At 64.3% G+C, this 54997-nt stretch carries 65 protein-coding genes (1 of these 65 cut by a window edge); 2 read left to right on the top strand and 63 right to left on the bottom strand.

Annotation, left to right across the window (positions count from 1 at the left end):
* The 12 genes from E3O06_RS07745 to E3O06_RS07690 form a co-directional block, all read right to left on the bottom strand.
* Positions 1-879, bottom strand: partial view of a GNAT family N-acetyltransferase gene (locus E3O06_RS07745; RefSeq protein ID WP_134502446.1) — the 5' portion only. The gene continues 165 nt to the left of window position 1, outside the view; only the first 879 of its 1044 coding nucleotides appear in the window; the start codon lies at positions 877-879; its stop codon lies off the left edge, out of view.
* Positions 880-911: 32 nt separating this feature from the next.
* Positions 912-1955 (bottom strand): GNAT family N-acetyltransferase, encoded by a 1044-nt coding sequence (locus E3O06_RS07740; protein ID WP_134502444.1) that lies wholly within the window; start codon positions 1953-1955, stop codon positions 912-914.
* Between the two features lie 144 nt (positions 1956-2099).
* Entirely contained in the window at positions 2100-2642 is a 543-nt protein-coding gene (gene rplQ / locus E3O06_RS07735) for a 50S ribosomal protein L17 (protein ID WP_134502442.1), read from the bottom strand.
* A 52-nt stretch (positions 2643-2694) separates the two neighbouring features.
* Positions 2695-3684, bottom strand: coding sequence for a DNA-directed RNA polymerase subunit alpha (locus E3O06_RS07730; RefSeq protein WP_092107272.1), 990 nt, complete (start codon positions 3682-3684; stop codon positions 2695-2697).
* Positions 3685-3810: 126 nt separating this feature from the next.
* Positions 3811-4209 carry a 30S ribosomal protein S11 gene (gene rpsK, locus E3O06_RS07725; protein WP_035834641.1) on the bottom strand — a complete coding sequence of 133 codons (399 nt, stop codon included), beginning with the start codon at positions 4207-4209 and terminating at the stop codon, positions 3811-3813.
* Between the two features lie 45 nt (positions 4210-4254).
* Positions 4255-4629, bottom strand: coding sequence for a 30S ribosomal protein S13 (gene rpsM, locus E3O06_RS07720; protein WP_092449488.1), 375 nt, complete (start codon positions 4627-4629; stop codon positions 4255-4257).
* A 138-nt stretch (positions 4630-4767) separates the two neighbouring features.
* Positions 4768-4881: a 50S ribosomal protein L36 gene (gene rpmJ, locus E3O06_RS07715; protein WP_035834639.1), complete on the bottom strand. Its 114-nt coding sequence runs from the start codon at positions 4879-4881 to the stop codon at positions 4768-4770.
* A 67-nt stretch (positions 4882-4948) separates the two neighbouring features.
* Positions 4949-5170, bottom strand: a complete 222-nt coding sequence (gene infA, locus E3O06_RS07710; RefSeq protein WP_035834638.1) for a translation initiation factor IF-1 — start codon at positions 5168-5170, stop codon at positions 4949-4951.
* A 217-nt stretch (positions 5171-5387) separates the two neighbouring features.
* On the bottom strand, positions 5388-6542 hold the full coding sequence (locus E3O06_RS07705) for a mannitol-1-phosphate 5-dehydrogenase (protein ID WP_134502440.1): 1155 nt from the start codon (positions 6540-6542) through the stop codon (positions 5388-5390).
* Complete coding sequence (locus E3O06_RS07700) at positions 6539-6979, bottom strand: PTS mannitol transporter subunit IIA (RefSeq protein ID WP_134502438.1); 441 nt, start codon at positions 6977-6979, stop codon at positions 6539-6541. The genes E3O06_RS07705 and E3O06_RS07700 overlap by 4 nt, the downstream gene beginning before the upstream one ends.
* Complete coding sequence (locus E3O06_RS07695) at positions 6976-8454, bottom strand: PTS mannitol transporter subunit IIBC (RefSeq protein WP_134502436.1); 1479 nt, start codon at positions 8452-8454, stop codon at positions 6976-6978. Before E3O06_RS07695 ends, E3O06_RS07700 begins: the two co-directional genes overlap by 4 nt.
* Before the next feature lie 78 nt (positions 8455-8532).
* Positions 8533-8862 carry a PTS sugar transporter subunit IIB gene (locus E3O06_RS07690; RefSeq protein WP_134502435.1) on the bottom strand — a complete coding sequence of 110 codons (330 nt, stop codon included), beginning with the start codon at positions 8860-8862 and terminating at the stop codon, positions 8533-8535.
* A 145-nt stretch (positions 8863-9007) separates the two neighbouring features.
* Here E3O06_RS07690 and E3O06_RS07685 point away from each other — a divergent pair, with 145 nt between their 5' ends.
* On the top strand, positions 9008-10933 hold the full coding sequence (locus tag E3O06_RS07685; protein ID WP_134502433.1) for a BglG family transcription antiterminator: 1926 nt from the start codon (positions 9008-9010) through the stop codon (positions 10931-10933).
* A gap of 118 nt (positions 10934-11051) precedes the next feature.
* Here E3O06_RS07685 and map read toward each other — a convergent pair whose 3' ends face one another.
* The 51 genes from map to E3O06_RS07430 form a co-directional block, all read right to left on the bottom strand.
* On the bottom strand, positions 11052-11834 hold the full coding sequence (gene map / locus E3O06_RS07680) for a type I methionyl aminopeptidase (RefSeq protein WP_134502557.1): 783 nt from the start codon (positions 11832-11834) through the stop codon (positions 11052-11054).
* 152 nt (positions 11835-11986) lie between these two features.
* Positions 11987-12583, bottom strand: coding sequence for an adenylate kinase (locus E3O06_RS07675; protein WP_134502431.1), 597 nt, complete (start codon positions 12581-12583; stop codon positions 11987-11989).
* Entirely contained in the window at positions 12580-13902 is a 1323-nt protein-coding gene (gene secY, locus E3O06_RS07670; RefSeq protein WP_134502429.1) for a preprotein translocase subunit SecY, read from the bottom strand. Before secY ends, E3O06_RS07675 begins: the two co-directional genes overlap by 4 nt.
* Positions 13903-14028: 126 nt before the next feature.
* Complete coding sequence (gene rplO / locus E3O06_RS07665; RefSeq protein ID WP_134502427.1) at positions 14029-14607, bottom strand: 50S ribosomal protein L15; 579 nt, start codon at positions 14605-14607, stop codon at positions 14029-14031.
* Positions 14607-14789: a 50S ribosomal protein L30 gene (gene rpmD / locus E3O06_RS07660; protein ID WP_066597599.1), complete on the bottom strand. Its 183-nt coding sequence runs from the start codon at positions 14787-14789 to the stop codon at positions 14607-14609. Before rpmD ends, rplO begins: the two co-directional genes overlap by 1 nt.
* Complete coding sequence (rpsE, locus tag E3O06_RS07655) at positions 14789-15496, bottom strand: 30S ribosomal protein S5 (protein ID WP_369827303.1); 708 nt, start codon at positions 15494-15496, stop codon at positions 14789-14791. The genes rpmD and rpsE overlap by 1 nt, the downstream gene beginning before the upstream one ends.
* Complete coding sequence (rplR, locus tag E3O06_RS07650; protein ID WP_092107252.1) at positions 15493-15864, bottom strand: 50S ribosomal protein L18; 372 nt, start codon at positions 15862-15864, stop codon at positions 15493-15495. Before rplR ends, rpsE begins: the two co-directional genes overlap by 4 nt.
* Before the next feature lie 2 nt (positions 15865-15866).
* Entirely contained in the window at positions 15867-16403 is a 537-nt protein-coding gene (gene rplF, locus E3O06_RS07645) for a 50S ribosomal protein L6 (RefSeq protein WP_134502424.1), read from the bottom strand.
* Between the two features lie 6 nt (positions 16404-16409).
* On the bottom strand, positions 16410-16808 hold the full coding sequence (gene rpsH / locus E3O06_RS07640) for a 30S ribosomal protein S8 (protein ID WP_092107248.1): 399 nt from the start codon (positions 16806-16808) through the stop codon (positions 16410-16412).
* A gap of 188 nt (positions 16809-16996) precedes the next feature.
* Positions 16997-17602, bottom strand: coding sequence for a 50S ribosomal protein L5 (rplE, locus tag E3O06_RS07635; protein ID WP_134502422.1), 606 nt, complete (start codon positions 17600-17602; stop codon positions 16997-16999).
* Positions 17602-17961, bottom strand: a complete 360-nt coding sequence (gene rplX / locus E3O06_RS07630) for a 50S ribosomal protein L24 (RefSeq protein WP_092107244.1) — start codon at positions 17959-17961, stop codon at positions 17602-17604. Before rplX ends, rplE begins: the two co-directional genes overlap by 1 nt.
* Positions 17962-17963: 2 nt before the next feature.
* The gene (rplN, locus tag E3O06_RS07625) at positions 17964-18332 is read right to left on the bottom strand and encodes a 50S ribosomal protein L14 (RefSeq protein ID WP_035834620.1); all 369 of its coding nucleotides are present in this window, start codon (positions 18330-18332) and stop codon (positions 17964-17966) included.
* A gap of 34 nt (positions 18333-18366) precedes the next feature.
* Positions 18367-18666 carry a 30S ribosomal protein S17 gene (gene rpsQ, locus E3O06_RS07620; protein ID WP_035834619.1) on the bottom strand — a complete coding sequence of 100 codons (300 nt, stop codon included), beginning with the start codon at positions 18664-18666 and terminating at the stop codon, positions 18367-18369.
* A 2-nt stretch (positions 18667-18668) separates the two neighbouring features.
* A complete protein-coding gene (gene rpmC, locus E3O06_RS18250) occupies positions 18669-19013 on the bottom strand; it encodes a 50S ribosomal protein L29 (protein WP_134502419.1) in 345 nt (114 codons plus the stop codon).
* A complete protein-coding gene (gene rplP / locus E3O06_RS07610) occupies positions 19013-19432 on the bottom strand; it encodes a 50S ribosomal protein L16 (protein ID WP_035880247.1) in 420 nt (139 codons plus the stop codon). Before rplP ends, rpmC begins: the two co-directional genes overlap by 1 nt.
* Positions 19432-20202, bottom strand: coding sequence for a 30S ribosomal protein S3 (rpsC, locus tag E3O06_RS07605; RefSeq protein WP_104127853.1), 771 nt, complete (start codon positions 20200-20202; stop codon positions 19432-19434). The genes rplP and rpsC overlap by 1 nt, the downstream gene beginning before the upstream one ends.
* The gene (rplV, locus tag E3O06_RS07600) at positions 20202-20567 is read right to left on the bottom strand and encodes a 50S ribosomal protein L22 (RefSeq protein WP_035880249.1); all 366 of its coding nucleotides are present in this window, start codon (positions 20565-20567) and stop codon (positions 20202-20204) included. The genes rpsC and rplV overlap by 1 nt, the downstream gene beginning before the upstream one ends.
* A 26-nt stretch (positions 20568-20593) precedes the next feature.
* Positions 20594-20875, bottom strand: coding sequence for a 30S ribosomal protein S19 (gene rpsS / locus E3O06_RS07595; protein ID WP_092107237.1), 282 nt, complete (start codon positions 20873-20875; stop codon positions 20594-20596).
* A 9-nt stretch (positions 20876-20884) separates the two neighbouring features.
* Complete coding sequence (gene rplB / locus E3O06_RS07590) at positions 20885-21724, bottom strand: 50S ribosomal protein L2 (protein ID WP_134502416.1); 840 nt, start codon at positions 21722-21724, stop codon at positions 20885-20887.
* A 22-nt stretch (positions 21725-21746) separates the two neighbouring features.
* A complete protein-coding gene (gene rplW / locus E3O06_RS07585; RefSeq protein WP_092107233.1) occupies positions 21747-22049 on the bottom strand; it encodes a 50S ribosomal protein L23 in 303 nt (100 codons plus the stop codon).
* The gene (rplD, locus tag E3O06_RS07580; protein ID WP_105033352.1) at positions 22049-22699 is read right to left on the bottom strand and encodes a 50S ribosomal protein L4; all 651 of its coding nucleotides are present in this window, start codon (positions 22697-22699) and stop codon (positions 22049-22051) included. Before rplD ends, rplW begins: the two co-directional genes overlap by 1 nt.
* A 5-nt stretch (positions 22700-22704) precedes the next feature.
* The gene (rplC, locus tag E3O06_RS07575; RefSeq protein WP_092107229.1) at positions 22705-23364 is read right to left on the bottom strand and encodes a 50S ribosomal protein L3; all 660 of its coding nucleotides are present in this window, start codon (positions 23362-23364) and stop codon (positions 22705-22707) included.
* A gap of 8 nt (positions 23365-23372) precedes the next feature.
* Positions 23373-23681, bottom strand: coding sequence for a 30S ribosomal protein S10 (gene rpsJ / locus E3O06_RS07570; RefSeq protein WP_035834607.1), 309 nt, complete (start codon positions 23679-23681; stop codon positions 23373-23375).
* Between the two features lie 498 nt (positions 23682-24179).
* A complete protein-coding gene (locus E3O06_RS07565) occupies positions 24180-24623 on the bottom strand; it encodes a hypothetical protein (protein WP_134502413.1) in 444 nt (147 codons plus the stop codon).
* Between the two features lie 184 nt (positions 24624-24807).
* A complete protein-coding gene (gene tuf, locus E3O06_RS07560) occupies positions 24808-26001 on the bottom strand; it encodes an elongation factor Tu (RefSeq protein ID WP_134502410.1) in 1194 nt (397 codons plus the stop codon).
* A 135-nt stretch (positions 26002-26136) separates the two neighbouring features.
* Positions 26137-28251 (bottom strand): elongation factor G, encoded by a 2115-nt coding sequence (gene fusA, locus E3O06_RS07555; RefSeq protein WP_134502407.1) that lies wholly within the window; start codon positions 28249-28251, stop codon positions 26137-26139.
* Positions 28252-28380: 129 nt separating this feature from the next.
* The gene (gene rpsG, locus E3O06_RS07550) at positions 28381-28851 is read right to left on the bottom strand and encodes a 30S ribosomal protein S7 (RefSeq protein ID WP_092107221.1); all 471 of its coding nucleotides are present in this window, start codon (positions 28849-28851) and stop codon (positions 28381-28383) included.
* A complete protein-coding gene (gene rpsL / locus E3O06_RS07545) occupies positions 28851-29225 on the bottom strand; it encodes a 30S ribosomal protein S12 (protein ID WP_035834602.1) in 375 nt (124 codons plus the stop codon). The genes rpsG and rpsL overlap by 1 nt, the downstream gene beginning before the upstream one ends.
* A 513-nt stretch (positions 29226-29738) precedes the next feature.
* Entirely contained in the window at positions 29739-30428 is a 690-nt protein-coding gene (locus E3O06_RS07540; protein ID WP_134502404.1) for a spermidine/putrescine ABC transporter substrate-binding protein, read from the bottom strand.
* A 55-nt stretch (positions 30429-30483) separates the two neighbouring features.
* Positions 30484-30975, bottom strand: a complete 492-nt coding sequence (locus E3O06_RS07535) for a DUF6121 family protein (RefSeq protein WP_134502402.1) — start codon at positions 30973-30975, stop codon at positions 30484-30486.
* A gap of 131 nt (positions 30976-31106) precedes the next feature.
* Positions 31107-32171 carry a hypothetical protein gene (locus tag E3O06_RS07530; protein ID WP_134502400.1) on the bottom strand — a complete coding sequence of 355 codons (1065 nt, stop codon included), beginning with the start codon at positions 32169-32171 and terminating at the stop codon, positions 31107-31109.
* A gap of 87 nt (positions 32172-32258) precedes the next feature.
* The gene (locus tag E3O06_RS07525) at positions 32259-32945 is read right to left on the bottom strand and encodes a hypothetical protein (protein ID WP_134502397.1); all 687 of its coding nucleotides are present in this window, start codon (positions 32943-32945) and stop codon (positions 32259-32261) included.
* Positions 32942-33628: a hypothetical protein gene (locus E3O06_RS07520; protein WP_134502395.1), complete on the bottom strand. Its 687-nt coding sequence runs from the start codon at positions 33626-33628 to the stop codon at positions 32942-32944. The genes E3O06_RS07525 and E3O06_RS07520 overlap by 4 nt, the downstream gene beginning before the upstream one ends.
* Entirely contained in the window at positions 33625-34731 is a 1107-nt protein-coding gene (gene pilM / locus E3O06_RS07515; RefSeq protein WP_134502392.1) for a type IV pilus assembly protein PilM, read from the bottom strand. The genes E3O06_RS07520 and pilM (E3O06_RS07515) overlap by 4 nt, the downstream gene beginning before the upstream one ends.
* Before the next feature lie 64 nt (positions 34732-34795).
* Positions 34796-36601, bottom strand: a complete 1806-nt coding sequence (locus E3O06_RS07510) for a hypothetical protein (protein ID WP_241979974.1) — start codon at positions 36599-36601, stop codon at positions 34796-34798.
* Positions 36598-37272 (bottom strand): PilW family protein, encoded by a 675-nt coding sequence (locus E3O06_RS07505; RefSeq protein ID WP_166788139.1) that lies wholly within the window; start codon positions 37270-37272, stop codon positions 36598-36600. Before E3O06_RS07505 ends, E3O06_RS07510 begins: the two co-directional genes overlap by 4 nt.
* Positions 37269-38669 (bottom strand): type II secretion system protein, encoded by a 1401-nt coding sequence (locus tag E3O06_RS07500; RefSeq protein WP_134502385.1) that lies wholly within the window; start codon positions 38667-38669, stop codon positions 37269-37271. The genes E3O06_RS07505 and E3O06_RS07500 overlap by 4 nt, the downstream gene beginning before the upstream one ends.
* Positions 38670-38829: 160 nt before the next feature.
* Positions 38830-39279: a type II secretion system protein gene (locus tag E3O06_RS18245; protein ID WP_277612248.1), complete on the bottom strand. Its 450-nt coding sequence runs from the start codon at positions 39277-39279 to the stop codon at positions 38830-38832.
* A gap of 261 nt (positions 39280-39540) precedes the next feature.
* Positions 39541-40770, bottom strand: coding sequence for a type II secretion system F family protein (locus E3O06_RS07490; protein WP_134502382.1), 1230 nt, complete (start codon positions 40768-40770; stop codon positions 39541-39543).
* On the bottom strand, positions 40770-42209 hold the full coding sequence (locus E3O06_RS07485) for a type IV pilus twitching motility protein PilT (protein ID WP_277612247.1): 1440 nt from the start codon (positions 42207-42209) through the stop codon (positions 40770-40772). The genes E3O06_RS07490 and E3O06_RS07485 overlap by 1 nt, the downstream gene beginning before the upstream one ends.
* 289 nt (positions 42210-42498) lie before the next feature.
* Positions 42499-43161 (bottom strand): hypothetical protein, encoded by a 663-nt coding sequence (locus E3O06_RS07480; protein WP_134502379.1) that lies wholly within the window; start codon positions 43159-43161, stop codon positions 42499-42501.
* Between the two features lie 5 nt (positions 43162-43166).
* Positions 43167-43826, bottom strand: a complete 660-nt coding sequence (locus E3O06_RS07475) for a hypothetical protein (protein ID WP_134502375.1) — start codon at positions 43824-43826, stop codon at positions 43167-43169.
* The gene (gene pilM / locus E3O06_RS07470) at positions 43823-44878 is read right to left on the bottom strand and encodes a type IV pilus assembly protein PilM (RefSeq protein ID WP_134502373.1); all 1056 of its coding nucleotides are present in this window, start codon (positions 44876-44878) and stop codon (positions 43823-43825) included. The genes E3O06_RS07475 and pilM (E3O06_RS07470) overlap by 4 nt, the downstream gene beginning before the upstream one ends.
* Before the next feature lie 92 nt (positions 44879-44970).
* Positions 44971-45813 (bottom strand): prepilin peptidase, encoded by an 843-nt coding sequence (locus E3O06_RS07465; RefSeq protein WP_134502372.1) that lies wholly within the window; start codon positions 45811-45813, stop codon positions 44971-44973.
* Complete coding sequence (locus E3O06_RS07460) at positions 45806-47455, bottom strand: bactofilin family protein (protein WP_134502370.1); 1650 nt, start codon at positions 47453-47455, stop codon at positions 45806-45808. The genes E3O06_RS07465 and E3O06_RS07460 overlap by 8 nt, the downstream gene beginning before the upstream one ends.
* Positions 47446-48108, bottom strand: coding sequence for a hypothetical protein (locus E3O06_RS07455; RefSeq protein WP_134502368.1), 663 nt, complete (start codon positions 48106-48108; stop codon positions 47446-47448). The genes E3O06_RS07460 and E3O06_RS07455 overlap by 10 nt, the downstream gene beginning before the upstream one ends.
* A gap of 8 nt (positions 48109-48116) precedes the next feature.
* Positions 48117-48533 carry a type IV pilus modification PilV family protein gene (locus E3O06_RS07450; RefSeq protein WP_134502366.1) on the bottom strand — a complete coding sequence of 139 codons (417 nt, stop codon included), beginning with the start codon at positions 48531-48533 and terminating at the stop codon, positions 48117-48119.
* Between the two features lie 85 nt (positions 48534-48618).
* A complete protein-coding gene (locus E3O06_RS07445; protein ID WP_134502364.1) occupies positions 48619-49050 on the bottom strand; it encodes a prepilin-type N-terminal cleavage/methylation domain-containing protein in 432 nt (143 codons plus the stop codon).
* Between the two features lie 153 nt (positions 49051-49203).
* The gene (locus E3O06_RS07440; RefSeq protein ID WP_134502362.1) at positions 49204-50433 is read right to left on the bottom strand and encodes a type II secretion system F family protein; all 1230 of its coding nucleotides are present in this window, start codon (positions 50431-50433) and stop codon (positions 49204-49206) included.
* Positions 50434-51705: a type IV pilus twitching motility protein PilT gene (locus tag E3O06_RS07435; protein WP_277612246.1), complete on the bottom strand. Its 1272-nt coding sequence runs from the start codon at positions 51703-51705 to the stop codon at positions 50434-50436.
* 51 nt (positions 51706-51756) lie between these two features.
* On the bottom strand, positions 51757-53478 hold the full coding sequence (locus E3O06_RS07430) for a GspE/PulE family protein (RefSeq protein WP_134502360.1): 1722 nt from the start codon (positions 53476-53478) through the stop codon (positions 51757-51759).
* Positions 53479-53859: 381 nt separating this feature from the next.
* On the opposite strand from E3O06_RS07430, the gene E3O06_RS07425 reads away from it, so the two are divergent.
* Positions 53860-54997, top strand: a 1138-nt coding sequence (locus E3O06_RS07425) for a DUF222 domain-containing protein (protein ID WP_134502358.1), incomplete at its 3' end; no start/stop codon positions are given.

The raw sequence follows: 54997 nt of genomic DNA, 5'->3' as shown, positions 1-54997 counted from the left end.
GATGTGGCGGTCGCGCCATCCGCTCAGCACGCCGACCAACCCGATATAGCTGCTGCGGTAGCCAGCCGCGGCCCAGTCCTCTTCATTGACGCTCGACATGATGAAGCCGACGACGTGCTCACTGCCGCCTTGCTCGGTTGCGAACGCCACGAACGAGAGCGCGTCGACGAACGTCGCGCCGGTGACGTAGGCGTTCCAACTCTCGTCGGGAATGGGCTGGCTCGACCAGTGGTCCATGAAGGCCGCGTCGCGTGCGGCGTGCACCGCGGCCGACAGCTCGGGCGTGTAACCGGCCACGCGGATGCCGTCCCCCAGTTCGACCGCCCGAATCGGGTCGTCGAGCAGGCGGTCGAGCGACAGGAAGTAGCGGGTGGCGACCAGACCGAATCGTTCGTAGAGGCGGCCGTTCAGCCGGGCACGCTCATCGCACGAGGCGGTGATCCAGCCGGGCAGCTGCTTGGCGGAGGTCGCCAATTGCTGCCGGGCACGGGCGACCTGCCAGCTCAGCAGCTCCCGCCCGATACCGCGGCCGCGCATTTTCGGCAGAACGCCGCCGCCGAGGTTGGATTTCACGAGCGTCTCCTGCCCGACCTGTTGCACCACGAGGCCGTGGGCGATCAGGCAGCCGTCGGCACCCTGGGCGACGAGGGTATCGGTGTCAGCGTTCACGAAGGAGAACTCGAACGCCTCGCCCACTTCTTCCCGTTCGAGAACGTAGTTGGGGTGATCGGCGCGGCCCATCACCTTCTCGAGCTGCCAGATGGCCTCGATATCGTCGGCCGTCGCCGGGCGCCACAGCGCGACATCGGCATGCTCAGGAACGGGCAGCTCCGCGGGCGCAGTCACGCGCGCCGAGAGTGGAGTCGTGGGAGCGGTCATGCTTCACCCTATCCACGCAGCCCCGGTTCGGGCTAGAACTCCAACGTGTACGCCATCTTGCGGTGGGTGGGCACAAAACCCATCCCGGTGTAGAGGCCGAGGGCTCCGGTGGGACTGTCCGAGTCGACTGCGAGGGTCACCCGCTCGTGGCCTAAGGCACGGCCTGCCCCGAGTTGGGCGGCCAGGAGGGACTGGGCGATGTGGCGGCCGCGCCATCCGCTCAAGACGCCGACGAGGTCGATGTAGCTGCCGGTGAATCCCTGGGTGGCCCAGACGTTCTCGTTCGCGGTCGCCAGCACGAAGCCGACAACTCGCTCGGTGCCGGTTGCGTCTGTACCGTAGGCCACGAAGGAGAGGTCGGGCCGAAACCATTTCCCGCCGACGAAGGCGTTCCAGTTCTCCTCACTCATCGGCTGGCTGCCCCAGTGGTCCATGAAGGCGTCATCGCGGGTGGTGTGCACCTGCGCCGAGACGGCGGGGGTATACCCGGCAATACGGATGCCGTCAGCCGCGTCGACGACGCGCACGGGTGCATCCAGCGGTCGCTCCAGGGTGAGGAAGTAGCGCGTGAGGCTGAGGCCGGCGTGCTCGAACAGGGCCGCGTTCTGCGGGGAACGTTCGTCGGCGTAGGCCAGGATCCAGCCGGGCAGGGCCTTGGCCGACGACGCGAGCTGCTGCTTCGCCCTGGCCAGCTGCCAGGCCAGGAGCTGGCGTCCGATGCCGCGACCGCGCAGCGCAGGGTGCACTCCGCCGATCGGCAGCGAACGCACGAGACTCACCTGGCGCGGCGGGAACATGACCATGCCGACGGCCACAATGCGGCCCGTGGCGTCAAGACCCACGAGCGAGTCGAGGTCGGGGTGAAAGTGCGAGTAGCCGAAGTCGGCGGCGATCGCGCCGCGCGCCGTGAGGTAGTTCGGGTGGTCGACCTGGCCCATGAATTGGCGCAGCTGCCAGATGCCGTCGATGTCGTCGGTGGTGGCCGGTCGCCACAAGGCGACGTCGCGGTGCGACGGAACCACCGGAGCCGCCACAGCCCCGACACGTTCTGTTAACGGAGTTTCACTTTGGTCCATCCCCCAACCCTATCTTCACGCGAGAGCGGGAAAATTGTTGCTTCACGCTAGCTGAAGCAGCCATTTTTCCGCTCTCGCGGGGTGTGGGTAGGGGTGCAAAAAGGGGGGAGCCAACTTTCGTCGGCTCCCCCCTCACAGGTGGTGCTACTTCTTGTCGGCCTCTGCTGCAGCGTCGTCGACGGCTGCGTCTTCAGCAACAGCGGTCTCTTCGACTGCGGCGTCTTCGACGACTACGTCTTCGGCCACGACGTCTTCGGCCACGACGTTCTCGGACCCGACGGGGGTCGCGGCAACGGTCGCGGTCTTGGAGCGCTTGACCTTGGGGGTCAGGGGCTCGAGGACGAGCTCCATCTGCACCATGGACGCGTTGTCACCCTTGCGGAAACCGAGCTTCGTGATGCGGGTGTAACCGCCCTGACGCTCGTTGACCTGCGGGGCGATGACCGTGAACAGCTCGTGCACGACGGTCTTGTCGGTGATCGTCGCGAGGACGCGACGACGGGCGTGCAGGTCGCCGCGCTTGGCGAACTGCACCATGCGCTCGGCGAGCGGACGCAGGCGCTTGGCACGGGTCTCGGTCGTCTTGATCGACTTGTGGGTGAACAGGGCCGCGGCCAGGTTCGCAAGCATGAGGCGCTCGTGCGCCGGGCCGCCACCGAGACGGGGGCCCTTTGTGGGCTTAGGCATTGGTAATCTCCAGTATCAAAAAAAATCGAAAGGCAGCGTTGAAGCGCGAGCCTTAGATGGTCTCTTCTTCGTAGCCGCTGTAGAAGTGCGCGCCGTCGAATCCGGGAACCGAATCCTTCAGGGACAGGCCAAGCTCAACGAGCTTGTCCTTCACTTCGTCAACCGACTTCTGCCCGAAGTTGCGGATGTTCATCAGCTGGGTCTCCGAGAGGGCGACCAGTTCGCTGACGTTGTTGATGCCTTCGCGCTTGAGGCAGTTGTACGAGCGCACCGACAGGTCGAGGTCTTCGATCGGAATCGAAAGCTCGGTCGAGAGCACAGCGTCAACCGGCGCTGGGCCGATCTCGATGCCCTCAGCGGCGGTGTTGAGCTCGCGGGCCAGGCCGAACAGCTCGGTCAGGGTGCGACCAGAGGATGCGATGGCGTCGCGAGGCGAGATAGCCGACTTGGTCTCCACGTCAACGACGAGGCGGTCGAAGTCGGTGCGCTCACCGGCACGAGTTGCCTCGACACGGTAGGTCACCTTGAGCACGGGCGAGTAGATCGAGTCGACCGGAATCTGGCCGGCCTCGGAGAACTCGTTGCGGTTCTGGGTGCTGGACACGTAACCACGGCCACGCTCAATGGTCAGTTCGAGTTCGAACTTTGCCTTGTCGTTGAGGGTTGCGATGACCAGTTCCGGGTTGTGCACCTCGACGCCGGCCGGAGCCGAAATGTCAGCGGCGGTAACCTGGCCGGCACCCTGCTTGCGCAGGTACGCGGTGATCGGCTCGTCGTGCTCGCTCGAGACGACGAGGCCCTTGATGTTCAGGATGATCTCGGTGACATCTTCCTTCACACCGGGAACGGTGCTGAACTCGTGCAGCACGCCGTCGATACGGATGCTGGTTACAGCAGCGCCCGGGATCGAGGAGAGCAGGGTACGGCGAAGCGAGTTGCCGAGGGTGTAGCCGAAGCCAGGTTCGAGCGGCTCAATGATGAACCGTGAACGGAACTCCGAGATGTTCTCTTCGGTGAGCGTTGGACGCTGTGCAATAAGCACTGTTGATTCCTTTCGGCTAAGTGTCCGCTATATGACACTTGCAATGACGAGAGAGTGAAAAGTTGAAAGAAAAGAGTCCCGACGGGCTCGGCCGAAACTGAGCCCGTCGAGATGACAGCGAGTGCTTTAGACGCGGCGGCGCTTCGGCGGACGGCATCCGTTGTGAGCCTGGGGCGTCACGTCGTTGATCGAACCGACCTCGAGGCCGGCGGCCTGCAGTGAACGGATCGCGGTCTCGCGGCCTGAGCCGGGTCCCTTGACGAAGACGTCAACCTTCTTCATGCCGTGTTCCTGCGCCTGACGGGCGGCCGACTCGGCGGCCAGCTGTGCGGCGAAGGGGGTCGACTTGCGCGAACCCTTGAAACCAACCTGGCCCGAGGAGGCCCAGCTGATGACAGCACCGGTCGTGTCGGTGATCGACACGATCGTGTTGTTGAAGGTGCTCTTGATGTGGGCCTGGCCCACAGCAATGTTCTTCTTTTCTTTCTTACGCGGCTTCCGTACGGCCGACTTGGGTTGTGCCATGAATTTCTCCTGAATCCTAAAGGCGTTAGCGGGCTAGGCCGGGGCCTAGCGCGCCTTCTTCTTGCCGGCTACGGTGCGCTTCGGGCCCTTGCGGGTGCGAGCGTTGGTCTTGGTGCGCTGACCGCGCACGGGCAGGCCCTTGCGGTGGCGAATGCCCTCGTAGCTGCCAATTTCAACCTTGCGGCGGATGTCAGCGGCAACCTCACGGCGGAGGTCACCCTCAACCTTGAAGGTTCCTTCGACGTAGTCGCGGAGAAGGACGAGCTGGTCGTCGCTCAAATCCTTGACGCGGATGTTTCCGTCGATTCCAGTGTCGGCGAGGGTCTTGAGGGCCCTCGTACGGCCAACACCGTAAATGTAAGTCAATGCAACTTCCACGCGCTTATCGCGCGGGATGTCGACGCCGGCTAGACGTGCCATTGTGTCTCCTGTTAGTGATGGAGGTCTGTAACAGCTCCTGTACACCGGCCTCCAACCGATGGTGTCACCCCGAAGGGCTCCCGGAACTGCTATTTGTTCGGTACTACTGAGGTAGCTGCCGGCCGCGAGGCCCGCAGACTAACCCTGGCGCTGCTTGTGACGCGGGTTCTCGCAGATGACCATCACGTTGCCGTTACGGCGGATGACCTTGCACTTGTCACAGATCTTTTTGACGCTGGGCTTGACCTTCATGGTGATTCCTTGTTTTTCGCTGTCTTCGTACCTTCGGGATGCCGAGGGCCGTTACTTACAGCAGCCGTTACTTGTAGCGGTAGACGATCCGGCCTCGGGTCAGATCGTAAGGACTCAACTCAACGATCACGCGGTCCTCCGGGAGGATGCGGATGTAGTGCTGACGCATCTTGCCCGAGATGTGGGCAAGAACTCGGTGGCCGTTTGACAGCTCAACGCGAAACATCGCGTTGGGCAGAGCTTCGACTACTGCGCCCTCGATTTCGATGACACCGTCTTTTTTGGCCATACCCTCACTGTCGCTCTGTATTGATTGCTGGTCATGCGGGATTGATGTCGGACACGCCACAAAAGACGACACCAGACACCAAGGATCAATCTTATGGTATGAGATTGCCTTTTGGCAATTCAGTCCTATAATCGCCAACTCAAGCGCCCCCGACTCGGCGGAAGCTGGCTTGGCCGCAGGAGTCGGGGGCGCCGGTACGAGCGGCTGGGGTGTTTGCTCAGTGGCTCACCCTCTGGGCCGCGGTGATTTCCCGGGTGACTGCTTCAAAGAGCGGATGCCCCGCCACCAGCCCGCAGACCACCTCGGCAATCCGTGGCGCGGCCTCCCCTGCCAGCATCCGCTGAAGTTCGACGCTCTGGGAATCCTCCGGAACGTCGAAGCGGAAGGCCGCGCGGATCGCTTCCAGCAGGGCGACCGGGTTGGCCCCGCCCTCGGCGAGTTCCGCGGCCGGACCAATGAACCGCTCAGGGCGGCTGAGTTTGCGCATCGGCTCCCGGCCCACCCGCACGACCGTGTCCTGCAGGGCTGGGTTCTCGAACCGGGCCAGGATCTTCTCCCGGTAGGCTCGCTGGGCGGTCTCGTCGAGGCCGTGCTTGGCCACCAGCAGCCCGGACGTCTCCTCGAGCACCCGGCGCGCGGCATCCCGCACCACGGACAGTTCGAGCGCCGCGCTGATCGTGGCCGCCCCGGCCAAGTGGCCGAAGTACGCGATGGTCGCGTGGCCGGTGTTGACGGTGAACAGCTTGCGTTCGATGAACGGCTCGAGGTTGTCGACGAAGGTCGCCCCGGCGATGTCGGGCACCGCGCCCGCAAAGCCACCGCGCTCGATCACCCACTCGGCGAAGGTCTCCACGGTCACGTCGATGCCGGCATCCGGGGATTGCCCTGGCACGATGCGGTCGACAGCGGTATTGGCGAAGACGACCCGCGCCATGACGGCGTCCCGATCGGCCAAAAGTACGTGGGAGAGCACCTGTTCGGCCAGCCGGTCGGTCGCGTTGATGGCGTTCTCGCAGGCGATCACCGGCAGCGGCGCAAGGTTCGGGCGCCGCCGCACGAGCCCGGCCGCAATGGCCGGGGCGACGAACTTGAGGATGTTCGGGCCGACCGCCGTTGTGACGATGTCCGCCGTCGCGATCTCGCTGGCGAGCTGGTCGGACTGCGTGTCGCTGTTGATCGCCCGAAAGTTGTCGACGACGTGCACGCTCGATTCGCCGCCGACCTCGAACACCCGGTAGCTCGGCGCCGCGCGCAGCGCGTCGATCAGCCCGGCATTCACGTCGGCGAAGACAACCTCGTAACCGGCCTCGTGCAGCAGCAGTCCGACGAATCCGCGCCCGATGTTGCCCGCGCCGAAGTGAATGGCTTTCATGCTTCGTTGACCTCCTCGAGCAGCTGGAAGATTTCGTCGGCGGAACCGGCGTCGAGGAGCTTCTGCACCTCGACGGTGTCGGAGAACACGATGGCGACCTTGGAGAGAATCTCCAGGTGCTCGTTGTTCAGCCCGGCGATGCCCACGGCGAACCGGACCGGTTTTCCGTTCCAGTCGATGGGTTTCGGGTAGCGCACGAGCGAGAGCGAGGAGCGCAGAATCGACTCCTTGGCCTCGTTTGTGCCGTGCGGAATGGCGAGGAGATTGCCCATGTAGGTGCTGACCGAGGCTTCCCGCGCAAACATGGAGTCGATGTAGTCGGGCCGCACCGCGCCGGAGTCCACGAGCAGCGCCCCGGCTTCCCGAATGGCCTCGTCCCGGGTGGTGGCCGTGCCTTCGGCCACCACGTTGGTGCGGGCGAGGATGTTCTGCGTCACCGGGTCACCTCGTTGTCGTTCGACTTGATCAGCTCGACCACCTCGTCGTACTTGGGGCTGTTCATGAAGTTCTCGACGGAGACGTGCACCGAGTTCGGCGACTTGCTCCGAGCCCGGTCGGTGAGGTCCTGGTGGGTGATGACCAGGTCGGCGGAACCGTCGAGGTTGGCGATGGACGTGTTCACGACGGTCACGCCCTCGATTCCGGCCTTCTTGATCTTGTTGCGCAGCACGGAGGCGCCCATGGCGCTCGACCCCATTCCGGCATCGCAGGCGAACACGATGTTGTGCAGCGGACGACCGGCAGCATCCGCCGTGCTGCCGGCTTTCTGGCCGGCGAGGCCGCCGAGGACGGAGCTGGACTTGCCCTTATAGGCCTCGGTTTGCGCGACAGCGGCGCCGAGGTCGCCGGTGCTGCCGGCAGCCAGGTCCCGCTTGCGGCTGGCCCGCAGAATGACCGCGGCGATCAGGAACGATACACCGGCGGCGGCGACCACCGAGAGGATCACGCCGAAGTAACTGTCGGGTGCGGTTTGGAACAGCACAGCGAAGATGCTGCCGGGCGAGGCGGGCGCGCGCAATCCCGTTTGGAAGGCGACGTTGACGGCGATGCCGGTCATGCCGCCGCCGATCGCGGCGAGGATGAGGATCGGCTTCATCAGTACGTAGGGGAAGTAGATCTCGTGAATTCCGCCGAGGAACTGGATGATGATGGCGCCCGGTGCGCTCGCCTTGGCGATGCCGAGTCCGAAGAAGGTGTAGGCGAGCAGGATGCCGAGGCCGGGGCCAGGGTTGGCCTCGAGCAGGAACAACAGCGACTTGCCGCTCTCCTCCACCTGCTGCACGCCGAGCGGGGTGAGCACACCGTGGTTGATGGCATTGTTGAGGAACAGCACCTTGCCCGGTTCGATCAGGATGCTCGCGAGCGGCAGCAGACCGACGTTGATCAGCCAGTCGACACCGGCTTCGAGGATGCTGCTCAGCCACGTCACGATCGGTGCGATACCGAAGAAGGCACCGATGGCGAGCAGCGCGCCGAGAATACCGGCCGAGAAGTTGTTCACGAGCATCTCGAAGCCGGGCCTGATCTTGCCCTCCCAGATAGAGTCGACCTTCTTCAGGATCCAGGCCGACAACGGGCCGACGATCATGGCGCCGATGAACATGGGGATGTCGCTTCCGACGATGACGCCCATGGTCGCGATCGTGGCGATGACACCGCCGCGGGTATCGTAGACCATGCGTCCGCCCATGTTGGCGATCAGCAGCGGCAGCAGGTAGATGATCATCGGGCCGACCAGGGTGGCCAGCGTCTCGTTGGGGGTCCACCCGGTGGGAATGAACAGGGCGGTGATGAGCCCCCAGGCGATGAACGCGGGGATGTTCGGCATGACCATGCCGCTCAAAAAAGTGCCGAAGCGCTGCACGTGCACGCGCGTACCTGGGCGTTGCGGGTCAGCTGACGTCGTCGTCATTTCAAGACCTCTCTTGTCTTAGTTGTCTGGCTGGGTTGTTCGAGTGAGAAGCGGATGCTCCCCCCCCGGCTGGCCGGGTCACGGGTGTGACCCCATGGCGTCCTGGACCAGATCGAGGGCGCTCTCCCCGTCGCGATCGGTGAAGATCGTGACGGGCAGCAGCCGAGCCTGCGCCCCGTGCTCCGCACACTGCTGGGCGATCGCCGGAAAGGCCGGCGCGAGGTGCGGACCGACCAGAACGACGTCGACGGGGGCGTGGGTGACGGCGGCGCTGAGCCGCGCCGGCAGATCGGCCTCGGTCACGGCGGTCACCGACACGGTGAGCCCGCGCAGGGTGGCGCTTCGACGCAGCCGGAGTGCCACGAACGTGCTTGACGCGCCCGCTCCGCACACCACGAGGATCTTCATCGATTCGCCTTTCGGACACCTGCGATCCTGTCAAAGTGCTGAGAATTCCTCCAAGACGGTATTTTCCGCACCCCCGGAAGGGCTCCCCCAAATGCCCGAAAGGTGGGCACAATGGTCGCGGAAACGACAGATTCGGGGTGCGATCATGGCCGACAAGCAGGCGCGGATGCTGGACTACCTCGTGCGCACGCCGGCCTGGGTCACGGCCGGCGAACTTGCCAACGCGCTCGGAGTCACCCCGCGCAGTGTGCGCAGTTACGTCACCAGCGTGAAGGCAGCGGCGCATCCGCTTGCCGTGATCGAGTCTGGGCCGTTCGGCTACCGCCTGAACCGCACCGCCTACGCCACGTTCGTGCAGACGCCGCCCCCGGAGGCTGCGGATTCACCGCAGAACCGGGTGTACCAGCTCGTGCGGCGACTCACCGACAGCATGGGCTTCGAAGGCACCGGCGGGCTCGACCTCTACGCCCTGGCCGAGGACCTGTTCGTGAGCGATTCGACCATTGAGGCTGACCTCGTCCGGTTGCGCGCACTGTTGCCGGGGTCGGGATTGGAGGTGACCCGGCACGGCAGCGTCGTGGGGCTGGCCGGTTCGGAGGCCGACCGTCGCCGACTGCTCGGGCGCATGTTCCGGGAGGAGAGCAAGCGTGGGTTCCTCGAGCTGGAGGCCATCTCGCGCGAGTTCGATTCCCACCAACTGGGCGCGTTCAAGACCGACCTGCTCGCCGCCCTCGACGCGTCGGGCTATTTCGTCAACGAGTTCGGTACCGACGGCGTGCTGTTGCACCTCGCCATTGCCGTCGACCGGGCCCGCAAACGGGCGCCGGCATCGACGCCACCCCCGGCGATTGGTCCCCCGCTGCAACTCGCGAGCACCCTGGCCGGCCTCATCAGGACGCACTTCGACCTCGTGCTCGAACCGGCCGAGCTCGACTACCTCGCCGTGCTGCTGCGTACCCGGGTGCTCGCGCCGGGACAGGACCTGCCGGCGCGGGCGGCGGCATCCGCTTTCGCCCGCCCGGAGGATCTCGCCGTCGTGCGGCGCATCGTGGGCCAGGCCAGCGCCGAGTACCTGGTCGATCTGACCGATGAGGATTTCATCGCCCGCCTCACCCTGCACGTGCGCAACCTCATCGACCGGGCCGGGCGGAGTTCCTTCTCACGCAACCCGCTCGCGCGCTCGATGAAGACGTCGTACCCGATGACCTACGAACTCGCCGTCTACATCGCCAGCGAACTGCAGCGGCAGGAGCAGATTTTGATCAACGACGACGAGATCGCCTATATCGCGATGCACGTCGGCGCCCACCTCGAGCAGCAGCAACGGCAGGAGCAGCGGGTGCGCACGGTGCTGGTCTGCCCGAACTACTACGACCTGCAGGCGGTGCTGCGCGGGCGCATCGAGGGCGCGCTCGGCGCCGACCTCGATGTCGTGGGCGTCATCACGCGCGCCGACGTGGACTGGGCCCGGCTCGATGCCGAGCTCGTGCTCACCACGATCGAGCCGCCCCGGCCGGTCGACGGGGCGCTCGTGATCCATCCGTTCCTGACCGAGGTCGACGTGAGCAACATCCGCCAGTTCGTCAGCCGGGTGCGCCGCGCCGGGCGCCGCGCACTGATCAAAGACGAGCTGCTGCGCTTCTTCGACGAGGACCTGTTTTGGCGCAACTTCTACCCCGGTGACGCCGCGGCCATGATTCGCGCCCTCGGCGAGCGGATGCGCGAGCGCGGCATCATCACTCAGGCCTACGTCGACGGCGCCCTCGACCGTGAGCGGATGTCGTCGACCGCGTTCACCGACACCCTCGCGGTACCGCACGCGATGGAGATGACGGCCCGGCGTACGTCCATCGCGATCGTGCTGAACGACGTGCCGATGGACTGGGCCGAGAGCCGCGTCACGGTCGTCGCGATGATCGCGTTCAGCGCCGCCGGACGCTCCTCGTTCCAGACGGTGTTCGACCAGTTCGTCGAGGTGTTCGCCGACCGCACAGACGTGCACCGGCTCGTGCGCCGCTCCCCCGACTTCGCGAGCTTCATCGATGAGCTCGTGCACCTGATGGACCAGTAGTTCCGTCCGCCACCGCGCCACCCCCGTCGCCGGTCGAGGCGCGAGGAACGAGCGATCGAGACCTGCTACCTCGCCCCAGGATCTCGATCGCTCGCAAGCTCGCGCCTCGATCAGCGAACTACGGGATGGGGACCGGGACGATGCCGAACTGGGCCAGGCCAGCCGCTCCGCCGTCTTCGGCGGTGAGCACCCAGATACCGTCTTTGTGCACCGCAATGCTGTGTTCCCAGTGCGCTGCGGCCTTGCCGTCGCTTGTGGCGACGGTCCAGTCATCGTCGCGGGTGTAGGTGTCAATCGATCCGAGCACGACCATCGGCTCGATGGCGACGACGAGGCCTGGCTTCACGTCGGGGCCCTTCTGGCGCACGCGATAGTTGAACACCGGCGGGGCTTCGTGCATGGAGCGACCGATGCCGTGCCCGACGTAATCGGTGAGGATTCCGTAGGTGCCCTGCGATTCGACGTAGTCTTCGATAGCTTCGCCCACCTCGTTGAGGTGGCGCGCAGTGTGCAGCCGTGCAATGCCGTGCCAGAGCGACTGCTCGGTCACGTCGGACAGCTTCTGGCGTTCGGCCACGAGCTCAGGCCGGGTCGCGTCGGGAATCACGTAGCTGAATGCGGCGTCGCCGTTCCAGCCGTCGATGATCGCTCCACTGTCGATCGAGACGATGTCTCCGGCACCGAGGCGGCGATCGGAGGGGATGCCGTGCACAACGTCATCGTTGACCGACGCGCACACGGTGTGGTGGTACCCCTCTTCGAGCTTGAAGTTGGGCTTGCCGCCGAGCGCGACGATGGCCGCCTCAGCAGCGGCGTCGAGGTCGAGGGTCGTCGCACCGATGACCATGGCCGCTCGGGCAGCCACGAGCGATGCCGCGGTGGCCAGGCCCGGCGCCACCATGAGGCGCAGCTGGGCCGGACTCTTATAGATGGAACGTCGAAGACTCACTGATTTCCTACAAACTAGCTCCGAACACGGGAGCGATATTTTTATGATTGTTCACATGGTGATGGGCCGAGCCGCGAGGCCCGGCCCGATAGGGTGAAGCGGTTTTAAAGCGTGGTCGTGCTGGCGCGAAGGCCGCGTTCGGCCAGCGCGGCGAGAATACGGTCGGTGACCACTTCAACGGCGCCGAGGCCGTCGATCGTGACGACGAGACCACGGGCACTGTACACATCGATGAGCGGAGCGGTCTGCTCGGCATAGACGTCGAGACGGTGACGGATGACGTCGGCCGTGTCATCCGCGCGGCCCTGCTCAGCGGCACGCTTGAGCAGTCGAGCGACAACCTCGTCGGTATCGGCGGTGATCAGCACGACAACGTCGAGCTGAGTACCCTCGGCGACGAGGAGACGGTCAAGCTCGGATACCTGGTCGGTCGTGCGCGGGTAGCCATCGAGGAGGAAGCCGCCGGCGGCATCCGCTTCGTTCAGCCGGTCTGCGACGATCGCGTTGGTGAGGCTGTCGGGCACGTAGGCGCCGGCATCCATGAACGACTTGACCTCGAGCCCCAGCGGGGTGTTGTTGGTCACGTTGTAGCGAAAGATGTCGCCGGTGGAGATGGCCGGAACATCGAAGGCGAGCGCGAGGCGCTCGGCCTGGGTGCCCTTGCCCGCACCGGGCGGGCCGATCAGTAGTAAGCGCGTCATTTAAGAAGCCCCTCATAGTGTCGCTGTTGCAGTTGCGAGTCGATCTGCTTGACCGTCTCGAGCCCCACACCGACGACGATGAGAATGCTCGCGCCGCCGAACGGGAAGTTCTGGTCCGCGCCGATGACCGAGAAGGCGATGAGCGGTATGAGCGCGATCAGGCCCAGGTAGATCGAGCCCGGCAGGGTGATGCGGGTGAGCACGAAGTCGAGGTACTCGGCGGTCGGGCGGCCGGCACGGATGCCGGGAATGAACCCGCCGTACTTCTTCATGTTGTCGGCGACTTCTTCGGGGTTGAACGTGATCGCCACGTAGAAGTAGGTGAAACCGATGATGAGCAGGAAGTACATGGCCATGTACAGCGGCTGGTCGCCACCGGTGAGGTTCTGTGAGATCCAGACTACCCAGGCCGGTGCTTCCTGCCCGGCGGCCGGCTGGTTGAACTGCGCGAGCAGGGCCGGCAGGTACAACAGCGACGAGGCGAAGATCACGGGGATCACGCCCGCCATGTTGACCTTGATCGGGATATAGGTGTTGTTACCGCCGTAGGTGCGGCGCCCGACCATGCGTTTGGCGTACTGCACCGGGATTCGCCGCTGCGATTGTTCGACGAAGACCACGCCGGCGACCACCAGTATTCCAACGATCAGAACGATGATGAGGGTGTCAGGGCCCTGCTGCTGACCGATCGAGCTGAGCGAACCGGGGAAAAGGGCGGCGATCGAGACGAAGATCATGAGCGACATACCGTTGCCGACGCCGCGTTCGGTGACGAGCTCACCCATCCACATGATGACGCCGGTGCCGGCTGTCATGGTGATGACCATGAGCATGATCGCGTACCAGGCGTCGTTGGTGATCAGCTGGGTGCACTCGGTACTGGCAGATGTGCCGAACAGGGCTCCGCTGCGGGCCACGGTGATCAGGGTGGTCGACTGCAGGATGCCGAGGGCGATGGTGAGGTACCGGGTGTACTGGGTCAGGGTGCTCTGACCGGCGGCACCCTCCTTGTAGAGGGTGTCGAAGTGGGGGATGACCACGCGCAGCAGCTGCACGATGATCGAGGCCGTGATGTAGGGCATGATGCCGAGCGCAAAGACGCTCAGCTGCAGGAGGGCGCCACCGCTGAAGAGGTTCACCAGCTCGTAGAGGCCGCTCGTGCCCTGATTGGCTGCGAGGCACAGCTGCACGTTGCCGAAGTCCACGAACGGGGCCGGAATGAACGAGCCCAGACGGAACAGAGCAATGATGCCCAGGGTGAAGCCGATCTTCTTACGAAGGTCGGGTGTGCGGAAGATCCGCGCAATGGCGCTAAACAAAAAGGCCTCCAGATTTTTACGCAGATCGACCCGCACAGGTCGTCTTAAAGCGATCGAGCTTGTCGAATCACACCAAACGATTTACTCGTTGACGGATTCGACAAGCTCGATTGAGCGTCTACGGACTTACTTTACAGATCCACCCGCGGCGACAATTTTCTGCTCAGCTGAAGCAGAGACCTTGTCGACCGTCACGTTCAGCTTAACGGTAATGTCACCGGTTCCGAGAACCTTGACTTTTTCGTTGTCACGAACCGCACCCTTGGCGATCAGGCTGGCAATGGTGACATCGCCGCCGTTCGGATAGAGCAACTCGAGCTTTTCCAGGTTGACAACCTGGTACTCGACGCGGAACGGGTTCTTGAATCCACGCAGTTTCGGGGTGCGCATGTGCAGTGGCATCTGCCCACCCTCGAAGCCGACGCGCACACTGTAGCGTGCCTTCGTGCCCTTGGTGCCTCGACCCGCGGTCTTACCCTTGGATCCTTCACCACGGCCAACGCGCTGGCGGGCCTTCTTCGCTCCGGGGGCCGGGCGAAGGTGGTGTACCTTCAGCACGTGCTCGCGGGGCTCAGTGGGCTCTGCTGCAACTGCGACCTTTTTGGGGGCAGCGGCCTTCTTCGGTGCTGCGGCCTTTTTGGGGGCAGCAGCCTTCTTCGTGGCGGGCTTGTCGGCTACCTGAGTAGCTTCCTTCTCGTCAGCCATTAGTCAATCTCCTCGACCTTTACGAGGTGAGCGACGGTGTTGACGTAGCCACGGTTCTGCGAGTTGTCCTCGCGGATCGTGACGGCGCCAATGCGTCGCAGACCCAGGCTGCGAAGAGTGTCGCGCTGGTTCTGCTTCTCACTAATTTTGGACTTGATCTGTGTGATCTTCAGCTGGGCCATCAGGCACCTGCCTTCGCGGTTGCGGCCGCTGCGGCTGCAGCAGCGTCGGCACGAAGAAAACGGGCCGGAGCCACGTCTTCATAGGCGAGGCCACGGCGAGCCGCAACCGCACGCGGCTCCTCGAGCTGGTGCAGTGCCTCAACCGTGGCGTGCACGATGTTGATGGTGTTCGACGAACCGAGCGACTTGCTCAGCACGTCGTGGATGCCAGCGCATTCGAGTACGGCGCGCACCGGGCCACCGGCGATAACGCCGGTACCTGCTGCTGCCGGACGAAGCAGAACGACGCCGGCTGCGGCCTCACCCTGCACGGGGTGCGGGATGGTCAGGCCGACGCGAGGAACGCGGAAGAAGTTCTTCTTCGCTTCTTCGACGCCCTTGGAGATAGCGGTCGGGACCTCGCGGGCCTTACCGTATCCAACGCCGACCAGGCCGTTACCGTCGCCGACGACGACGAGAGCGGTGAAGCTGAAGCGACGACCACCCTTGACGACCTTCGACACGCGGTTGATGGTGACGACGCGCTCCAGGAACTGGCTCTTGTCGGCATCGCGGCTTCCGCGGTCCTTGTTCGGGTTGCGCTCACGTCCACCACGACGAGCCTCGCGAGGCTCGTTCTGCGGCGGGGTCGTGGAGGCAGCGGTTTCAACCGGTGCCTCGGCAACGGCAGCAACAGGTGCTGTGGTTTCGATTTTTTCAGTGCTCACAGGTTCAATCCACCCTCTCGAGCTCCCTCGGCGATGGCTGCGACGCGTCCTGCGTACTTGCTGCCACCACGGTCAAATACAACGGCTTCGATGCCGGCGGCTTTCGCACGCTCAGCAACAAGCTCACCGACCTTGCGGGCCTTGGCGGTCTTGTCACCATCGAAGGTGCGCAAGTCCGTTTCGAGCGTGGATGCCGACGCAAGGGTGAAACCCTTGCTGTCGTCGACGACCTGCACGAATACGTGGCGAGCCGAGCGCGTGACAACGAGGCGCGGGCGAAGCGCCGTTCCCTCGATCTTCTTGCGAAGACGTGTGTGTCGACGTCCGCGGGCTGCGGCCTTGCTCTTGCCTCTAGTTCCGAGTCCCATGGTTACTTACCGCTCTTTCCGGCCTTGCGGCGAACAATCTCGCCGGCGTAACGCACACCCTTGCCCTTGTAGGGCTCTGGCTTGCGAATCTTACGGATGTTGGCGGCAACCTCGCCGACGGCCTGCTTGTCGATTCCGCTGACCGTGAGCTTGTTGACGCTCTCCACGGTCAGGACGATGCCGACGGGCGGCTCGACGACGACCGGGTGCGAGAAGCCGAGAGCGAACTCAACGGAGGTGCCCTTCTGCGCCGCGCGGTAACCGGTACCGACGATTTCAAGACCCTTGGTGTAACCAACGGTTACGCCGATGATCTGGTTGTTGATCAGGGTGCGGGTCAGACCGTGCAGCGAACGCGACTGGCGTTCGTCGTTCGGACGGGTGACGAGAACGTGACCGTCCTCGATCGACACCGAGATGGGGTTGGAAACGACGAGCGAGAGCTCGCCCTTCGGGCCCTTGACGGAGACGGCCTGGCCGTCAGCCACAACCGTGACCCCAGCGGGGATCGGGATGGGGAGTCTTCCAATACGTGACATTCTCAGTTACCACACGTAGGCGAGAACTTCTCCGCCTACGCCCTTCTTCTCAGCCTGGCGGTCGGTGAGCAGACCGCTGGAGGTGGACAGGATGGCAACGCCGAGGCCGCCGAGAACCGTGGGGATCTCCGTCGACTTTGCGTACACGCGCAGGCCAGGCTTGGAAACCCGCTTGATTCCTACGATGGAACGCTCACGGTTCGGACCGAACTTGAGGTCCAGCGTGAGGGTCTTGCCTACTGTTGCATCTTTGACGGTCCAGGCGGAGATGTAACCCTGTGCCTTGAGGATGTCAGCGATGTGCGCTTTCAATTTGCTATGCGGCATCGACACGGTGTCGTGGTACGCCGAGTTCGCGTTGCGCAGTCTGGTCAGCATGTCTGCGACCGGATCTGTCATTGTCATTTTGTGGTGCCTTTCTCGCCTGGTTTCGCCGTTCGTTACACGAATGACGACCTGTGGTGGTGAGGAAACCGATCGGTTGATCGGCTTCCGGGGGTGAAAATCTGTGTGCGCCCGACCTTGACAGCCCGGCGGGACCAACCGGGGTTGGGAGCCTGCTTAGCGCAAGCTCCCAACTCTAGTTGAAATTATTACTTGGCGTCGTCCGACTTGAACGGGAAGCCGAGCGCCTTGAGCAGCGCGCGACCCTCGTCGTTGGTCTTCGCGGTTGTAACAACCGTGATGTCCATACCGCGAACGCGGTCGATGCGGTCCTGGTCGATCTCGTGGAACATGACCTGCTCGGTCAGGCCGAAGGTGTAGTTGCCCGCACCATCGAACTGCTTGTCGGACAGACCACGGAAGTCACGGATACGAGGAAGGGCCAGGCTGAGCAGCCGGTCCAAGAACTCCCACATGCGGTCGCCACGAAGTGTGACGTGGGCGCCGATGGGCTGTCCCTCACGCAGTTTGAACTGCGCGATGGACTTACGGGCCTTGGTGACCTGCGGCTTCTGGCCGGTGATCTTGGTGAGGTCGGAAACCGCACCGTCCATCACCTTGCCGTCGCGTGCTGCTTCGCCGACACCCATGTTGACGACGATCTTCGTCAGGGTGGGGATGCGGTGCACGTTGGTGAAACCGAGTTCCTCGGAGAGCTTGGCACTGATCTCATCGCGGTACTTCTGCTTCAGACGCGGCAGGGCCTTGACGGGCGTGGCGCCCACAGTGCCTTCAACAACTGCGGTGTCAGTCATTAGAGGTCCTTCCCTGACTTCTTGGCGTAACGGATGCGGACCGTCTTGGTGACGCCGTCCTTCGTTACCTCTTCCTGGCGGAAGCCGACGCGGGTCGGCTTCTTGGTCTCCGGGTCGACGATCGCAACGTTGGACACGTGGATGGGGGCTTCGAAGGTCTCGATGCCGCCCGTCTTGGTGCCGCGCTGGGTCTGGCCGACGCGAACGTGCTTGGTCACGAAGTTGATGCCCTCAACGAGGACACGGTTCTTCTCGACGTCGACGGAGATGATCTTGCCCTGCTTGCCACGGTCTCCGCCGCGAGCCTGGCTGCGGCCGCTGATGACCTGAACGAGGTCACCCTTTTTGATTCTGGCCATGATTAAATAACCTCCGGTGCCAGCGAGATGATCTTCATGAACTTCTTGTCGCGAAGCTCGCGACCGACCGGTCCGAAGATTCGGGTGCCGCGGGGGTCACCGTCTGCCTTCAAGATCACTGCAGCGTTCTCATCGAACTTGATGTAGGAGCCGTCTGGACGACGGGTCTCCTTCTTGGTGCGAACGATGACAGCTTTGACGATGTCACCCTTCTTGACGTTGCCGCCCGGGATTGCATCCTTGACCGTGGCGACGATGACGTCGCCCAGGCCGGCGTAACGACGGCCGGAGCCACCGAGAACGCGGATGGTCAAGAGTTCCTTGGCACCGGTGTTGTCGGCAACCTTGACTCGTGATTCTTGCTGAAGCACTTTATAACTCCTTTACGTCAAGTAAGCGCGAGGCTTACTTGGCCTTCTCAAGAATCTCGACCAGGCGCCAGCGCTTGGAAGCGCTGAGCGGACGGGTCTCACTGATCAGGACCAGGTCGCCGATGCCGGCGGAGTTCGCCTCGTCGTGCGCCTTCAGCTTGGATGTACGGCGGATGACCTTGCCGTACAACGGGTGCTTCACGCGGTCTTCGACCACGACAATGATGGTTTTGTTCATCTTGTCGCTGGTCACGTAACCACGCAGCGTCTTGCGGTAACCGCGTACGAGCTCGGTGGCTTCGCCCGCGACGACCGTTTCGTCAGTCTTCGCCATGACTAGGCCTCCTTCGTCTCGACGGTCTCAGCTGCAGCGTCGTCGGTGGACTCCACTGCGGCCTTGGCCTTCTTGGTCTTTTTCTCAGCCTTCTCAGCCTTGGCCGGAGCCGGGGCTGCGACCGGCGTGGCACGAATGCCCAGCTCGCGCTCACGGAGAACCGTGTAGATGCGAGCAATGTCGCGCTTGACCGCGCGGAGGCGGCCGTGGCTCTCAAGCTGACCGGTGGCCGACTGGAAGCGCAGGTTGAACAGCTCTTCCTTGGCCTTCTTCAGCTCTTCGAACAGTTTTTCATTGTCAAAAGTATCGAGCTCGACTGGAGCGAGCTCCTTGGTTCCGATCGCCATTATGCGTCGCCCTCCTCGCGCTTGATGATGCGTGCCTTGAGGGGCAGCTTGTGAATAGCGCGGGTCAGCGCCTCTTTCGCAACGGCGTCGGTGACACCGCTGAGCTCGAACAGAACGCGACCCGGCTTGACGTTGGCAACCCACCACTCGACCGAACCCTTACCGGAACCCATGCGGGTTTCGGCCGGCTTCTTGGTCAGCGGGCGGTCGGGGTAGATGTTGATCCACACCTTTCCGCCACGCTTGATGTGACGCGTCATGGCGATACGAGCGGACTCGATCTGACGGTTGGTCACATAGGCGGGGGTCAGCGCCTGAATGCCGTACTCACCGAAGGACACCGTGGTGCCACCGGTAGCGTGGCCGGTGCGACCCGGGTGGTGCTGCTTGCGGTGCTTGACTCTACGTGGAATCAACATTATTTAGCCTCCGCGACTGCTGCGACCGGTGCCGCTGCCGGAGCATCTGCACGAGGTGCACGGCGCGGTCGATCGTCACGACGCTCGGGGCGGGACGACTTAGCGTTGGCCTGCTCACGAGCGAGTTCCTTGTTGGTGATGTCGCCCTTGTAGATCCAGACCTTCACGCCGATACGGCCGAAGGTGGTCTTGGCTTCGTAGAAGCCGTAGTCGATGTTCGCGCGCAGGGTGTGCAGGGGCACACGGCCTTCGCGGTAGAACTCGCTGCGGCTCATCTCGGCGCCACCCAGACGACCGGACACCTGGATGCGAACACCCTTGGCGCCGGCGCGCTGTGCACCCTGCAGGCCCTTACGCATCGCGCGGCGGAAAGCCACACGTGCGGAGAGCTGCTCGGCAATACCCTGCGCGACCAGCTGGGCATCCTGCTCGGGGTTCTTGACCTCGAGGATGTTCAGCTGGATCTGCTTGGCGGTGAGCTTCTCAAGGTCAGAGCGGATGCGCTCGGCTTCCGCGCCGCGGCGACCGATCACAATACCCGGACGGGCGGTGTGAATGTCAACGCGGACACGGTCACGAGTGCGCTCGATCTCGATGCGGCTGACACCGGCACGGTCAAGGCTGGTGCTCAGCAGGCGACGGATCTTGACGTCTTCTGCGACAAAGTCAGCGTAACGCTGACCCGGCTTGGTCGAGTCGGAGAACCAACGCGATACGTGATCGGTGGTGATTCCCAGACGGAAGCCATAGGGATTTACTTTCTGACCCATTACTTCGTACCCTCCTCAGGAGTGGTGAGCACAACCGTGATGTGGCTGGTGCGCTTCTTGATTTCGAATGCGCGACCCTGGGCACGAGCCTGGAAACGCTTGAGGGTCGTACCCTCGTCAACGAATGCCCGGCTGATGAACAGGTCCTGCTCGTCCAGATACGTGTTGGCTGCATCTGCCTTGACCCGGGCGTTCGCGATGGCCGAAGCCACCAGCTTGTACACCGGATCGCTCGCGCCCTGGGGCGCGAACTTCAGAATTCCCAGCGCTTCGTGCGCCTGCTTGCCGCGGATCATGTTGACAACGCGACGAGCCTTCTGGGGGGTAACGCGGATGTGACGCACGCGTGCGATCGACTCCACCATTTCTTCTCCTCCTTCACGTCCCCGCGTTAGCGGCGACGGCCCTTCTTGTCGTCCTTCACGTGTCCACGGAAGGTGCGGGTGGGCGCAAACTCGCCGAGCTTGTGTCCGACCATGCTCTCGGTGACGAACACCGGGATGTGCTTGCGTCCGTCGTGCACTGCGATGGTGTGTCCGAGCATGTCGGGGATGATCATCGAGCGGCGCGACCAGGTCTTGATTACGTTCTTGCTCTTGGCTTCGTTCGCCGCGAACACCTTGCGAAGCAGGTGGTCGTCAACGAAAGGGCCTTTCTTAAGACTTCTTGGCATCGTCTACTCCTACTTACGCTTCTTGCCGACGGTGCGGCGACGAACAATGAGCTTGTCGCTTTCCTTATTCGGGTGGCGGGTGCGCCCTTCCTTCTGGCCCCAGGGGCTGACGGGGTGACGTCCACCGGACGTCTTACCCTCACCACCACCGTGCGGGTGATCGACCGGGTTCATGGCAACACCACGAACGGTCGGGCGAACGCCTTTCCAGCGCATACGTCCGGCCTTGCCCCAGTTGATGTTCGACTGCTCGGCGTTGCCGACCTCGCCGATCGTCGCGCGGCAGCGAGCATCCACGTTGCGGATTTCACCAGACGGCAGACGAAGCTGGGCGTAGACGCCCTCCTTCGCGACGAGGCGAACCGACGAACCGGCGGAGCGGGCCATCTTGGCGCCACCGCCCGGACGCAGCTCGATCGCGTGAATGATGGTACCGGTGGGGATGTTCTTCAACGGCAGGTTGTTGCCGGGCTTGATGTCAGCCCCGGCTCCCGACTCGATGATGTCGCCCTGTGAGAGCTTGTTCGGCGCGATGATGTAACGCTTCGTGCCGTCGATGAAGTGCAGGAGCGCGATGCGCGCCGTGCGGTTCGGGTCGTATTCAATTTCAGCGACGCGGGCGTTGACGCCGTCCTTGTCGTTGCGCTTGAAGTCGATCACGCGGTACTGGCGCTTGTGGCCACCACCGATGTGACGGGTCGTGATACGGCCCTGGTTGTTACGTCCACCGGTCTTGTGGAGCGGACGCAGAAGCGACTTCTCCGGGGTGGAACGCGTGATTTCCGCGAAGTCGGCAACGGATGAACCGCGTCGACCCGGGGTCGTGGGCTTGTACTTACGAATAGCCATTAGTTATCCCTCTGCCTGTCGCTTAGCCGACGGCCGTGAAGATGTCGATGGAGCCAGACTTGAGCGTGACAATGGCACGCTTGGTGTCCTTGCGCTTGCCCATGCCGAACTTGGTGCGGCGAGTCTTGCCCACGCGGTTCAGGGTGTTGATCGAAGCGACCTGCACCTTGAAGATCTTTTCGATCGCGAGCTTGATCTCCGTCTTGTTCGAGCGGGGGTCAACGATGAAGGTGTACTTACCCTCGTCAATCAGGCCGTAGCTCTTCTCAGAGACAACCGGAGAGATGATGATGTCGCGGGGGTCCTTGTTGGTCGCGATAGTCATTATGCGGCCACCTCTTCCTTCTTGGTCTTGCTCTCCACGAACGCGTTGAACGCGCCGGTGGTGAAGACGATGTCGTCGCTGACGAGCACGTCATAGGCGTTGAGCTGATCCCACGAGAGGATGTGCACCGTCGGGATGTTGCGAATGCTGCGCAACGTGGTCTCGTCGGTACGCTCGAGAACGACCAGCACGTGCTTGCTCGTGGCGATCTGCGTGAGCAGCTCCAGGGCAATCTTCGTGTTGGGGGTCTCAGCCGTGAACAGTGCCTCGACAATGTGCAGGCGGCCACCGCGGGCGCGGTCGCTCAGTGCACCCTTGAGGGCTGCGGCGATCATCTTTTTCGGGGTGCGCTGGTCATAGCTGCGCGGGGTCGGTCCGTGGACGATTCCACCACCGGTCATCTGGGGAGCGCGGATCGAGCCCTGACGAGCGCGACCGGTTCCTTTCTGCTTGAACGGCTTGCGGCCGGCACCGGAAACTTCTCCACGGCGCTTGACCTTGCTCGTTCCCTGGCGTGCGGCAGCGAGCTGCGCGACAACGACCTGGTGGATGAGGGGAATGTTGGCGGGAACGTCGAAGAGCTCGTCGGGAAGCTCGGCAGAGCCTGCCTTCTTGCCCTTGGCGTCAATGATGTCGAGTGCTGTAGCCATAAGGACTACGCTCCCTTCACTGCGTTGCGAACGAATACGAGGCGGCCACGAGCACCGGGAACGGCACCCTTGACGAGCATGAGGCCCTTGTCGGCGTCAATAGCGTGCACCTTGAGGTTCAGCACGGTTACGCGCTCGCCACCCATACGACCGGCCATGCGCATGCCCTTGAAGACACGGCTCGGGGTCGAGGAAGCACCGATGGAACCGGGCTTGCGGTGGTTGCGGTGCGAACCGTGAGAGGAGGAGACACCCTTGAAGTTGTGACGCTTCATAACACCGGCGAAACCCTTACCCTTGCTGGTGCCCATGACATCAACCTTGGTGCCGGCAGCGAAGACACCGTCAACGGTGAGCTCCTGGCCCAGGTTGTAGTCAGCGGCATCCGCGGTGCGGAGCTCGGTGATGTGGCGACGCGGCGTGACGCCGGCCTTGTCGAAGTGACCGGCAAGGGGCTTGTTGACCTTGCGCGGGTCGATGGGGCCAGCGGCGATCTGAACGCCGTTGTAGCCGTCGACGGCCTTGGTGCGAATCTGCGTGACAACGTTCGGCGCGATCTCGATGACGGTAACGGGAACAAGCTTGTTGTTCTCATCCCACACCTGGGTCATGCCGAGCTTCTTGCCGAGGAGACCCTTGGTGGTCTTGGTATCGGAGTAAGACATCGCGGGCCCTAGAGCTTGATCTCGATGTTGACGTCGGCCGGAAGGTCGAGGCGCATGAGCGAGTCAACAGCCTTCGGGGTCGGGTCAATGATGTCGATCAGACGCTTGTGGGTGCGCATTTCAAAGTGCTCCCGGCTGTCCTTGTACTTATGAGGGGAACGGATGACACACACCACGTTCTTCTCGGTCGGAAGCGGCACCGGGCCGACGACTGTAGCGCCCGCACGGGTCACTGTGTCGACGATCTTGCGCGCCGAAATGTCGATGACCTCGTGGTCATACGACTTAAGTCGAATGCGGATCTTCTGTCCCGCCATGTCGAACTCTCTCTCTGTCGAGGCGTCTTACAGACAACGGCACGATTTGCCGAGGTTGCATTGGACGCCGTAGTAGCACTGCTGCTATTAGCACCACTGTTCATATGTCAATTTCGATTTCACGCCGAATAACCGACGCTCATCGTCAACGTCGACTCCCAGAAGCAGACTCTGGGGGACGGCACGGTTTTACCCACGCCGACCAGATCGTTGATTTATGCTGCGCTCTGCTCCCTGCGGCCTAGCCTGCAATCAACGCTCTTTCGATGCTTGATAAAGCACAGGTGTTTTTCGAAAGAGTGTGACGCGACTATGCACTGCCTGGCAGTGATTCCGGCTACGCGTAGCGCACGCCGAAAGTGTTGAACTAGAAGAGTCTGCCACACAGTTGCCATTACATGCAACCCGGGCGTGTCGCGCGCGGCGTGTCGCGCGATAGAGCAGCCGATGCACGCCGCCGCCCGGCTGCGGGCATCCGTTTTCGTGCTGCTGGCGGAGCTAGCCCTGGGTGATGCCGGCGGCCACACGCGGGCTCTGCTCGGGGCAGCTCTTCGCGGAGGATTCGGTGAGCACGCGCTCGGCCATGATCTGGCGGGATTGCTCCGACAAGCCGGTCGTCGGGTATTCGGCGAGCACCTCGGTGATGATCTCGGGAATCGACAGGGTGGCGTATTCCTTCAGGCTGTCGCAGACCAGAACGCTGTAGACGCTCACGGTGCTGGCCACGATGTTATCGAGAATCTGCTCCTCGGTCTGCGCGCTGGCCGACGGGGTTGGTGTGGGAATGATGGTCGGCGCCGGGGTCGGTGTCACCCGGGTGGCGGCGGATTGGGCAGCGGGAGCGGATCCGGCCAGGCGCGGCACGATCACCACAGCGAGGACGCCGACCACGACGACCGCGATCACCATCAGGATGCGCATTTCCAGTTTCGATATCTGCATGCGCAGACCATAACCGGATATCACGATTCTCGCCCCGGGTAGGCGAGCAAACGTCATCTGCTTGAAATATGGGACGCGACTTCAGGGGGCGTGCCCGCGGGGTGCTCCGTGCCTGCTGGGTACACAAAAGGGGGCCGGGCCCGAAGGCCCGACCCCCTTTCAGGAGATCAGTAGATAAAAAAGACTACTTGATGATCTTGGTCACCGTGCCGGCGCCGACGGTGCGGCCACCTTCACGGATAGCGAAGCCGAGGCCCTCTTCCATGGCGATCGGCTGAATCAGCGCGACAGTCAGGTCGGTGGTGTCGCCAGGCATGACCATCTCGGTGCCCTCGGGCAGCGTGATGACGCCGGTGACGTCCGTGGTGCGGAAGTAGAACTGCGGGCGGTAGTTCGCGTAGAACGGGTTGTGACGGCCACCCTCGTTCTTGCTGAGGATGTACGCGGTGCCCTCGAAGTCGGTGTGCGGCGTAACCGAACCCGGCTTGACGACGACCTGGCCGCGCTCAACGTCTTCGCGCTTGGTGCCACGAAGAAGAAGTCCACAGTTCTCGCCGGCCCAAGCCTCGTCGAGCTGCTTGTGGAACATCTCAATACCGGTAACCGTGGTCTTCTGCGTCGGGCGGATGCCGACGATCTCGATCTCGGAGTTGATCTTGAGGGTTCCACGCTCGGCGCGGCCCGTAACAACGGTGCCACGGCCGGTGATCGTGAAGACGTCCTCGATCGGCATCAAGAACGGCTTGTCCTTGTCGCGGATCGGGTCCGGAATGAAGTCGTCAACAGCCTTCATGAGCTCAAGGATGTTGGCGGTCCACTTCTCGTCGCCTTCAAGCGCTTTGAGTGCGGAGACCTGGATGACGGGGGCGTTGTCGCCATCGAAACCCTGGCTGGAGAGAAGTTCACGAACTTCGAGCTCAACGAGCTCCATGATCTCTTCGTCATCAACCATGTCGGCCTTGTTCAGCGCGACGAGCAGGGTCGGAACGCCGACCTGCTTGGCGAGAAGAACGTGCTCACGGGTCTGAGCCATCGGGCCGTCAGTTGCGGCAACCACGAGGATTGCGCCGTCCATCTGAGCAGCACCGGTGATCATGTTCTTGATGTAGTCAGCGTGGCCCGGAGCATCGACGTGCGCATAGTGACGCTTGTCGGTCTCGTATTCAACATGCGAAATGTTGATCGTGATGCCGCGCTGGCGTTCTTCCGGAGCCGAGTCAATCGACGCGAAGTCGCGCTGAACGTTGATCTTGGAGGGGAACTTATCGGCAAGAACCTTGGAGATCGCTGCAGTCAGCGTGGTCTTTCCGTGGTCAACGTGACCGATCGTTCCGATGTTTACGTGCGGCTTTGTCCGCTCGAACTTGGCCTTGGCCACTGTGGGTCCTCCTCAGGACTCGCGTGCAAATTCACGGCCGCCGTTATGAGCGGCCGGTATGCGCTGGATGTGTCTACTTATGTTACTCGGGCCAGGTGGCCTAAGCGATTCAGGGCCCGTAGGCCACCTTAGGGGTTATTCGCCCTTGTTCTTGTTGATGATCTCGTCGGCAACAGCCTTCGGGACCTCCGCATAGCTCTCGAACGTCATCGAGTACACCGCACGGCCGCTGGTCTTCGACCGCAGGTCACCGATGTATCCGAACATCTCCGACAGTGGAACGTGAGCGCGAATTACCTTCACGCCCTGCGCATCCTCCATGGTCTGGATCTGCCCACGACGCGAGTTGAGGTCTCCGATTACGTCACCCATGTATTCCTCAGGGGTACGAACTTCGACCGCCATCAGCGGCTCGAGCAGAACGGGGTTCGCCTTACGAACGGCTTCCTTGAAGCCCATCGAGCCGGCAATCTTGAAGGCCATCTCCGAGGAGTCGACGTCGTGCGCAGCACCGTCAAGCAGGCTGGCGCGCACGCCCACCATCGGGTAGCCGGCCAGGATGCCTACGCGGAGCGCATCCTGAATTCCAGCATCCACCGAGGGGATGTACTCACGCGGGATACGGCCACCGGTGACCTTGTTGAGGAACTCGTACGACTTCTCAGCAGTGATTTCCATCGGCTCGATCGCGATCTGAATCTTCGCGAACTGGCCGGATCCACCGGTCTGCTTCTTGTGCGTGTAGTCGTGACGCTCAACGGACTTGCGGATCGTCTCGCGGTACGCAACCTGGGGCTTGCCGACGTTCGCCTCAACGTTGAATTCACGCTTCATGCGGTCGACGAGGATGTCCAGGTGAAGCTCACCCATTCCCTTGATTACCGTCTGGCCAGTTTCCTGGTTCTGCTCGGTACGGAAAGTGGGGTCTTCTTCGGCGAGCTTCTGAATGGCAAGGCCCAGCTTTTCCTGGTCCTGCTTGGTCTTCGGCTCGATAGCGACCTCGATGACCGGGTCAGGGAACGTCATGGACTCAAGTACGACCTGGGCGTTCGGGTCGCACAGGGTGTCGCCCGTGGTGGTGTCCTTGAGGCCGATGACCGCGTAGATGTGACCGGCGGTCACGAAGGCCACCGGGTTCTCCTTGTTGGCGTGCATCTGGAAGATCTTGCCGATGCGCTCCTTCTTACCCTTGGTCGAGTTGATGACCTGGGCTCCGGAGTCGAGACGGCCCGAGTACACGCGCACGTAGGTGAGGCGACCGAAGAACGGGTGCACCGCAACCTTGAACGCGAGAGCCGTGAACGGCTCCTCGGCGTCGGGGTGACGCATGATGACCTTCTCTTCGTCGCGCGGGTCGTGTGCCTCAATGGCAGGCACGTCGAGCGGCGTCGGAAGGTAATCGATGACAGCGTCGAGCATCGGCTGAACGCCGCGGTTCTTGAACGCAGAACCACAGAGAACCGGGTAGATCTCACTGTTGATGGTGAGCTTTCGGATGGCGCCCTTGATCTCGGCAACCGTCAGCTCTTCGCCGGCGAAGTAACGCTCCATGAGGTCGTCGTCGGTTTCAGCGACGGTCTCGAGCAGGAGCTTGCGGTACTCGGCAGCCTTTTCGACGAGGTCAGCAGGGATCTCTTCGATGGCGTACTTCGAGCCCATCTCCACGTCACCCTTGGAGTCGCCGCGCCAGGTCAGCGCACGCATCTGAACGAGGTCAACGACACCCTCGAATTCAGACTCTGCACCGATCGGCAGCTGGATGACCAGCGGCTTCGCGCCGAGGCGCTTGATGATGGTGTCGACCGTGAAGTAGAAGTCGGCGCCAAGCTTGTCCATCTTGTTGACGAAGCAAATGCGGGGCACGTCGTACTTGTCGGCCTGACGCCACACGGTTTCGGACTGGGGCTCAACGCCCTCCTTGCCGTCGAACACGGCAACGGCACCGTCGAGGACGCGGAGCGAACGCTCCACCTCTACGGTGAAGTCCACGTGTCCGGGGGTGTCGATGATGTTGATCTGGTTGTTGTCCCAGAAACACGTCGTCGCAGCGGAGGTGATCGTGATGCCACGTTCCTGCTCCTGCGCCATCCAGTCCATCGTCGAGGCGCCGTCGTGGGTCTCGCCGATCTTGTGGTTGACACCCGTGTAGAACAGGATGCGCTCAGTCGTGGTGGTCTTGCCAGCATCAATGTGAGCCATGATGCCGATATTGCGGACCTTACTCAGGTCGGTGAGCACGTCAAGTGCCACGGGGGTCCTCCGGAAGGGTAGGGGTGGGTATGCGGAACAGGGCCGTAAGCATCCGCTGATCAGTGGTGCAGGCGCGTGCAGAACTCAGCACGCGCCTGCTTACCGATCAGGAATGCTCGATGGATCTAACTACCAGCGGTAGTGAGCGAAGGCCTTGTTCGCTTCAGCCATCTTGTGAGTGTCTTCACGACGCTTGACAGCGGCACCGAGGCCGTTGCTCGCGTCGAGGATCTCGTTGGTGAGACGCTCGGTCATGGTCTTCTCGCGACGCGCCTTGGCGTAGCTGGTCAACCAGCGCAGCGCGAGGGTGTTGGCGCGGTGCGGCTTGACCTCAACCGGAACCTGGTACGTGGAACCACCGACGCGGCGCGAACGAACCTCGAGGGTCGGACGGACGTTGTCGAGTGCCTTCTTCAGCGTGACGACGGCATCCAGCTCGTTCTTGGCGGAGACTCCGGCGAGGGCATCGTAAACGATGCGCTCGGCGAGGCCTTTTTTGCCATCGAGAAGGATCTTGTTGACGAGCTGGCTGACGATGGGTGCACCGTAAACCGGGTCGGCAATGACAGGGCGCTTGGGAGCGGGTCCTTTACGGGGCATTACTTCTTCTCCATCTTTGCGCCGTAGCGGCTACGTGCCTGCTTGCGGTTCTTGACGGCCTGGGTGTCCAGTGCGCCGCGAATGATTTTGTAACGCACACCGGGGAGGTCCTTAACACGGCCTCCGCGCACGAGCACCATGGAGTGCTCCTGCAGGTTGTGGCCCTCGCCGGGAATGTAGGCGGTGACCTCGGTGCCGTTGGAAAGCTTGACGCGGGCGACCTTGCGCAGAGCCGAGTTCGGCTTCTTCGGGGTGGTCGTGTAAACGCGGGTGCAAACGCCGCGCTGCTGCGGGTTGGACTTCAGGGCGGGAGCCTTGGTCTTGGTGACCTTGGGGCTACGGCCCTTCCTGACCAACTGCTGAATGGTGGGCACTAATTACTCCTTGTTATTGCTGCACGGTGACAGCTTTGTGATGGTTAGCATTCGACCGCTTCTTTCGAATTTGGTCGAGTTCATCTGGACCCGCTTGAACCCACACGATTGCTCGCGCGTGTTTTGGTGGGTATGCCGTGGGGGCTACTCGATGAGCAAACCCTGCATGTGTGGAATCTCGGCCTGTGCTCTCAAGAGGGCAAAATTCAGGCGCACGACAAAGCGCACACCCGGTAATTCTAGCCCGACGGTGCCTGCCCGGTCAAATGGGATGCGCCCCGGGTCGCGGGCGCCCGTTCGCTACCTTTTCCCCGGTCTTCTTCTACTTCTTCTTCCCGGGCCCGGGCCCGGTTGCTGGGCCCATGTTCTATCGTGGTCCCGCTTTCACAACATGGGCCCGGTCACCGGGATCTTGAATTTACGCACGCCGGGCTCATAACCCGGGCGTCATAGCATGGGCCCGTTTTCCGGGACCGGGCCCGGAAAGCGACGAGAGCGGATGCTGCGACCCAACTAAGGATTGCGCGGCCAGAAGTCGAGGGTGCTCTCGAGGTCAGCGAGCAGGGCCTGCACCTGCGGCTCGACGTACTGCGCGATCGCAGCGAGCAGGCGGGGCCGCTCGTGCGCGAGCTGCGCGCAGACTCGAAGCCCGACCTGGGTCGCGAACTCGTCGGCGAGCTGCATCTCGCCCTTCAGCGCGGCCTTCTCCTCGGCAGTGAGCGGCGGGAGGGGGTCGGCGGGTTTGCTGGCATGGGGCGTCACAGACTGGGTGGACGCCGGCTGGGGTTCGGGGGGCTGCTGGTCGGCGAGCTCGCTGAAGGTGAAGAGGTAGGGGGCATCCGCTGCCGGTTGGGGGTCGAGGTCGAGGCCGCGAAACTCCGGGTCGAGCCCCTCGGCGGGCCGGTAGGCCTGGGCGGATTCGCGACGCTCGCTCAGGTTGAGCTCGTGCGCGAGCATGGGCAGGTTGAGTTCGGTGTATTCGTCGACCGACGCGTCGATCACGATCTTCATGCGCATCGACAGGGCGTGCTGCACGACGTGGGGCACGTCGACGGCGATTCCGGCGGAGGCGACGATCGGGGACCCGAAGCACTGACGACAGAGGCGGGCGCGGCCGCGGTGCGTCGCGGGGCGCCAGCGGGTGATCCAGCGCAGCCAGGTCTCAACCTCGTGGTTGACGCGCGACTCGATGGACCTGTCCATAGTGCACAAGGGTACTCGTACCCGCCTCACGCGTGGGATGGCAACGACACGCGGGCTAGTTGTCGTCGTTCTTCTCCCAGGGCCACTCGGGAGCGCCAGAGCCCGAGGGTTTGGCGAGCAGCACGACGAAGAACAGAAATGCGATGAGCCAGCCGCTCACGGCCACGGCGATCGCGAACGGGCTGATCATCTCGCCGCCGATGAAGACGACCGAGCGAAAGAGTTCGCCGGCACCGAGGCTGTAGAACACTCCCCCGGAGACGCAATAGCCCAGGTAAGCGGCGGCGCCGGCCATGAAAATCGGCGGGGGCGGAACGTGCGCCAACCGTTCGGGCGAGCGCAATACCGCGCTGAGCACGACCCAGACCAGCGCGAGGACTGCGGTGGTGACCATGATGGGGCCGAGGAGGGCGCCGGCATCCGTTTCGTTGATGACGTCGCGGTTGAGCAGCAGGCTCAGCACCCCGAACGCCGCCACGATCAGGGCCACGTACAGGGCCACCGAGAACGCCGCCACGGTGATCGCGTACTTTCGGTATTCCCGCATGGCTCCAGCGTAGGCCCGCGGGGTGCTGCGCGCGGCCCAGCGGATGCCGGCCCCGGCCTGCCCGAGACCGGCCCCGACGTTCCGGGCCCGGGCCTCGTCCGCAATAAGGAGCCGGGGCGAGAAGCCTGGGGCTACGGGCGGGTGAGGTGCGGGCCGTCGGCGAGCAGGCGTTCGTACTCGGTGCGCGCCTCAAGGTTCTTAGCGGTGACGCGGCGTCCGCGGCGGGCGATCCAGGCTCCGGCCCAGATCGGTACCTCCCGGGCGATGAGCCCGGCCGCGATGGCCCCGGGGTTCAGCCACAGGCTGCCGACGATGCGGCTGAGTTCGCCCGGGCTGAGTCCGTCGGACCGGCCGTCGAGGACGAGGCCGAGCATGGCCGCGCCGATGTAGGAGAAGTAGACAATGACGCCGACGAGGAATCCGAAGAGCACGTAGGCCCACCAGCCGCCCCGGTTGACCAGGGCGATCAGGGCGCTGTAGGCCAGGAAGAAAAAGATGACCGGAAGGTAGAACACCGGCAGCGCAGCAAACTCGGTGAACCCGCTGACGGTGTCGGCGATGGTCGTGCTCGTCACACCGATGATGATGAACGCCGCGACGGCGTAGAGCACCGCGAAGACGACCGTGGCGAGCAGGGCGATGAGAATGCCGCCGCCCCGGTTGCTGCGGTCCTTCGGCTTGGTGGGCGCCTGCACATAGATGGGCGATTGGGCCGGCGGTGTGTAGGACGGCGCAGTGGCCACGGTAACTTCTTCGACCGGCTGTTCCACGCCGGTGGCCGTTCCCACGACGCGCTCCTCCGGCACGATCTGCACGACCGGCTCGGAGTCGAAAGCCGTGCTCGTGGCCGGGACGGTCTGAGCGGGAGCATAGGAATCGGCGTAGTCGTCGGCCAGGCTCGGCGCGTCGGCATCAGCGGACGCGACCGGGGCGGCCGTGGACATGGGTGCCAGGTTGCGGTCGTCCGCCGAGGCCGTCACGGCATCGGCGCGCTCAGCCGCGCTCAGGTTGGCGTTGATGGCGTCATAGTCGATGACGATGGGTTCCTGCACGGGTTCCGGCTCCACCGCCCCAGCTGCCGGCGCAGCGTGCTCGCCCTGGTCGCTGGAACCGTGCTCGGCCGGGCTCACATCGGGCGCTGCGGCAGCATCCGTTTCCGGGTTCTTCTTGCCGTCGATTGGCGTGTTGTCGCTCATGCTGAACTCCTCGTGGCCTTCGCCGTGACTGACTTCTACTGTACCAAGGGCGCAGCAAATGCCATGAAGACTCGGCGCGCCGCCGTATTATCCAACGGATGCCGGCGCCGCTGCAACGAGCGAATACACCAGTCCAGAGACGGTCGCGTTCACCAGGCCAGCCGGCCCGGGCGCCCGGGCGGTGTCGAGGCCGCTGACGAGGAACAATCGGCTCCCGGACTGCAGACGGGAGACGAAGTCGAGCACCTCGGCGTAGCTGCCCGTCACGGTGACCTGCAGCGGGAAGGCCGCGAAGTTGGCGGCGGTGACCTCCGTCGCGACCGTCGCGGCCAGAGCTGCGGGCGCAACAGGCGCGACCGCCGGCACAGCCGCCGGAGCCGCCGCCGCATCGGTCACCGCGGGCACCCCCGCCGCGACCGGAAGGATCGGCGCGTAGGCCACCGCCTCGGTCACCGTCATTCCGGTCAGGGTGAGGCCGGCGGCCAGGGCCTCGGCGTCGAGCTGATCTACCAGGGCCGGCATCGCCGAGCCGCTCGGCACCGACTCGGCGAGCGCATCCGCTGTCGTCGTGAGGGCGTCGAGGTTCGCGAAGTCGTGCTTGAGGCGAGCGAGCAGGGCCACGTGCCCGGCGTTCGTCGCCTGCACGGCGGCGCGGCTCGCGTTGGCGGCGTTCATGCTGTCGAGTTGCGGGGCAATGCCGAGCAGCCAGCCGAGCACGACGATGACGCTCGTCACCAGCACCGAGCCGATGAGCCAGAGTTTGCTGTGGTTCATGGCTGCTTCTCTTCCTTCGGATCGGACGTCGGGTCGAAACGATGCGCGAACGCCAGATCGTTGACGTGCATGGTGATGGTGACCGTGTAGATGCCGGTGGTCTGGTCGAGGGCGACCGAGCCGGGCAGGGCGTCGGCGAATCCGTCAAGGGTGCCGAGCGCGCTCAGCCAGGCCGGAATGTCCGGCAGCAGGGCACTCGTGGCGGTGAACGACACCGTCGCCACCCGCACCCCCTGCAACGGCGCGGTCGCCTGGGCGTAGGCCGCGAGCGGCGTGGCCGAGTCGACCTGCACGGAACTGATCGCCACGCTGCTCGGAAGGGTGTTCTGCACGGCGCCCAGGTAGTCCGTCCAGTCGATCTCGGTGGAGGCTCCCACCCGCTGCGCCGCCTCGGTGAGGGTGACCCGGTTTTGCAGGGCCCGCACGGCAAAGTACTGGCCTTGATCGGTCAACAGGGTCGCGGTGCGCGCCTGCTCGCTGGCCAGGTCGGCCTGCGCCGTCAGCGAGAGCGCCGTCGCCGAGCCGACGAGCAGCCCCACGATCACGGCCACTCCGACGACGCCGAGGCTCAGGCGCCGACGTTGCTGCTGGCCGCGCCGCTCAGCGCGCACCTCGGGCGGCAGCAGGTCGAGCCGCTGATCGCCGCCGATGACGAGCGCTTCATCTTTCGCACGGCGACTCATGCGGCACGCCCGAGCGCAAGTCCGAGGGCCACGGTGTAGGCGGCGCTGCCGAGACGCAGCCCCTCCGCGTCGATAGCGGATGCCAGCCCCACCGTCGACAACGGATCCCCCGTTGTCACCCCCAACCGGGTCAGTTTCGACACGGCCTCCGGCAGCCCCGGCAGCTGGGCTCCCCCGCCGCTGAGCACGATCGCGGTCACCGGGTCGCTCGGCCGGGTACTCGCGTAATAGCTGAGGGTGTTGACCACACTGCCGAGTTGGTCGTTCATGACCTCGGCGATGATGTGGGCTCCGGCCGTGTCGATCGGGCCCGATCCGCCGGCGAGGATCCCGTCGAAGGAAACCTCGTGGCGGGGCGTCCCGTCGGCGGTGGTCGCGGCCAGCAGGCCGACGCGACGCTTCCGCAGGTCGGCGGTGGCAGCATCCGTTTTCAGGCCAGCCGCGAGCGCCTGGGTGACGTCGTCGCCTCCGGTGGGGATGATACGCACGAACTGCGGCACGCCCTGCCGGGTGATGACCACGCTCGTGGTGGTGGCGCCGAGGTCGATCACGGCGACGACGCCGTCGATGCCGGGGCGGGTGACCAGCAGACGGCTGACCGCGAACGGGATGAGGTCGACGTCGATCGTGGTGAGGCCGGCCAGGCGGGCCGCCGACACGTTGGCGACCACCGCGGCCTTGACCGCCGCGATGAGCAGCCCGTTCACGGTGGGCCCGTGCTCGGTGGTGGATTCGGAGATGGGATAGAAGTCGAGCAGCGCGTCGGCGACGGGCACCGGCAGCAGGTCCTGCACCTCGAACGGCAGCGACTGGCGAATGCGCGCCAGCGACATTTTGGGCACGCTCAGGTCGCGGGCGAGCACCCGCTGGCTGCCCATGCCGAGCACGACCTGGCGGGATCGAAACCCGCCACTCGACCACAGTGCCTTGAGCGCGGCCGCGACGGTGTGCGGTTCGAGCACCTCACCGCCGCTGACGGCGCCGGTCGGCAGTGGCACCTCGTGGTAGCGCAGCACGGTGGGCCGGGTCTTGCCGGGGTTTCGAACCTCTACGGCGCGCAGATGCGCGGTGCCGATGTCTATTCCTACGACGCTCTGGGCCACGAGGAGTGCTCCTTATATATAGGGACGGGTGAACTGACGAGTGGATGCTGGGCGCGGCCGGTCATTACGGAACCGCCGCACCCCGCGCGGTGAACGCCGAACTCACTTCAACCAGCAGGTTCACGCTGTAGCGGGCCGACACCGGCGAGAGGAATTTGGGCGGCGCTATGTAGCGAAAGCGCGGATCGTAAGTGTAGTTCTTGGTGTAACCGTTGCTGCCGGAGCGCACGATCCCGCGGTACTTCTGTGCGAGGGAACCGTTGATGGTGAGCGTTCCCTGCGCGCCGCCGCGGTCGTAGTTCTGCACCTGAATGGTGTGGTCGAGCGAGAGCATGGCCGCGTCGATGCGCCGATTGTCAGGCAGGATGGCGCCGCCTGCACCGCGGCCAACCCCCGGGCAAATCACCCCATGCGTACTGTCGCAGTACGGGTTCCAAACCCAGATGGCATTCTGCGCGACCAGCCCGAGCACGTCGGTGGATGCATCCGAATAAATGATGTCGCCGGTGACGTAGAGAAAGTTGTCGGTGGCGATGGTCATCGTGCCGTCCAGGGTTCCCTTGACGAAGGCATCACCCCTCCGGCAGTCATAGGACCGGGCGCTTGGCGCGGTTTCATGCGTCACGGGAAAGCCGATTCCGTTGCCGACGGAGCAGGTGGCCGCGCTTTGGCCGCTCGGCCAGTCGGTGCTGCTCGTATAGTTCGGATCAGTCACGACGCCCGGAACGCTCTGGACGAAGAGCAGGTTCGCGTTCAACACCGGGACGGTGGCGCCGGCCGTAGAGCCGAGCTGGCCATTGGCATTTCCCGGTAGGCCGCAGGCCGCCGGCGTGCTGCCCGACGTCGCCGGGTCCCCGACGATGCGGGTCTTCTTGGTCCAGGGCGAACGGATGGTCATCGTGCCCGAGCTATTCAGTACGATGCTGGTCGGGCCGGTGTAGAGGCAACCCGGAGCGTCGATACCGGCGTCGGTCCGGGTTTCCTGCTTGAGCTGCATGTTGGTAGCCGGCATCGCGATGACCGGGCTGGTCGTCGGCTGGCCGCCGTTGAATACTTGACCGGAGCAGGCGCCGCCGTTCGAGTTCTGTTTGAGGTAATTCGACCCGGTCGGACCCGGGCTTCCGGTGGTGACCAGCCCGTTGAACGTGGCATCACAGATGCGGATGGTGTCGTTGGAGTGCGCCGGACCGTTGATGACGTCGCCGCCGCCGAAGGCGATATCTCTACACGGTACTGAGCGGCCCGCCCAGGCATAGGTGTCGGCGCAGGCGGTCAGGCCGCTCTGTTCCGGATCCTGGATCTCATAGATCGTGAAATAGAGGTAGTCAATGAACCCGTCCTGGCGCAGGTTGGCAACGATGCTACGGGTGGAGGTGCCCACCCGGCCGGTGGAGCGGATGCGCAGAACGCCCGAGGCGGAATAGACGGAGTTGTCGACCTCGTACCGGTAGCTGGCCGTGCCGCCGCTGCCGGCGACGCTGCCCCAGCCGCCCGCGGCTCCCACGTCGAACGCGGGATTGGGCACAGAGGGAGGCGTCAGAGCGCTTCCGACGCTGAAGGCGGCGGCCGAGTTGCCATAATGAAAGTAGGTGTTGTCGTTGGCGAGGCGGCTTTCGTAGTCGGCGACCCCGGCATAGGCGGCGGCCATTGCGCCGTTCCAGTTTTGATCACTCGTGGCCTTGAGGCTGCCGCTGACCGAGAACGTCATAGCGGTGGCGACGAGCGTGAGCAGCAGCAGCCCGAGGCCGATCACGACGACGAGCGCCGCGCCGCGTTCGGAAGCGGCGTCCGGTTCATTCGGCCCGCGCCCGAGGCGCGCGCGAGCTGCGCGCACGAAGGCGGAGCCGCGCGCGTTCGACCGGGCGCTCATGGCCGGGCCGCCAGAGCCACGTTGGGCATACCGACCGTATTCTGCAGGGTGACCGCGCTGCGAGCATCCGTCGGGCTGGCCTGCACGGTGAGATTCACCGAAATGGCGGCGATGCTGCGCAGCTCGGTGGCCGTGAAGGCACCGGCGCTGGCCACGGGCACCCCCGCGCTGTCCAGGTAGCGAAACAGTGCGGTGCCGCCCGGCGCGACGCTCTCGGCGACGATGCGCGACGACTGGGGCGTCGTTTCGAAGGAGAAGAATCCGCCGGCGAGCGCGATCGACGCCCAGCGGGTCTCGATGAGGCGCCGGTCGGCGTCGACCGCCAGCTGAATTTTCACCGGCCGCTGCGCCGACATGCCGAGGTTGACGTAGGCGTACAGGGTGAGCGCTTCCGCGGTCGCCTCCTCGACGGCCGGGTCGGAGAGCGGATGCCCCGCCACGGGGTTCGCCGTGGCCGCGCGGATGACCCGAGCCACCTCGTTCATACCGTTGGACACCTGTCGGGTATTACTGCCGAGCGACTTGGCCTGATCGAGCGACCGGGTCGCAGAGATGTAGAGTCCGGAGATCATGCTTAGAAGCACGCCGAGCAGCACCATCGAGACGAGCAGTTCAACGAGGGAGAGCCCGCTCTCCCGGTTGCCTGCCCGCAGCAGCTGCCAGCGCGTCACGGGGCCACGACCAGGCGCGGGTCCAGCGTGACGACGGACCCGGCAATGCTGCCGCGAGTGAGTAGGACCAGGTTCGCCGCCGGGACCGGTGCGATTGTCGTGGCGCTGGAGGCACCAGAGAACAGTGCGAATGAACCGAACGGGAGGCCGAGTTGGGCCGAGGGGCCGGCGGGCAGCGGCCCGAAGCTGAAGGTGGTCTCGAGAGCGCAGCCGGGGTCTCCGGCCGCAACTCCGGCCGGCTGTGAGACGGCCAGCAGGTACTGCCCGGCCAGGCCGGACACGGTCAGCACGCCGAGCGGTACGTCCACGCTCGCGCCGCCACCGGGCAGCGTGGCGACCTGGGCCGCCGCCGTGCCGATCGCGCCGTCGGGGGCCGGCGTCGTCCAGGCCGCCGGATCGACCGCGACGCAGCCGTTCGTGGTGGGCGTGGGTGCCACGTAGCTGCCCGCGAATACCTGATAGCCCGACGCGAATGGATGCAGCCGAACCGCTTGGGTGGTGGCGGTACTAGCGTTCAGGGGCGTATAGGCGGCATAGGTGCTGCGCCAGGTTGTGTGCAGGTCGTTCGGGAGCAGGGTGGTTCCCGAGGTCACGTTCGTGCCGTAGCTGGCCGTAATCGTGCCGGCCAGGTCATAGGCGAAGGCAACGGATGCTGCTCCCCCGGCCGCAACGCCGACGGTCATCGTCGACGAGCTCGCCTGGTTCTTGTCGACGAAGTTCGGTCGGGACGCGCTCACGTCGTACGTGCCGGGTTTGACCTTGAGCAGATAGCTGCAACCCTGCGCATCCGTTGCCGTTGGGGTCTCGGTCAAGGTTGCAGCAGCATTGGGCACGACGCCAGGCACGGCTGAGATGGCCACACCGGCGGCGCCGCTGCCGGAAGCGGTCAGCACCGAGACGAGGATGGTGCCGAGGCCGGGATCGTTGATGCGGCTGCCAGGGGCGAGAGCGCTGTCGGCGCGCACGACCGGGGTCGTTGCGCGCATGCTGTCCCAAGTGACGGAGACGTTGACGCGGCGGTAGCGCAGCTGGCCGCCGCCGGATCCGCAGTTGCCGTCGGCACCGGTGGTGGTTTCCCAGTCGGTGGAGCGGTGCACGCTGAAGGTCGTGCCGTTCTGCACGACGGTGGTGGTGCGGTCGAGCACGCTGAACACGTCGCCCGCCGATCGGGCCAGGTCGATCTCCTGCGCTGCGAGGTTGGTGGCGGCTTCGCGTGACCGGGCGTCGTTGCTGAGGTAGAGGGAGGTGACGATGCCGTAGCCCACACCGACCGCGATGACGGCGAAGATCAGCATGGCGATGAGAACTTCGATGAGGCTGATGCCGGCGTCGTTGCTGTTGTTACCGGTGGCGTTTCGGGCGATGCGGCGGCCCAGGTGACGGAGCAGGGTGTGCACGAGAGCCTCCTTCGCGAGGTCAGGGTGAGAAAACCGCGCGGCCGGGGCGACCCGAAGGCCTACCCCGGCTCATGCCGATTGGGAGAGGTAGCGGTGCAGAGAGATGAAGCAGGGCTGCCAGCGGATGCTGCGGCCGGGCCGGCGCATCCGCTTGCGTGGCTTAGAAGGTGCAGCCGGTCCCCGGGTGGGCGGCGTCGACCTTGGCGATGGCGGCGGACTCCGTCACGTAGTACTGCGAACCGATCGAGCTCGTGGCGCCAATGCAGAACGTGCTGGCGGTGAGATTCACGTAGTTGATCGTGGTGGTGTTCGGGCCCTGGGTGAAGCCGTAGCTGACGACGCCGGGAATGGCCGTGAACGCGGCGGTGGCCGGCATGGCACCGGTCTCGGTCTGCACGGCGATGATGGCGGTCTTGGCGTTGGCGAGGTCGCTCTTGACGCTCGCGTCCTTGGCGTTGTTCTGCACTCCCAGGTAGACCGGGATGGCGATGGCCGCGAGAATTCCAATGATGATCACGACGACGAGCAGCTCGATCAACGTGAACCCTTTCTGGTTCTCGGTGAAACGTGCGCGGCGCAGGTTGAGGGAAGCGAGCAGGCGAGTAAGCATGGGGGTGTCCATTCGGGTTGGAGTGGGTGGTGCGAAAGCGAGCCGGGTAAGGACTCGTAATGCTGTGCGGTGATTCTTCCGATCGAGGGTGCGATCGGAGCTTCAGATTAGGGGCGAGATTTTCTCGAGCACGACCCACGTTTGCGGGTGATTTGGGTATTCCCCACCCCCATAACGGACGCCCCCTGAAAGGGGCGGTCCGAACCGGGTCTGGGCATGCCCAAGGCCCCCGCCTGGGCGGGGGTCGGAGGCAGTCCCGGCCTACTGGATCATGCTCGCGATGCTGAAGATGGGCAGGTAGAGGGCGATGACCATGCCGCCGATGACAACACCGAGAAAGGCGATCAGCAGGGGCTCGATCATGGCGGTGAGCTGCTCGGTGGCCGACTGCACCTCCTGATCGTAGAAGTCGGCGATCTTGTCGAGCATCAGCTCGAGCGTGCCCGCGTCTTCCCCGACCGCGATCATCTGGGTGACCATGGCGGGAAAGATCGGATGCTCCTGCAGCGGCTCCGAGACCGACTGGCCGCGGCGCACGCCCTCGGCAACCTGCGCCAGGGCGTTCTCGATGGCCCAGTTTCCGCTGGTCTCCCCTACGATCTTCAGCGCTTGCAGAATGGGCACGCCGGCGCCGAGCATGTTGGCGAAGTTGCGGCTGAATCGCGCCACGGAGATCTTCTTCTGCAACGGTCCGAACACCGGCAGTTTCAGCCGCAGCGGATCGAGCGTCTGCCGCACCCGGTCGGTGTGCTTATTGCGGCGCCACCACAGGGCGAATGCGACGCCGGAAACGAGGCCGATCGGCACGATGTAGATCATCGACTGCGACAGCGTCACGAGCAGCTGGGTGGGCAGCGGCAGCGCCCCGCCGAGGCCGGCGAACATGTCCTGAAAGATGGGCACGATGAAGATCAGCATGATCATCACGGCGGCGACCGACATCGAGAGCACGATCACCGGGTAGGTCATGGCCGACTTGATGGTGTCGCGCAGCTTGACCTCCTTTTCGAAGTTCTCGGCGATCGAGCCCAGCGCCCGGTCGAGAAAGCCGCCGGTCTCGCCGGCTCGCACCATGTTCACCATGATCGGCGGAAAGGCCAGCGGATGCTTCGCAAGTGCCTCCGAGATCGACTGCCCGGCTTCGACGTCGTCCCGTACCACGACGAGCACCGCAGCGAGCGGTTTGCTCTCGGTCTGCTCCGTGAGAATGCGCAGCGCCCGCAGCAGTGACAGCCCGGCCGCGATCATGGTCGCGAACTGCCGGCTCAGAATGGCGAGGTCTTTCAGACGCACCCCGCGGGAGAAGCCCGGCAGCGAGATGGAGCGCGCCATGCCGGTGGCCGGCGGGGCCTCCACGATCGACACGGGCGCGACGCCCTGCGCGTTCAGTCGCGTCGCCACCTGCCCCGAGCTCTGCCCATCAACCCGGCCCTTGACGGTCTTGCCGGTGGTGTCGCGGCCGGTGTAGCTGAAGGCGAGTGGCTGCGGCATCAGATCACCGCCCGGGAGAACCCGGTGTTGTAGTCGGCATCGCGGCCGGCGTCGTAGCCGGCGTCGGCGTTGAACCCCGAGCTGTATCCCCCGCTCGCCCCGGCGAAGGCGAAGGCTCCGCCGCCCGCCACCGGGTCGGTGCGATGCACGAGCAGATCGAGCCCGTCGGCATCGTGGGCCTTCGCGAGCGCGGCCTTGCGGGTGATCTGCCCGGTGTTCACGAGCTCGGCGAGATGCTGGTCCATGGTGTGCATGCCGCGTTCCCGGCCGGTCTGCATCATCGATTCGATCTGGTGCGTCTTGCCCTCGCGAATGAGGTTGGCGATGGCTGGTGTGGTCACGAGTACCTCGGTCGCCACCACCCGGCCGGAACCGTTCGCCCACTTCACCAGGGTCTGGCAGACCACGCCCTGCAGGGTCTGGGCGAGCTGCGATCTCACCTGGTTCTGCTGGTGCGGCGGAAATACGTCGATGATGCGGTCGATGGTCTGCGCCGCACTCTGCGTGTGCAGCGTCGCGAACACGAGGTGCCCGGTCTCGGCGGCGGTCAGAGCCACCTGAATGGTCTCGAGGTCACGCAGCTCCCCGATGAGAATCACGTCGGGGTCCTGCCGCAGTACGTGTTTCAGAGCGGATGCGAAACTCGCCGTATCGTGCCCCACCTCGCGTTGGGTCACGAGAGACTTCTTGTGCGCGTGCAGAAACTCGATCGGGTCTTCCACGGTGACGATGTGGTCGGCGCGAGTGCTGTTCACGAGGTCGACGAGGGCGGCGAGCGTGGTGGATTTTCCCGACCCGGTGGGGCCGGCCACGAGCACGAGCCCGCGGAGCAGGGCCGAGAATGCGGCCACAGATTGGGGAATGCCGAGCGCTTTGAGGTCTTTAATGTCGCTGGGAATGAGCCGGAAGACAGCGCCGACCGCGCCGCGCTGCTGGTGCACATTAACTCGAAACCGGCTGGTGTCGGTGTCGTTCGACACTGCAGCGTGCAAGGTGTAGGCGAAGTCGAGTTCGTGGTCACGATCGAAGGTCACCTGCTGGGCGCGGGTGAGGATGCTGCGAATCGCCAGGCTCATCTTCTCGCTCGACCAAACCGGCGAAATGCCCACTGCACCTAGCTCGCCGTCGCGACGAATGGTCGGCGGGGCGCCGACGGCGACGTGCAAGTCGGAAGCCTGCCGCAGCACGACCTCGTTGAGCGCGTCGATCAGGTCGGCGTCAGGGTCGCCGAGCACGTCGGGCAGTTCGGTCGGCATCGGGTCGACGCTGCGCAGAATGCGATCGTTGGGAACGCGGCGGAGCACCACGCGCGTGAGTCGGCGCTTCGACGGCAACAGGTCTACTTCGCCCTGGTGCCGCGCGTTCACGGCCGCGCCGGCCGAGACCGGCGTGAACTCGGTCAGTTCGGCAAGCTGTGGGGAGTTTTTCGGGTCGTCCATGTGCGAATCCTTCTCGGAGCAAGCGTCGGGTACTGATTGCAGCGGAACAGGTACGGCCGTGCGGGTGCTGGTACGACCGGTCGCCGAGAGACGACGACCGGCCCGTGCAGGCCTCGCGAGAATGGAGCCAGAGGGTAAGTCTTGCTCGCAATGGTCTGCGTAAGGCGTAACGCTAGGGATGCGGCCCCGGCGGCGGTAGTCCCGCGATCTGGGGGTGCCCGCGGCACTCACGGGCACGCAAAAGCCCCCGACACACGAAGTGTCGGGGGCTTGAACGTTACGAGACGGGCTACGCGGCGGCCTTCGCGAACGGGTCGACGAGCACGTAGATCTCAGCCGAAATCGAGACGGTGACGGTTTCCGCCGCGTCTCCCGAATCGGTGAAGAAGGTGCTGATGGCGATGATGCGATCGCCGTATTGCAGCCCGGAGAGAAAGTCGAGCACGGTGGCGCTGGTGCCGCTCGCCTCGATGGAGATGGGCACCGAGATGTAGTTCTCCGGCGACAGGCGCGGGCCCATCGTGAGGGCCGCGGTGCTTTCCGTGTCGGTGCTTGCCGTGTCGGCGGCTGCTGCGTCCTCTTCGGCGACAACGACCGGCTCGATCGGTACGAAACCGGTGCCGTCACTGATCGAAATCTGGTCGAGGGTCACCTGGTGCCGGGCGGCGATGGCGTCGAGCTGGGCCACGAAGGCGGGAATGTCGGCGGCCAGCGGAATGCCGACCTGCAATTCTTCCAGGTCGTCCTTAAGCTCATCCAGGTGGGCGAACTCGTCTTTCAGGGTAGCCAGGGCCACCTCGTGCTCCGCGTTCTGGGCCTCCACCGTGGTGAGTTCGCGCGAGGCAGCGTTGGCCTCCTCGATTTTCGGCACGATGCCGAGCAGGGTACCGAGCAGCACAACGGCGGCGACGGCGGCGATCCAGATGAGTCCCCACAGGCGATCTCTGTTCATGATCTCTACTCCTTCACGGCAAAACGGTTCGTCAACGCGGAGGCGTTGATATTGAGGGCGAGGCTCACGACGTAGCTGCCGTCCTCTGAGCGGGAGATAGACCCCGGACTCGCATCGGCGTAACCCGGCAGGTCTCTCAGGCCCACAAGCCACTGCGGCACCGTCGGCAGCCCGGAGCTCGTGAGCTCCAGGGCGAGGGAAGCGGTGCGTGGCTGCATGAGCGGTACCTCGCTCTGCGCAAAGGCCGTCCACGGTGAAGCGGTCGTGACACTCACCGTGCCAATGTTTACGTCGGCCGGCAGAATCAAGCGGATGTCGGCCAGGTAGGACTTCCAGTCCACCTCGGTCGACAGGCCGAGCCCGCGCACGGCGAGGGTCGTGTTGTATTGGTCTTGCACCTGGCTGACCTCGGCGTACGTCGTGGTCTCCATGAGGATCTCGTCGGTGCGCATCTTCGCGGCCGCGAGGTCGTTCTGGTTAATGGCCGCTTTCAACGAGACCGAGCCGATCGACGCGCCCATGATCACGACGATGCCGACCAGCGCGATGGTGAGGGCACGGTGCAGTGCTCGACCGGCACGCCGGGCCTTCAGCTCGGGCGGGAGCAGGTCTGCCCGCGGTTCCCCGCCAAGAATCAGCTCTCGGTTTTCCAGTGGCCGTTTCATGCTTTGCTCCCCAATGCCAGTCCCAGGGCCGCGACAAACGTGCACTCGGAGTTTTCTAGATCTGCCTGATTGACGTCTGGTCCCAATTCGAGCCCGCCGTAGGGCTGCGCCGGAACGACCGGAAAGCGGGTGAGCTCGCTGAGGGCGGCTCCGAAGCCGTCGAGCCGAGCGCCGCCGCCCATGAGCACGATGCGGTCGATCGGCAGTTCGGGGCGGTTGTTGGTGAAGTACGCCACGGTGTTGCGCAGGCTCTCGAGCAGTTCGGAGGTGATCTCCCGAATAATCGTCGCCGCGATTTCGTCTTCGGGCGCCACCTCGACCTCGGGCAGTCCGAGCCTCTTCTTGAGTACCTCGGCGGCCTCTTCGTCGATGCCGAGTCGCACGCGCAGGGCCTTGGTGAGCTGGTTGCCGCCGGAGGGAATGACGCGCATGAACTGCGGCACGCCGTTCGAGGAGATGAGTACGCTCGACGAGCCGCCACCGATGTCGATCTGCACTACCACGTCGGGCACGGTCACCCCGCGGTGGATGGCGCGACTGCGCGCAAACGAATTGATGTCGACATTCATGGTGTGCAGCCCGGCCAGCCGCGCTGCCTTGATGTGCGACTGCACGACGTCTTTCATAGCGGCGATCAGCAGCCCGGAGATCTGCGGCCCCGACTCCCCCTCGCTGTCGACCTCGGCAATGGGGTAGAAGTCGAGCAGCGCTTCGGCGGTGGGAAACGACAGCAGGTCTTGCACCTGAAACGGCAGCGACTCGCGAATGCGGCGCAGGGACATCTTGGGCACGGTCAGGTTGCGCACGACCATCCGGTGGTAGCCCATGCCGAGCACGACGTCTTTGGTCGTGAAGCCGCCGCGCGACCACATGCGCTTGAGCGTTGCGGCGACAACGGCGGGCTCGAGAACTTCACCACGACTGACCGCACCGAAGGGCAAGGGTTCTTCATGGCAGCGCACGAGCACGGGATGATCCGTTTCGGCATCCCGCATTTCGACGGCTCGCACGGCGGTTGTGCCAATGTCGATTCCGACCACACGTGTAGTCATATGTTTTCCCCCAGTGAGAAAGTTGGATCAGAAATGGGTGTGTAAGCGGTGGTCAAAAACAGGACGAAAGAAGGTGAGTGGGCTCTGGCCGGTTAGACGAGGCCATACAGCGTGAGATAACCGAGGGCCACCTGATCGCCGAAGAAGGCGCCGAGCCAGGCCCCCAGCAACATCCAGGGGCCGAAGGGAATGCTGCTGCGTCGTTTGGCCTTGCGGGTGGCGAGCAACAAGAGGCCGAAGACGCCGCCGAGCAGAAAAGCGCCGAAGGCCCCCACCAGTAGCGGCGCCCACCCCAGATAGCCCAGGTAGAGACCGAGCACGCCGGCCAGTTTCACGTCGCCGAGCCCCATGCCGCCGGGGCTGATCAGCGCCAGGGCGAGGTAGAGACCGAATAGGGCCGCCCCACCGATTCCGGCGGTGAGCAGGCGCTCCGGTTCGCCGGCAACGAATGCGGCCGCCGCCAGCAGCACGGCGGCGACCGGGTAGGCCGGCAGCAGAATCTTGTTCGGCAGGGTGTGGGTGTCGAGGTCGATCATGGCGAGGGCCACGCTGATCGCCGCCAGATAGAGAAAGGCCGCGAGCACGATGAGCTGGGTCGCGAAGACGTTGGTCGTTGTCGTGACGGCCGCCCAGGCAAAATCGACCGGTGAGAACGCCCAGAGGGCAACGACGGCAAAGAACACCGCCGTGCCGAGCTCCACCATGGGGTAACGCGGCGAAATGGGGGCTTTGCAATCACGGCACTCGCCGCGCAGCACGAACCAACTCAAGACCGGAATGTTGTCGTACGGCCGAATGCGCGCGCCGCAGCTGCTGCACGAACTCGGCGGCGAAACGATGGAGCGGCCAGCCGGGACACGGTAGATTACGACGTTGAGAAAGCTGCCGATGAGCGCGCCGACTATGCCAAACACTGCGGCAATGGTGCTAGCCATTCAGATCTCGAATCGAAATGCGTGCGCCGAGCTTCGCTGCCGCTCCGCCAGAGCCCGGTGTCGTTCCCGTGGAGAGGTCAGTGCCCGGAATACCCACCGGTGCGTAGTGCAACTTCGCAGAGCCCGCGGTACCCACAGTTCCGCCGTAGAGCTGGCCGCGCCACTGTGCCGAGAAACTAAGGTCGATCGAGCATGGCGTGTACAGCATTGCTGTCACGGGGGCCTGCACGATGAAAGACTGCTTGATGTCAGAGTTTCCACTGGCATTCTTACAGGTTGGCAGGGCGTCGGCCGTCTCGTCCGGCGTGATCAGCCACAGCTTTCGAGCCGCCGTGCCCGGTGCGTCAATCTGCGCGTCCAGGCCGATCTCAAAACGACTCGCAAAGATTGCCAGGTCGTGAGGCAAACTGAGGTGCACGGTGTTCTCCTTGAGGAACACGCCTTGAGGGCACTCCCGGGCGTCGATGATCCCCGGCCCCGTGAACAGATTTGCGGCCGCCTGAATATCTGCGAGCTTACAACCATGGTTCATCGTTGCCACCTGAAAACCAGGCCAGTCCGTCAGGTCATAGCCGACATCGACCCAGTCGGGCACGACCGGGGCGACCGCAGGGGGCGAACCGACTCCGGGGCCGGACGGAACCAGCGTTGTACCGCCGGTGATGACACCGGGCCCGCTGTTGGTGAGCGACTTCGTAGTGAGATGGCCGGTGATCACGTTGGTGGTGTGACCGATCGTCGTCGCTCCGGCAGACCAGGCATTTTGGTCGATTTTTGCGCTGTTAATCATGCTCAGTGAACCGGCAGTCACTGAACCCTTGATCCATGCGGAGGTTTCCAGGACCGTGGCCCCTGTTGTCCACACGCTGCCGTGAATAATGCTGCTCTCGATGAACCTAACGCTCGGCGCCACAACGTTTCCATGTACCTGGGCCGATGCGTGCAGGTACACCGGCTTCGTGGCCCAGACGTCGCCGACAACCTGGCAGGAAGCACCAACTTCAAGTCCGCCATCGGCGATCACGAGGTCGGCATTCAAAATTGCGCTCGACGCCTTATTTGTAATGTCGCAGGTCACGTTGTCGTGGCGAACCTGCACGACCGGCTCGGAACCGTCGACAGAATTCAACTGACTTGAACCCGCGAAGGTTCCAAAATTATGGGAGTACAGGGCCGAGCCCGTCCCGGGGGCACCTGTGCTGGCCGGCACGTAGGCGTAGATTCCCTCCACAATGCGTTGGTCCCCGGTGGTATTGCCCCCGACACCGGTATCTCCGGCCTCTCCCGTCGCCACGATCTTCACTCGCAGGGATGACGGAATGGGGCAGCCGTCGGTCCAGGTGTTATTGGTCGCACTCGTTGACTGTGAGATTTTCACCGCTGCCACCGGATCCGAGGTCGAGAAGCCAGCGGCACAGGTCGCGGTCGTGAGCTTGAGCAGGGCGGCATCGATGCCGGCCTCCGCCGCGGACTGGGCCTGAACTCCTGCGCGGGTGGCGCTGCTCACACCGAGGGAGTTCATGGTGGAACCGGCAATCGCGAGCGTGGCCACACCGGCCACGGCCATGAGGCCGATCACGGCGAGCATGCTGCTGCCGCGCTCGACGACGAGGGTCAGCGGTGTCCTGCGGATCAGAAACATGGTGCCCCGTTCGAGGCCGCACTCTGGCGGCTGGTTACCGTGGTGGAGATCAAGGCCGGGCTGCTGTCGCCGTCGGCGTTGATCGCGAAGTTGAGGGTGATCGACGGATTACCGGCACTCGAGGCGTGGAAAAGGGGCTGGGTGACACCGGCGGAGACCTCCGTGGCCGACAGCCCAGAGCCCAGCAGTGTCCAGCCGGTCATCTCGTGGGCGAGGGCGTCAGCTGTCGGGGCGACGATGGGGGCGGTGCCGCGCTGGTAGTACATTGCCCCGCCGTTCTGTTCGGTGTAGTACCAGGCCTGGCAGACGCGCGCGGCGGCCGTGGCGGCCGGGTCGCTGCTCACCGCGGTAACCACGAGAAGCTGGTCGTCGGTGTCAGCGCTGTCGGTGATCTTGAGGGCGGTGGCATTGCGCACGCCGGAGTGCACTGACGAGGAGATCAGCTGGCTGACGGTGTTCGCGTTAGCACTGTCGAGCACCTTCTGCTCGGACGTGAGGGTGTTGAGCAACATGCCCCCCGCTACAGTGAGAACGAGAACGAGCAGGCTCGAATAGATGAGCAGCTCGACGAGAGTATAGCCAGACTCAGAACGCCGACTCGGTCGGGTGCCCGACACGACACCGTGTCGGCGTTGGTTGGCCGTAGTGGTCATAACGGGGCCTAGCCCTTCACGAAAATACTCGTGGTGGCATCCGCGAGGATCTCACTGGTCGCGACCTCGGTTACGAAGACCCGCACCTTGACCGTGGCAGGATACGTCGTCGGGCACGCGATGGGGTCGAAGCGGGGCTGCAGCGCGCGGCCGTCGGGGTCGAAAACCGCTGGCAGGGTGGCGGCATAGGCGCGAAGCGGTTCGCAGGTCGTGCCGCGAGAGCGGATGCTCTCCATCTGCGTCGCTACAAGCTGGGTGGCCGAGGTCAAGGTGGAATTGGACACCGAAACCCGCAGCGAGGTGACGAGCATCGGCAGAAAGGCGATGGCGAGCAGTGAGAGCAGCAGCATCGAGACGACAATCTCGATGATGCCGAAGCCGGCGTCACCCGAAGTGCGCGACGGAATTGAGACGTGAGTCTTCACCATCGTTTCCTTCCCGTGACCAATTTTAATGGATGAGACCCGGCGGGACGCATTGTGCGCCCCGCCGGGCGCTTTCCGCGTTTTCTTACGCCGCAGGCTGGGCTGCGCCGGTGTCCGAAATGGTGTGGATGTGCGTGCCAGTAGCGGCTGTGCCCCAGTAACCAGTGATGGTGAATGCCGGCGTACCACCCGTTACAGTGTCATCCGTCAGTGTGACCGTGATGTCAGTGCTGGACGTGTAGGCGTCAAGCGCCCCGGGGAAGTCGGCGACAATGGTGGAAAGATCGGTGCCGGAGACAAGCTCCGCAACGAGAGCGGTTTTCGCGTTCGTAATCGAAGCGGCAACGGCATTGTCCTTGGCCGAGTCCTGCTGGCCGAGGTAGATCGGAATGGCGATCGCGGCGAGAACGCCGAGGATGAGTACGACAACGAGAAGCTCGATGAGCGTGAAGCCCTTCTCCTTCTCGCCGAGGGCCTTGCGCTTGTTGACCAGGGCGGTCGTGGAGAAGCGGTTCATGTGTGTGTCCTTTGCGTGATTCAGCAGGGAGCAAAGCGGTGGGGTTGCTCACTTTCAGCCTAGGTTGGCGCCTATACCCGACCCCTGTTTTTTCGGGGGGCTGACCACCCCCAGAAGGAGTGCAGCCCAAATGGGGACCGCACTCTCTATCCGTTATTTGACGTAGTCGAACACGCTGAACATGGGCAGGTACAGCGCCACGACCATGCCACCGATGACCACGCCGATGACGGCGATCATGAGCGGCTCAATAAGGGCGGTGAGCTGCTCGGTGGTGGACTGCACCTCCTGGTCATAGAAGTCGGCGATCTTGGTGAGCATCTGCTCGAGCGCGCCGGCATCCTCTCCTACGGCGATCATCTGCGTGACCATGGCCGGAAAGACCGGCTCGAGCGCGAGTGGGGTGGCAATGGAACGACCCTGGCTCACCGATTCCTGCACCTTCATGAGGGCGGACTCGATCACATAGTTGCCCGAGGTCTCGCCGACGATCTTGAGCGAGTGCAGAATGGGCACACCGGCGCCGATCATGGTGGCGAAGTTGCGGCTGAACCGGGCGATGGCGAGTTTGGTGAGCAGCTGACCGAACACCGGCAGCTTGAGCTTGAACGGGTCGACCACTCGGCGCACGGCCAGGGTGTGTTTGTTCTTGCGCCACCAGACCGAGAACACGATGGCAGCGATGAGCAGAATCGGCCCCACCCAGATCATGCCGTTGGAGAGCATGACGAGCACCTGGGTAGCCGGGGGGAGGGCGCCGCCGAGACCCTTGAACATCTTCTCGAACACGGGAACGATGAAGATGAGCATGCCCACCACGGCGAGCAGCGCCATGATCAGCACGATCACCGGGTAGGCGAGCGCACTCTTGATGGTGTCGCGCAGCTTCATCTCGCTCTCGAAGTTGTCGGCCACCGAGTTGAGGGCGTCTTCGAGAAAACCACCGGTCTCGCCCGCTCGCACGAGGTTGATCATGATGGGGGGAAACACCACGTCGTGCTTGTCGAAGGCTTCGGAGAGGGACACCCCGGTCTCGACGTCGCTGCGAATAACGGCGAGCACCTGGGCCAGCTGCTTGTTCTCGGTCTGCTCCGAGAGAATGTTGAGCGTGCGCAGCAGTGACAGCCCGGCCGCGGTCATGGTGGCCATCTGGCGGCTCATTACGGCGAGGTCGGTGAGGCCGACGTGCTTGTGGAACCCGGGAATGCTGAGTTCCATATTGAGGCCCTTGAGCTTGCGCGCCGGGGCGATCGAGATGGGCGAGAGCCCCATGGTGCGCAGCTGTTGCAGCGCGGCACGCTCAGACCCGGCTTCCATGCGGCCCTTGACGACGCGGTCCCGGGCGTCACGGCTGGTGTAAGCAAAGGACATATCGGTTGACATTTAGCGCCTCCCCGGCGAAAACGAATCGTTGAAGTCAATTTCGCCGTTGCTCAGGTCGCCGACCGGGGTATCCGTCGGGTCGATCCTGTGCACGAGCTGTTTCAGTACCGCCACGTCCGTGGCCTTCTCTTCGGCGGCCTGGCGGGTGATGAGTCCGGCGTCGACGAGTTCGGCCAGGTGCTGGTCCATGGTGTGCATGCCCTGGGTGCGCCCCGATTGCAGGGCTGAGGCAATCTGGTGGGTCTTGCCCTCCCGCACGAGGTTGGAGATGGCCGCCGTGGTCACGAGAATCTCGGTGGCCACCACGCGGCCGCCGCCGATCTTGCGCACGAGCGTCTGGCAGAGCACTCCGCGCAGGGTCGCGGCGAGCTGCGCGCGCACCTGGGCCTGCTGGTGCGGTGGAAAGACGTCGATGATGCGGTCGATCGTCTGCGCCGTGTCTTGAGTGTGCAGGGTCGAGAAGACGAGGTGGCCGGTTTCGGCGGCGGTCAGCGCCACCGAGATGGTCTCGAGGTCGCGCAGCTCGCCGATGAGGATGACGTCGGGGTCCTGGCGCAGCACGTGCTTGAGAGCGGATGCGAAGCTGTGAGTGTCTTGCCCCACCTCGCGCTGGCTGATCATGGACTTCTTGGCTTCGTGAATGAACTCGATCGGGTCTTCGACCGTGACGATGTGGTCAGCCCTGGTGCGGTTGACCAGGTCGACGAGCGCCGCGAGGGTCGTGGACTTGCCCGACCCGGTGGGCCCGGTGACCAGCACGAGACCGCGCGGCAGGTGCGCGAACCTGGCAACGGATGCCGGAATCCCTAGTTCGGGCAGCGACTTGATTTCGTTCGGAATGAGCCGAAAGGCGCCGCCGACCGTGTTGCGTTGCTGGTAGAAGTTGACCCGAAAGCGCGTGCCGTCAATCGTGTAGGCAAAGTCGAGCTCGAGCTCTTTGTCGAACTCTTCGCGCTGGGTCGGAGTCAGGATGCTGCCGAGGGCGGTGGCGACCTTCTCGGGCGACCAGCGGTCCCATCCGACGATCGGGCGCAGGGCACCGTCTACCCGAATGCTCGGCGGCGCACCCCCCGAGATGTGCAGGTCGCTCGCTCCCTCGGTGATCACGAGGTCGAGGGCCTGCACCAAATGGGCATCCGGTGCGCTCCCGGTGAGCGGTTCGTCGGAGCGCAACAGGCGACGCGCACGCAGGTCGACGGTTGCCTGGTTGGCGGCGTCGGCCGGCTGCGAAGTCAGTTCGTCGGCGACGTGCTCATAGTTGAACATGCTCATCGAGGGGACCTCGCCAGGGTTCGTTGTCGTAACGGGCTGGGAATGCAGCGGTTAGGAGACCACACGGAGCACCTCGTCGATCGAGGTGAGCCCGAGGGCAACCTTGGCCCAGCCGTCTTCCCGCATGGTCACCATCCCCTGTTTGCGTGCGGCCGCAGCAATTTCGGCGCTCGACGCGCGGGCCACGGTGAGGCGTTCGATCTCCTCGGACACCGTCATGATCTCGTGAATGCCGAGGCGCCCGCGATACCCGGTCTTGGAGCAGCTCGAACAGCCGACTGGTTTGTAGATAATGGTGCCGGTCGTAGTGGGGTCGACGGCCGGCCCCATCTCGGGGATGACGGTGTCGCGGTTGGCGACGTAGCCCACGGTGGGTTTGACCGCGAACCCCAGGTAGGCCAGGTCGGTGCGGTCGTCGGGGGCTTTGCACCGGTCGCACAGCCGCCGGGCCAGCCGTTGCGCCACGACGCAGTCCAGGGCCGAACCGACCAGGAACGGTTCGATGCCCATTTCGATCAGCCGGGTCATGGCGCTCGGCGCGTCGTTGGTGTGCAGGGTCGACAATACGAGGTGGCCGGTGAGCGACGCCTCAATTGCGATCTTCGCGGTCTCCTGGTCTCGAATCTCGCCCAGGAGCACGACGTCGGGGTCGGCACGCAGAATGGAGCGCAGCGCGACGGCGAAGGTGAGGCCGGCCTTGCGGTTGACCTGCACCTGGTTGACCCCGGGCATGCGGTATTCCACGGGGTCTTCGACAGTGATCACGTTGATCTCCGGTCGGGAGATGGCGTGCAGGGTCGTGTAGAGCGTGGTGGACTTACCCGAACCGGTGGGACCGGTGACGAGGATCATGCCGTACGGCTTGGTGTACGCCATTTCAAACTCGTTGAAGTTGTCGGTGAGCAGGTTGAGGCCGCTCATGCTCATGGACGAGGTCGCGTTGTCGAGGATTCGCAGCACGACCTTCTCGCCCCAGACCGTGGGCAGAACGGCCACGCGCAGGTCGACCGTGCGGCCGTTGTGGTGCACCGACATGCGGCCGTCCTGTGGTTTGCGACGCTCGGCAATGTCGAGGTCGCTCATGATCTTGATACGCGAGGTGACACCGCCGGCGATGGTCGACGGCGCCCTCTGCATCTCGTGCAGCACGCCGTCGATGCGGTAGCGCACGCGCAGGTCGTTCTCCCCCGGCTCGATGTGAATGTCGGAGGCTTTGTCTGTGATGGCCTGGCTGACCAACAGGTTGACGAAGCGCACGATCGGCGCCGCGTCATCCGTTTCGGTTTGAGCCGCGGTCTCTTCCGGCTCGTCGCTGTCGGCGGTGAGGGTGGTGCTGAGGTCGATCAGTTCGTTGTCGGCGCGGTGGTAGCGGGCGATGGCCGCCAGCAGGTCGGAGGGCTCGACGACGACCGGGCTGACCCGCATGCGGGCGGCCTCGCGCACGTCGTCGACGGCGAACACATCGCCGGGGTTGACCATGGCCACGATGAGTCGACCGTCTTCGAAAGCGATCGGCAGCACATTGGCCCGGCGACAGACTGCGGCCGGCACTTTGGCCACGGCGAGCCGGTCGACGGGGTAGTCCAGCAGCTCCACGAAGGGAAGATTCTTCTGCTCGGCGCGTGCCTTGGCGAACTGCAACTCCGTGATGGTGCCCGCCTCAACCAAGTGGCGCACGGCCGCTTCGTCGGCTCGTTCACTCAACCGCACCGTGTCGAGTTCCTCGATCGGGAGAAGGCCGTGCACAATAAGAATTTCGGTCAGGCTGGTCACTGAGCGCTGCCCCCCGGGTTTCTATGTTCTTAGTCAATGTGCCCTTGTGGGGGCACACCGCAGTCGCGGCATGAGGCTGACTCCTTACGTTATCGCGCTGGAGAAACGCCGAACCAGTCCCCACTGTCGGTGCCCGTGCTTTTACCGGCCCCAGTTCAGGGGATAGTTTTGCCCATAATGGATGCGGTTCGCTCGGCTACCCGAGTCGCGCGTCTTCTCTCGAGAGCGGGTGAAAGGTTGCTTCACGGATGATGGAGCAACCGTCTACTCGCTCTCGGTTTTGGGAAGAAACTTCTGAATTTACGTCATCATATTATTGAGATTCTCTCGCCTTTAAGGGCGATTTGAGCTAGAATTGTGGGTGAAGGAGGCACCGTCGCCATGACCCTCACCGCCCCGCCCGCCGCACCCGGCCCTGTGCCGGAACCCGAGGGATCCCTGGTGGCGGCGGTCGCTCAGGCCGGGTCGATTCTGGCTGCGGCGCTGAACGGGGTTCGGTTCGGTCACCTCGATGACAGTGAAGCCGTCGCGGTGCTGGCAGCCCTCGAAGGGCTGGGTCGCAAGGTCGATGGGGCCAGACTACGAGCCACCACCGACATTGGCGTTCGTGCTGAGACCGACCTCGGCAGCGGGTCGCTGGCCTACCGAAACGGATGCCGCAACCGGGTCGAATTCATCAGCCAACTCGCCGGCATCTCCGGCCGCGAAGCCAAACGCCGCCTCAAACTCGGTGAAACCACGGTCGAACGCACCCCGATGGGCCTTCCCGTGCCCGCCCGGTATCCGGTCATCGCCGACGGACTGGGCAGCGGCGAGCTGGGTATCGAGTCGGCGGAGATCATCGCCACCACCCTCACCGCGCTGCACGGCACGGTCATGCAGGACGACCTCGACCACGTCGAACGCGCCCTGGTCGCCTCTGCCACCGGCGCGATCACCCCGGAGACCGCGGGGCTGCCCGGGGCGGGCATCCGCTTCGCCCCCGACCTGCTCCGCGCCCAAGCCCTGGAGTGGCAGGGCCGGCTCGACCCCGACGGCACCGCCCCGAGCGACGACGCGACCGAAGCGAAAAGCACCCTCACCTTCGGCCTGCTGCGCAACGGCCTCTACCCGCTGCGCGCCGACGTCACCCCCGAGCTACGCGGCATCATGGACACCCTCTTCGACACCCACCTGTCCGCACGGTCTCGCACGCCACGGTTTGAACCCGCTGAACCCGCTGAACCCGCTGAACCCACTGACGGCAGCGGCGTGGACGGCGCTAACACCGCGTTGGATGGCCTCGATCCGGCAGAAGACGGCACTGAGCGCTTCAGTGCCGACCCCTCCACCGGTGACACCCGCTACGACGGCGACCGCCGCACCGCCGGCGAGAAACGCGCCGACATCCTCCGCGCCGTGTTCGAATCGGCCGCCCGCGACCCGAAAACCCCGACCATGGGCGGCGCCGCCCCCACCGTCATGATCCACATCAACGCCACCGACCTCGACAACGAACGCGGCGTCGGCTGGATCGACG

The sequence above is a fragment of the Cryobacterium glaciale genome (assembly GCF_004402535.1).
Taxonomy (GTDB): Bacteria; Actinomycetota; Actinomycetes; order Actinomycetales; family Microbacteriaceae; genus Cryobacterium; species Cryobacterium glaciale.
This window is presented reverse-complemented; position numbering and strand designations above follow the sequence as displayed.

Coding starts and splice junctions, on each gene's coding strand:
- rplR (WP_092107252.1), bottom strand. CDS start 15,864: ATGGGACTCGGAACTAGAGGCAAGAGCAAGGCCGCAGCCCGCGGACGT.
- E3O06_RS07675 (WP_134502431.1), bottom strand. CDS start 12,583: ATGACGCGCTTACTACTGATCGGCCCGCCCGGTGCGGGCAAGGGCACC.
- rplD (WP_105033352.1), bottom strand. CDS start 22,699: ATGGCTACAGCACTCGACATCATTGACGCCAAGGGCAAGAAGGCAGGC.
- rplO (WP_134502427.1), bottom strand. CDS start 14,607: ATGGCTGACGAGAAGGAAGCTACTCAGGTAGCCGACAAGCCCGCCACG.
- rpsH (WP_092107248.1), bottom strand. CDS start 16,808: ATGACAATGACAGATCCGGTCGCAGACATGCTGACCAGACTGCGCAAC.
- pilM (WP_134502373.1), bottom strand. CDS start 44,878: ATGACTACACGTGTGGTCGGAATCGACATTGGCACAACCGCCGTGCGA.
- rplV (WP_035880249.1), bottom strand. CDS start 20,567: ATGGTGGAGTCGATCGCACGCGTGCGTCACATCCGCGTTACCCCCCAG.
- E3O06_RS07540 (WP_134502404.1), bottom strand. CDS start 30,428: ATGGACAGGTCCATCGAGTCGCGCGTCAACCACGAGGTTGAGACCTGG.
- E3O06_RS07740 (WP_134502444.1), bottom strand. CDS start 1,955: ATGGACCAAAGTGAAACTCCGTTAACAGAACGTGTCGGGGCTGTGGCG.
- rplQ (WP_134502442.1), bottom strand. CDS start 2,642: ATGCCTAAGCCCACAAAGGGCCCCCGTCTCGGTGGCGGCCCGGCGCAC.
- E3O06_RS07565 (WP_134502413.1), bottom strand. CDS start 24,623: ATGCAGATATCGAAACTGGAAATGCGCATCCTGATGGTGATCGCGGTC.
- E3O06_RS07510 (WP_241979974.1), bottom strand. CDS start 36,601: ATGAGCGCCCGGTCGAACGCGCGCGGCTCCGCCTTCGTGCGCGCAGCT.
- rpsJ (WP_035834607.1), bottom strand. CDS start 23,681: ATGGCGGGACAGAAGATCCGCATTCGACTTAAGTCGTATGACCACGAG.
- E3O06_RS07520 (WP_134502395.1), bottom strand. CDS start 33,628: ATGAGTCGCCGTGCGAAAGATGAAGCGCTCGTCATCGGCGGCGATCAG.
- E3O06_RS07490 (WP_134502382.1), bottom strand. CDS start 40,770: ATGCCGCAGCCACTCGCCTTCAGCTACACCGGCCGCGACACCACCGGC.
- rplW (WP_092107233.1), bottom strand. CDS start 22,049: ATGACTATCGCGACCAACAAGGACCCCCGCGACATCATCATCTCTCCG.
- rpsG (WP_092107221.1), bottom strand. CDS start 28,851: ATGCCCCGTAAAGGACCCGCTCCCAAGCGCCCTGTCATTGCCGACCCG.
- rplE (WP_134502422.1), bottom strand. CDS start 17,602: ATGACTGACACCGCAGTTGTTGAAGGCACTGTGGGCGCCACGCCCGTC.
- rpsS (WP_092107237.1), bottom strand. CDS start 20,875: ATGCCAAGAAGTCTTAAGAAAGGCCCTTTCGTTGACGACCACCTGCTT.
- rplC (WP_092107229.1), bottom strand. CDS start 23,364: ATGTCTTACTCCGATACCAAGACCACCAAGGGTCTCCTCGGCAAGAAG.
- rpsC (WP_104127853.1), bottom strand. CDS start 20,202: ATGGGTCAGAAAGTAAATCCCTATGGCTTCCGTCTGGGAATCACCACC.
- E3O06_RS07480 (WP_134502379.1), bottom strand. CDS start 43,161: ATGAACAGAGATCGCCTGTGGGGACTCATCTGGATCGCCGCCGTCGCC.
- E3O06_RS18245 (WP_277612248.1), bottom strand. CDS start 39,279: ATGCTTACTCGCCTGCTCGCTTCCCTCAACCTGCGCCGCGCACGTTTC.
- rpsK (WP_035834641.1), bottom strand. CDS start 4,209: ATGGCACAACCCAAGTCGGCCGTACGGAAGCCGCGTAAGAAAGAAAAG.
- rpmC (WP_134502419.1), bottom strand. CDS start 19,013: ATGGCGATCGGAACCAAGGAGCTCGCTCCAGTCGAGCTCGATACTTTT.
- E3O06_RS07475 (WP_134502375.1), bottom strand. CDS start 43,826: ATGAAACGGCCACTGGAAAACCGAGAGCTGATTCTTGGCGGGGAACCG.
- E3O06_RS07695 (WP_134502436.1), bottom strand. CDS start 8,454: ATGACGACGACGTCAGCTGACCCGCAACGCCCAGGTACGCGCGTGCAC.
- map (WP_134502557.1), bottom strand. CDS start 11,834: ATGGTGGCGCCGGGCCTGGCCACCGCGGCATCGCTCGTGGCTGCCCGA.
- rplB (WP_134502416.1), bottom strand. CDS start 21,724: ATGGCTATTCGTAAGTACAAGCCCACGACCCCGGGTCGACGCGGTTCA.
- rpmJ (WP_035834639.1), bottom strand. CDS start 4,881: ATGAAGGTCAAGCCCAGCGTCAAAAAGATCTGTGACAAGTGCAAGGTC.
- E3O06_RS07685 (WP_134502433.1), top strand. CDS start 9,008: ATGGCCGACAAGCAGGCGCGGATGCTGGACTACCTCGTGCGCACGCCG.
- E3O06_RS07690 (WP_134502435.1), bottom strand. CDS start 8,862: ATGAAGATCCTCGTGGTGTGCGGAGCGGGCGCGTCAAGCACGTTCGTG.
- rplX (WP_092107244.1), bottom strand. CDS start 17,961: ATGGCCAGAATCAAAAAGGGTGACCTCGTTCAGGTCATCAGCGGCCGC.
- infA (WP_035834638.1), bottom strand. CDS start 5,170: ATGGCCAAAAAAGACGGTGTCATCGAAATCGAGGGCGCAGTAGTCGAA.
- E3O06_RS07435 (WP_277612246.1), bottom strand. CDS start 51,705: ATGAGCATGTTCAACTATGAGCACGTCGCCGACGAACTGACTTCGCAG.
- rplF (WP_134502424.1), bottom strand. CDS start 16,403: ATGTCACGTATTGGAAGACTCCCCATCCCGATCCCCGCTGGGGTCACG.
- E3O06_RS07530 (WP_134502400.1), bottom strand. CDS start 32,171: ATGAGCGACAACACGCCAATCGACGGCAAGAAGAACCCGGAAACGGAT.
- E3O06_RS07525 (WP_134502397.1), bottom strand. CDS start 32,945: ATGAACCACAGCAAACTCTGGCTCATCGGCTCGGTGCTGGTGACGAGC.
- E3O06_RS07535 (WP_134502402.1), bottom strand. CDS start 30,975: ATGCGGGAATACCGAAAGTACGCGATCACCGTGGCGGCGTTCTCGGTG.
- rpsQ (WP_035834619.1), bottom strand. CDS start 18,666: ATGGCGAAGACTGACGAAACGGTCGTCGCGGGCGAAGCCACCGAGCTC.
- rpsM (WP_092449488.1), bottom strand. CDS start 4,629: ATGGCACGTCTAGCCGGCGTCGACATCCCGCGCGATAAGCGCGTGGAA.
- E3O06_RS07485 (WP_277612247.1), bottom strand. CDS start 42,209: ATGGACGACCCGAAAAACTCCCCACAGCTTGCCGAACTGACCGAGTTC.
- E3O06_RS07460 (WP_134502370.1), bottom strand. CDS start 47,455: ATGTTTCTGATCCGCAGGACACCGCTGACCCTCGTCGTCGAGCGCGGC.
- E3O06_RS07440 (WP_134502362.1), bottom strand. CDS start 50,433: ATGTCAACCGATATGTCCTTTGCTTACACCAGCCGTGACGCCCGGGAC.
- E3O06_RS07455 (WP_134502368.1), bottom strand. CDS start 48,108: ATGACCACTACGGCCAACCAACGCCGACACGGTGTCGTGTCGGGCACC.
- E3O06_RS07465 (WP_134502372.1), bottom strand. CDS start 45,813: ATGGCTAGCACCATTGCCGCAGTGTTTGGCATAGTCGGCGCGCTCATC.
- E3O06_RS07705 (WP_134502440.1), bottom strand. CDS start 6,542: ATGAAAGCCATTCACTTCGGCGCGGGCAACATCGGGCGCGGATTCGTC.
- rplP (WP_035880247.1), bottom strand. CDS start 19,432: ATGTTGATTCCACGTAGAGTCAAGCACCGCAAGCAGCACCACCCGGGT.
- E3O06_RS07445 (WP_134502364.1), bottom strand. CDS start 49,050: ATGAACCGCTTCTCCACGACCGCCCTGGTCAACAAGCGCAAGGCCCTC.
- rpmD (WP_066597599.1), bottom strand. CDS start 14,789: ATGGCCCAGCTGAAGATCACACAGATCAAGTCCAAAATTAGTGAGAAG.